Raw genomic sequence first — 53,771 nt, forward strand, 5'->3', positions numbered from 1 at the left:
GCCCGAGGGCACGGAGATGGTGATGCCGGGCGACAACATCGCCATGACGGTGAACCTGATCGTGCCGATCGCCATGGAGGAGAAGCTGCGCTTCGCCATCCGCGAGGGCGGCCGCACGGTCGGCGCCGGCGTCGTCGCAACCATCATCGAGTGACCGTCATCCGCAGGGACGCGCGTCAGCGCGCGTCCCTTTCGTTTTGCCTTGAAGGGGCGAACCCATGAACCAGAACATCCGGATCCGCCTCAAGGCGTTCGACCATCGGGTCCTGGACACCTCGACGCGCGAGATCGTCAACACGGCGAAGCGCACGGGCGCCCAGGTCCGCGGGCCGATCCCGCTGCCGACGCGGATCGAGAAGTTCACGGTGAACCGCTCGCCGCACATCGACAAGAAGTCGCGCGAGCAGTTCGAGATCCGCACCCACAAGCGGCTCCTCGACATCGTCGATCCGACCCCGCAGACGGTCGATGCGCTGATGAAACTCGACCTGGCCGCCGGTGTCGACGTCGAGATCAAGCTGTGATGCGAAGGCGGGCCTGAAGGTCCGCCGCATGAAGTGCCGATGCACCGCAAGGCGCATCACCATTGAACCCCAAGGGTCCTCTCCGGTCCGGTCACGGACGTCAGGACGACCCCAAAACGAGGAATGCGCGCGATGCGTTCCGGTGTGATTGCCAAGAAGATGGGGATGACCCGCATCTTCACCGATGGAGGCGAGCACGTCCCCGTGACGGTGCTGGTGCTCGACGACTGTCAGGTCGTCGCCCACCGCACGGCGGAGAAGGACGGCTATACCGCCCTGCAGCTCGGCGCGGGCCTGGCCAAGGTGAAGAACACGTCGAAGGCCCAGCGCGGCCATTTTGCCGTCGCCAAGGTCGAGCCGAAGCACGAGATCGTCGAGTTCCGCGTCGGCGAGCAGGAAGTGCTGCCGGTCGGTGCCCGCATCTCGGCTGACCATTTCATCGCCGGCCAGTTCGTCGATGTGACGGGCACCAGCCAGGGCAAGGGCTTTGCCGGTGCCATGAAGCGGCACAATTTCGGCGGTCTGCGCGCCACTCACGGTGTGTCGGTCTCCCACCGCTCGCACGGTTCCACCGGCAACCGCCAGGATCCGGGCAAGGTGTTCAAGAACAAGCGCATGGCCGGCCATATGGGCGTCGTCCGTGTCACGACCCAGAACCTGAAGGTTGTCCGCACCGACACGGAGCGCGGCATCATCATGGTCGAGGGCGCCGTTCCCGGTTCGAAGGGCGGCTGGATCCTCGTGCGCGATGCGGTGAAGAAGCCGCTGCCGAAGGACGTCCCGATGCCGGGCAGCTTCAAGCTGCCGGGCGCCGAAGCCGCTCCTGTCGCCGCCGAGACGACGGAGGGTTGAGATGAAACTGACAGTCAAGACCCTCGAAGGCGCAGACGCCGGCTCCGTTGATCTCTCCGACGAGATCTTCGGCCTGGAGCCGCGCGCCGACATCCTGCACCGCGTGGTGCGCTGGCAGCTCGCCAAGCGGCGCGCCGGCACGCACGACGTCAAGAACCGCGCCGAGATCCATCGCACCGGCAAGAAGATGTACAAGCAGAAGGGAACGGGTTCGGCCCGCCACCATTCCGCGCGTGCCAACCTCTTCCGCGGTGGTGGTCGCTCGTTCGGCCCGACGCCGCGCAGCCACGAACATGCGCTGCCGAAGAAGGTCCGCGCGCTCGGGCTGAAGCATGCCCTGTCCAGCAAGGTGAAGGCCGGTTCGATCGTCGTGATCGAGAGCGCCGCCGCCGAGGCCAGCAAGACCAAGTCGCTGAAGGCGCAGTTCGAGAAGCTCGGCTTCAAGAGCGTGCTGTTCATCGACGGCGCCGAGGTCGATCGCAACTTCGCCCTGGCTGCCCGCAACATCCCCCTCGTCGATGTGCTGCCCGTCCAGGGCATCAACGTCTACGACATCATGCGCCGCAACACGCTGGTCCTGACCAAGGCGGCCGTTGATGCGCTGGAGGCGCGCTTCAAATGAGCACCGTCGATCCGCGTCACTACGACGTCATCAAGTCGCCGCTGATCACCGAGAAGGGCTCGCTGGTCGCGGAACACAATCAGGTTGTCTTCAAGGTGGCCATCGATGCCACCAAGCCGCAGATCAAGGCGGCGGTGGAGAAGCTTTTCGACGTGAAGGTCAAGAGCGTGAACACGCTCGTCCAGAAGGGCAAGACCAAGCGGTTCAAGGGCGTTCTCGGCCGGCGTTCGGACGTGAAGAAGGCGGTCGTGACCCTCGCCGAGGGCCACTCCATCGACATCACGACCGGTCTGTAAGGCGGGGGTATCAGTCATGGCACTCAAGACCTTCAAACCTATCACGCCGGGCCTTCGCCAGCTCGTCCTGGTCGATCGCTCCAGCCTCTACAAGGGCAAGCCGGTCAAGACGCTGACCGAGGGCAAGTCGTCCACGGGCGGCCGCAACAATCTCGGCCGCATCACCACGCGCTTTCGTGGCGGTGGTCACAAGCGGTCCTACCGCCTGGTCGATTTCAAGCGTCGCAAGTTCGACGTGGCGGCCGTCGTGGAGCGGATCGAGTATGACCCGAACCGTTCGGCCTTCATCGCGCTGATCAAATATGCCGACGGCGAGCTGTCCTACATCCTGGCGCCGCAGCGCCTGGCTGTCGGCGACACGGTCATCGCCGGCGAGAGCGTCGACGTGAAGCCGGGCAACGCGATGCCGCTGTTCAGCATGCCGGTCGGCACGATCGTGCACAATGTCGAACTGAAGATCGGCAAGGGTGGCGCCATGGCCCGTTCGGCCGGCACCTATGCCCAGATCGTCGGTCGCGACGAGGGCTATGTCATCCTTCGCCTGAACTCGGGCGAACAGCGTCTGGTCCACGGCCGTTGCCTCGGCTCGGTCGGCGCGGTGTCCAACCCGGACCACATGAACGTCTCGATCGGCAAGGCCGGTCGGAACCGCTGGCTCGGCTGGCGTCCGCACAATCGCGGCGTCGCGATGAACCCGATCGACCATCCGCACGGCGGCGGCGAGGGCCGCACCTCGGGCGGCCGTCACCCTGTCACGCCCTGGGGCTTCCCGACCAAGGGCAAGAAGACGCGCTCGAACAAGCGGACCGACAGGTTCATCGTTTCGAGCCGTCATTCGAAGAAGAAGTAACAGAGGCCCGTCATGGCACGTTCCGTCTGGAAAGGTCCGTTCGTCGACGGATACCTCCTGAAGAAGGCCGAAACGTCCCGCTCGTCGGGACGGCATGAGGTCATCAAGATCTGGAGCCGCCGCTCTACGATCCTCCCGCATTTCGTCGGGTTGACGTTCGGCGTCTACAACGGCCAGAAGCATGTCCCGGTGCAGGTCTCCGAGGAAATGGTCGGCCACAAGTTCGGCGAGTTCTCGCCGACCCGGACATTCTACGGCCATGCGGCCGACAAGAAAGCGAAGCGGAGGTGAGTGAACCATGGGTAAGCCAGCCACTCCCCGCGCGCTCAAGGACAACGAGGCCAAGGCGATCGCGCGCATGCTGCGCGTCTCGCCGCGCAAGCTCAATCTGGTTGCCGCGCTGATCCGCGGCAAGCCGGTCGAGAATGCCCTCGCGGACCTCGAATTCTCGCGCAAGCGTATCGCCGGCGATGTCAAGAAGTGTCTTGAGAGCGCCATCGCCAATGCCGAAAACAACCACGACCTCGACGTCGACGATCTGATCGTCGCCGAGGCCCATGTCGGCAAGGCCCTCGTCCTGAAGCGCTTCCACGCCCGCGCCCGCGGTCGTGGTGCCCGGATCGAGAAGCCGTTCTCGCACCTGACGATCGTTGTTCGTCAGGTCGAGGAAGCCAAGGCCTGAGGAGGGAACGATGGGTCAGAAGATCAATCCGGTCGGCTTTCGCCTCGGCATCAACCGGACCTGGGACTCGCGCTGGTTTGCCAACAAGGGCGAGTATTCCCGGCTGCTGCACGAGGACCTGAAGATCCGGCGCGAGCTGATGAAGCTCCTCAAGCAGGCGGCCGTCTCGAAGATCATCATCGAGCGTCCGCACCGCAAATGCCGTGTCACGATCCACTCGGCCCGTCCGGGTATCGTGATCGGCAAGAAGGGCGCCGACATCGACAAGCTGAAGAAGGTGGTGGCGAAGATGACCAATGCCGAGGTCGTCATCAACATCGTCGAGATCAGGAAGCCGGAGACGGATGCCATGCTGGTGGCCGACTCGATCGCCCAGCAGCTGGAGCGCCGCGTGGCCTTCCGTCGCGCCATGAAGCGTGCGGTCCAGTCGGCGATGCGGCTGGGTGCCGAAGGCATCCGCATCAACTGCTCGGGCCGTCTCGGCGGCGCCGAGATCGCTCGCCTCGAATGGTATCGCGAAGGTCGCGTGCCGCTTCACACCCTGCGTGCCGATGTCGATTACGGCACGGCCACCGCCTACACGACCTACGGGACGTGCGGCGTGAAGGTGTGGATCTTCAAGGGCGAGATCATGGAGCACGATCCCATGGCCCAGGACAAGAAACTGGCCGAGGGCGAGGGCTCGACCCGCCGTTCGCGCGGCCAGGACCGCGAAGCGGCGTGAGGATGAAGGTCTAGAGCCATGCTTCAGCCCAAGAAAACCAAGTACCGCAAGCAGTTCAAGGGCCGTATCCACGGCGCCTCGAAGGGCGGCACCGAACTCAACTTCGGCCAGTTCGGCCTGAAGGCAATGGAGCCCGAGCGGATCACCGCGCGTCAGATCGAGGCGGCCCGCCGCGCGATGACCCGCGAGATGAAGCGCGCCGGTCGCGTCTGGATCCGCATCTTCCCCGACATTCCGGTGTCGAAGAAGCCGGCGGAAGTCCGCATGGGATCGGGCAAGGGCGGCAACGAGTACTGGGCGGCCCGCGTGGCCCCCGGCCGTATCATGTTCGAGCTCGACGGCGTCGCCGCCGATGTCGCGCGCCGGGCGCTTGAACTGGCCGCCGCAAAGCTGCCGATCAAGACGCGCTTCGTCCAGCGCATCGCCGAGTGAGGAGAGGGTCATGAAGGCCGAAGAGATCCGGACCAAGACCCTCGACGAGCTCGAGGGTCAGCTGGGGGACCTGAAGAAGGAGCAGTTCAACCTGCGCTTCCAGAAGGCCACCGGTCAGCTTGAGAACGTCGCGCGCGTCCGCCAGGTTCGCCGCGACATCGCCCGCGTCAAGACCGTCGCCGCGCAGAAGCGCGGCGAGAAGAAATAAGGAGAGGGCATATGCCGAAGCGTGTGCTCGAGGGCATTGTCGTCAGCGACAAGCAGGAAAAGACGGTGGTGGTGAAGGTGGAGCGCCGCTTCACGCATCCGCTGCTGAAGAAGACGGTTCGCCGGACCAAGAACTACCACGCCCACGACGAGGGCAACGTGTTCAAGGTCGGAGACGTGGTGAGCATCGAGGAGGGCAAGCCCCTCTCGAAGCTGAAGCGTTGGGTCGTGCTGCCGAGGGCGTGAGCTCCCGGCGTGGTTGAGAACAGCGCGCCGCCGTCGGGGTGACCCGAGACGGGCGCGAAAGGAAGAGGTTGCGTCATGATCCAGATGCAAACCAATCTCGATGTGGCGGACAATTCGGGCGCACGCCGCGTCATGTGCATCAAGGTGCTCGGCGGTGCCAAGCGCCGTTACGCCCATGTCGGCGACATCATCGTGGTGTCGGTGAAGGAGGCGATCCCGCGCGGCCGCGTGAAGAAGGGCGACGTCATGAAGGCGGTCGTCGTGCGCACCGCCAAGGATATCCGCCGCCTGGACGGTTCGGTGATCCGCTTCGACCGCAATGCGGCCGTGCTGATCAACAACCAGAAGGAGCCGATCGGCACCCGCATCTTCGGACCGGTTCCGCGCGAGCTGCGCGCCAAGAACCACATGAAGATCATCTCGCTTGCGCCGGAGGTGCTGTAATGGCCGCCAAGATCAAGAAGGGTGACCGCGTGGTCGTCCTCACCGGTCGCGACAAGGGTCGGACCGGCGAGGTGATCCAGGTCATGCCGAAGGAAGAGCGTGCGCTCGTCCGCGGCGTCAATGTCGTCAAGCGCCACCAGCGCCAGAGCCAGACCCAGGAAGGCGGGATCATCTCCAAGGAGAGCCCGATCCACCTGTCCAACCTGGCCTATGCCGACCCGAAGACCGGCAAGCCGACCCGTATCGGCTTCAAGGTCCTGACCGACGGCACCAAGGTCCGCGTGGCCAAGAAGTCCGGGGAGACGATCGATGGCTGAGGCGGCCTACACCCCGCGTCTCAAGACGCATTACGACACCGTCGTCCGCAAGACGCTGGTCGAGCAGTTCGGCTACAAGAACCCGCTCGAAGTGCCGACGATCGAGAAGGTCGTGATCAACATGGGCGTTGGCGAGTCCACCGCCGATTCCAAGAAGGCGACCGTCGCGGCCGCCGATCTCGCCCTGATCGCCGGCCAGCGGCCGGTCATCACCCGGGCGCGGCAGGCGATCTCGAACTTCAAGGTTCGCGAGAACATGCCGCTGGGCTGCAAGGTCACCCTGCGCAAGCAGCGGATGTACGACTTCCTGGACCGCCTGGTCACGGTTGCGCTCCCGCGCGTCCGCGACTTCCGCGGCCTGAACCCGAAGAGCTTCGACGGCCATGGCAACTTCGCCCTCGGCCTGAAGGAGCACGTCGTGTTCCCCGAGATCAGCTACGACAAGGTCGACCAGATCTGGGGCATGGACATCATCGTCTGCACCACCGCGAAGACCGACGAGGAAGCTCGCGCTCTCCTCAAGGCCTTCAACTTCCCGTTCCGGCAGTGAGCCGGGTTCCTAGATCGTCCTAGAAGCCCGTCCCAGACGCGGAAACCAGGAGAAACCGATGGCGAAAAAGAGCTCCATCGAAAAGAACAACCGCCGCCGCACACTGGTCGCGCGGGACGCCAAGAAGCGCGCTGCGCTCAAGGCGACCGTCATGGACCAGTCGCTCTCCATCGAGGAGCGGTTTGCGGCCACCGTGAAGCTGGCGAGCCTGCCGCGCAACGGCGCGCGCGTCCGCATCAAGAATCGTTGCGAAGTGACCGGCCGTCCGCGGGCGTTCTATCGCAAGCTCGGCATGAGCCGCGTGGCTCTGCGTGAACTCGGCAACAAGGGGCTCGTTCCGGGCCTCCTGAAGTCGAGCTGGTGAGAGGAGGGGACCCATCATGGCTCTCAACGATCCGCTCGGCGATATGCTGACCCGCATCCGCAACGCGCAGATGCGCCGCAAGACCCGCGTCATCACGCCGGGCTCGAAGCTGCGTGCCCGTGTGCTCGACGTGCTCAAGTCGGAAGGCTTCATCCGCGACTACATGACCGTCACCCATCCGAACGGCCGCTCGGAGTTCGAGATCGAACTCAAGTATTTCGACGGCTCGCCGGTCATCCGCGAGATCGCCCGCGTGTCCAAGCCGGGACGTCGGGTCTATGCGGGTGTCGGCGGCGGTCCGCGCGTGGCCAACGGCCTCGGCATCACCATCATCTCGACCCCCAAGGGCGTGATGGCCGATCACGAGGCTCGTGAGAAGAACGTGGGCGGAGAGGTGCTCTGCACGGTCTTCTGACCTGCAGCGCTCTCCCCAAGGATCAAGGATCGAACCCATGTCCCGTATCGGAAAGAAGCCGGTCGAACTGCCGGCGGGCGTCAGCGCCCAGCTCTCCGGGCAGACCGTCAAGGTCAAGGGCCCGAAGGGCGAACTGGCCTTCACCTGCCCCGACGACATCATCGTCAAGGTCGAGGGCAACGTGATCACGGTCGACCCGCGCGACCAGGGCAAGCGCGCCCGCTCCATGTGGGGCATGTCGCGCACCCGCATCGCCAATCTCGCCACCGGAGTGACCCAGGGCTTCGAGAAGAAGCTGGAGATCACCGGTGTCGGTTATCGTGCCGCGGCCCAGGGCAAGGTGCTGAACCTTGCGCTCGGCTACAGTCACGATGTCAATTACCCCGTGCCCGAAGGCATCACTGTCGTGACGCCGAAGCCGACCGAGATCGTGATCTCCGGCATCGACAAGCAGCAGGTGGGCCAGGTCGCCGCCGAGATCCGCGACTATCGCGGTCCGGAGCCCTACAAGGGCAAGGGCGTCCGCTACGCGGGTGAGTTCATCTTCCGCAAGGAAGGCAAGAAGAAGTAAGGCGCCGGCCCCGGTCCGGGGCTGTTCGTCCTGCGGGGCGCGATGCCGGACGGCCCTCGGCCGCCTCCCGGATCCCGTCGTGCCCGTTCAAAGGAGCTGGCTATGGCCAATACGAAGGATGCATCGGAGCGTCGCAAGGCGCGTGTCCGTCTGGCGCTCCGCCGGGCGGCAAATGGGCGTCCGCGGCTGTCTGTCTTCCGTTCGTCGAAGCACATCTATGCGCAGGTGATCGACGACGAGAAGGGCGTGACGGTCGCGAGTGCCTCGTCAATGGAAAAGGATCTGCGTACGTCGCTGAAGACCGGCGCCGACCAGGCCGCAGCCGCCGCTGTCGGCAAGCTCATCGCGGAACGCGCCGTCAAGGCTGGCGTCGACACGGTGGTCTTCGACCGCGGCAGCTATCTGTTCCACGGGCGCGTCAAGGCGCTCGCCGACGGCGCCCGCGAGGGTGGCCTGAGCTTCTAACGGGATACGGGCGGCCTGGCCGCCGAAAGGACTGAACATGGCTCGGGAACGTGAACGCGAGCGTAACCGCGAAGAGCGCGACAGCGAATTCGTCGACAAGCTCGTGCACATCAACCGCGTCTCCAAGACGGTGAAGGGCGGCAAACGCTTCGGCTTTGCAGCACTCGTCGTCGTGGGTGACCAGAAGGGCCGCGTCGGCTTCGGCCACGGCAAGGCCCGCGAGGTGCCGGAGGCGATCCGCAAGGCAACGGAAGCGGCCAAGCGCGGCTTCATCCGCGTGGCCCTGCGTGAGGGGCGCACGCTCCATCACGACGTCAACGGACGCCACGGCGCCGGCAAGGTGTTGCTGCGCTCGGCTCCGGTCGGCACCGGCATCATCGCCGGCGGTCCGATGCGCGCCGTCTTCGAGACGCTCGGCCTTGCCGATGTCGTCGCCAAGTCGATGGGCTCGTCGAACCCCTACAACATGGTGCGCGCCACCTTCGACGCGCTGAAGAATCAGGACAGCCCGCGCTCCGTCGCGGCGCGCCGCGGCCTCAAGGTGTCGGTCCTCCAGGCCCGCCGCCAGGAGGAAGGCGAGGGCGACGCGTAAGGATCGGACCCATGGCCAGCAAATCAACCGTCACCATCGAGCAGACCGGATCGCCGATCCGCCGCGAGCAGTCGCAGCGGGCCACCCTGATCGGTCTCAAGCTCAATAAGCTGCACCGTCGCGCCACGCTGGAGGATACTCCGGCCGTTCGCGGCATGATCGCGAAGGTGGCTCACCTCGTGAAAGTGGTCGAGGAGTGAAACCGATGAAACTCACCGACATGAAGGACAATACCGGCGCGACGCATCGCAAGATGCGCGTCGGTCGCGGCATCGGTTCCGGCAAGGGCAAGACCTCCGGCCGGGGCGTGAAGGGCCAGAAGTCGCGGTCCGGCGTTGCCATCAAGGGCTTCGAGGGTGGCCAGATGCCGCTTCATCGGCGCCTGCCGAAGCGCGGCTTCAACAACATCTTCCGGCCCTCGCTGGTGGAAGTGACGCTGGCGCGCCTGCAGCGTGCCGTCGATTCCGGCAAGCTTGCCGCCGGTTCGGTGGACGAGGCGGGCCTCGTCGCCTCCGGCGTGGTGCGCCGGGCGCGCGACGGCATCCGCATCGTCGCGACCGGTGAGATCACGGCGAAGCTGGACCTCACCGTCCACGGTGCCTCGGCCGGCGCGGTTGCCGCCATCGAGAAGGCCGGCGGCTCGGTCGCGGTGATCAAGCCGAAGGCCGAAGCTGCGGCCTGACCCCGGCCAGGCGGCCGCATGAGACGAGACGACACGAGGGCCGGTTCTGACAGGACCGGCCCTTTCTTGTCCCGCCCCGTGCCGATCCGGTCCCATGCGACCGGGCAACGCTCCGGCGGGGCTGGCGTCCCGGCTCCCGGATCGTTAAGTGAAAGCGACTTTGGCCGGTCCGCCCGGCCCGCATCATTCAGGCATCGGAGCCACCATGGCATCGGCAGCGGAACAACTGGCAGCCAATCTCAACTTCGGCGCCCTGGCCAAGGCCGAGGACCTGAAGAAGCGCATCTGGTTCACGCTCGGCGTTCTGATCGTCTACCGGATCGGCACCTATGTCCCGTTGCCGGGCATCGATCCCGAGGCGCTGCGCCAGATCTTCTCGTCGCAGACCGGCGTGCTGGCCATGTTCAACGTGTTCGCCGGCGGTGCCGTCGGGCGCATGGCGATCTTCGCCCTGAACATCATGCCCTACATCTCGGCCTCCATCATCATCCAGCTTCTGACAGCCGTTGTTCCCGAGCTTGAGAAGCTGAAGAAGGACGGTGAGCAGGGCCGCAAGCAGATCAACCAGTACACCCGCTATCTGACCGTCGTGCTGGCCGTGTTCCAGTCGTGGGCGATCGCGGTGGGCCTGCAGTCCTCCGGCACCGTGGTGACCAGTCCGGGCCTGTTCTTCGTGCTGACCACGGTGATCACGCTCACCGGCGGCACCATGTTCCTGATGTGGCTCGGCGAGCAGATCACCCAGCGCGGCATCGGCAACGGCATCTCGCTGATCATCTTTGCCGGTATCGTGGCGGAGCTGCCGAGCGTTCTGGCCCAGGCCTTCGAACTCGGCCGGCAGGGCGTCATCTCCACGCCGCTGCTGCTGGCCCTGCTCCTGATGGTGGCGGTGACGATCGCCGTGATCGTGTTCTTCGAGCGCGCCCAGCGCAGGCTGCTCATCCAGTATCCAAAGCGTCAGCAGGGCAACAAGGTGTTCGAGGGCAATTCCTCGCACCTGCCACTGAAGCTGAACACGGCGGGCGTGATTCCACCGATCTTCGCCTCCTCGCTGCTGCTGCTGCCAACGACCGCGCTGTCGTTCCAGACCAATCCGGCGGAGTGGCTGCGCCTGACCGCCCAGCTGCTCGGCCACGGCCAGCCGCTGTTCATGGCGTTCTATGCGCTGCTGATCATCTTCTTCTGCTTCTTCTACACGGCCATCGTGTTCAATCCGACCGAGACGGCCGACAATCTGCGCAAGTATGGCGGGTTCATCCCGGGCATCCGGCCGGGCGAGAAGACCGCGCAGTATATCGACTACGTGCTGACCCGCGTCACCGTCATCGGCGCGGCCTACATCACGGTCGTCTGTCTATTGCCCGAAATGCTGATTTCCCAACTCGGCCAGAGCTTCTATCTGCTGGGAGGCACGTCGCTGCTGATTGTGGTCACGGTCACGCTCGATACCGTGGCGCAGGTGCAGGGATATCTGCTGGCCCATCAGTACGAAGGGCTCATCAAGAAATCGCAACTTCGGGGGAAACGCAGATGAGGCTCATACTGCTCGGGCCACCGGGGGCCGGAAAGGGAACCCAGGCCCAGCGGCTGGTCGATCGGCACGGAATCGTGCAGCTGTCGACCGGTGACATGTTGCGCGCAGCCGTCGCGGCGGGCTCGCCGATCGGGCTCAGGGCCAAGGATGTCATGGCGCGGGGCGAACTCGTCTCCGACGAGATCGTGGTCGGGATCATCTCGGACCGGATCGGCCAGCCGGACGCGGCGCGCGGCTTCATTCTCGACGGCTTCCCGCGCACGGTCGCCCAGGCCGAGGCGCTCGACGCCATGCTGGCGGGCAAGGACATCGCGCTGGACGTGGTGATCGAGCTCAAGGTCGACGAGGCCGCTCTGGTCGGCCGGATCGAGCGGCGCGTGGCGGAGATGCAGGCCCGCGGCGAGCCGGTCCGTGCGGACGACAACGCCGAGGCCCTGAAAAAGCGGCTCGATGCGTATCGGGCCCAGACCGCTCCGGTCTCGGCCTACTATGCCGGCCGGGGCGCACTGCAGTCGGTCGACGGCATGGCACCGATCGACGAGGTCACGGGCGCCATCGCCCGCATCCTCGGAACCGGCCCCGCCTGAGCCCTTCGGGCATTTTGCAGTTGACGGACGGGGCGGGAGCCGCTATGCGGCCCGTCTCGTCCGAACGACGGCTCTCGAAGGGTTCTGTCTGCCCAGCAGGCGGAACCTGATCGTTTTCGGACACTGGGCAAGGGCCGGCCTCCACCGGACGCCCGGTTCATCTCAATCGCGCCACTGGCGCGGTCACATGGAGACGAGACATGGCTCGTATCGCGGGTGTCAACATCCCGACCAACAAGCGCGTGGTCATCGCGCTGCAGTACATCCACGGCATCGGTGCCCGGTATGCCGCCGAGATCTGCGACAAGGTCAAGATCCCGGCCGATCGCCGCGTGAACCAGCTGACCGACCAGGAAGTCCTGGCCGTCCGCGAGACCATCGACCGCGACTACATGGTCGAGGGCGACCTTCGCCGCGAAGTGTCGATGAACATCAAGCGCCTGATGGATCTGGGCTGCTACCGCGGCCTGCGTCACCGCAAGGGCCTTCCGGTCCGTGGCCAGCGCACCCACACCAATGCCCGCACCCGCAAGGGCCCGGCCAAGCCGATCGCCGGCAAGAAGAAGTAATCCCGGCTGCGGGGCCTGCCGCCCCGGACGTTTCCCGAGCGCCTGGCATTACGGGCGCGCCTGAAGGACAAGGACAGAGAAATCTATGGCCAAGGAAGCCACCCGCGTACGCCGCCGCGAGCGCAAGAACATCGCCTCGGGCGTGTGCCACGTGAACGCCTCGTTCAACAACACGATGATCACGATCACGGACGCGCAGGGCAACACCATCGCCTGGTCGTCGTCCGGCACCATGGGCTTCAAGGGTTCGCGCAAGTCGACCCCCTATGCCGCCCAGGTCGCGGCCGAGGACGCTGCCCGCAAGGCGTCCGAGCACGGCATGCGCACCGTCGAGGTCGAGGTGTCCGGTCCCGGTTCGGGCCGCGAATCGGCCCTGCGCGCGCTGCAGGCTGCCGGCTTCACGGTGACCTCGATCCGCGATGTGACGCCGATCCCGCACAATGGCTGCCGGCCGCGCAAGCGCCGCCGCGTCTGACGACAACCCTCTCTCGCCATCGCCGGCCCGGCCTGTAGCGGCCGGCGATGTCATGCCCCTCCACGTCGAGGGTACCCGGCCGTCAAGGTCCTGCAGGGGACGAGACAGCGGCCAGTCCAAGCGAAGGTGAAAACCGTGATCCAGAAGAACTGGCAGGAACTGATCAAGCCGGAGAAGCTCGAAATCACTCCGGGTGATGATCCCAAGCGCTTTGCCACCGCCGTGGCCGAGCCGCTTGAGCGTGGCTTCGGCCTGACGCTCGGCAATGCCCTGCGCCGCATCCTCCTGTCCTCGCTCCAGGGCGCCGCCGTCTCGGCCGTCCAGATCGACGGCGTTCTGCACGAGTTCTCCTCGATTGCCGGCGTGCGCGAGGACGTGACCGACATCATCCTCAACATCAAGGACATCGCCATCAAGATGCCGGGCGAGGGCCCCAAGCGCATGGTCGTGCGCAAGGAAGGCCCCGGCGTGGTGACCGCCGGCGACATCCAGACGGTCGGCGACGTGGTGGTGCTGAACCCGGATCTGCAGATCTGCACGCTCGACGAGGGGGCCTCCATCCGCATGGAGTTCACCGTCAACACCGGCAAGGGCTATGTCCCGGCCGAGAAGAACCGCCCCGAGGATGCCCCGATCGGACTCATCCCGGTCGACAGCCTCTATTCGCCGGTGAAGAAGGTGTCCTATCAGGTCTCGCCGACCCGCGAGGGCCAGGTGCTGGACTACGACAAGCTGACGCTCTCCCTCGAGACCAACGGCTCGGTCTCGCCGGACGATGCCATCGCCTATGCCGCGCGCATCCTGCAGGACCAGCTCGAAATCTTCGTGAACTTCGAGGAGCCGCGCAAGGAAGTCGTCCAGGAGTCGATCCCGGACCTGGCGTTCAACCCGGCGCTCCTCAAGAAGGTCGACGAGCTGGAGCTTTCGGTCCGCTCGGCCAACTGCCTGAAGAACGACAATATCGTCTATATCGGTGACCTGATCCAGAAGACGGAGGCGGAAATGCTCCGCACGCCGAATTTCGGGCGCAAGTCGCTGAACGAGATCAAGGAAGTGCTTGCCCAGATGGGCCTCCACCTCGGCATGGAGGTTTCGGGCTGGCCGCCGGAGAATATCGAAGAGCTCGCCAAGCGCTTCGAGGACCATTACTGATCATTCCCCCGCCGACCGTGAGGTCCGCGGGCTATCGGAGGACAAGGCGATGCGTCATGGCAAAGCCCACCGCAAGTTCAACCGCACGGCCGAGCATCGCAAGGCGATGTTTGCCAATATGTGTGCGGCGCTGATCAAGCACGAGCAGATCGTCACCACCCTGCCGAAGGCGAAGGACCTGCGTCCGATCGTCGAGAAGCTGGTGACGCTCGGCAAGCGCGGCGATCTGCACGCCCGCCGCCAGGCGGTGTCGCAGATCCGCGACATCCACATGGTCAAGAAGCTGTTCGAGGTTCTCGGGCCGCGCTACCAGTCGCGCCAGGGTGGCTACACCCGCGTGCTGAAGGCCGGTTTCCGCTATGGCGACAATGCGCCTGTGGCGGTGATCGAGTTCGTCGACCGCGACGTCGAGGCCAAGGGCAAGGATTCCGGTCCGGTCCAGGCCCGCTCGACGGAGCAGGAAGCGGCCTGATCCGCCTGCGCTCAGGAAAGTCAGGGCTCGCGTTTCGGCGCGGGCCTGTCGAGGGCGGCCCGGTGGCCGCCCTTTTTCTGTGTCAAGGGTTGGCTTACGGGCCGGACTTGCGCGGTTGCCGCGCAGTCGCCAGTTCCGCCGCCAGTCCCGATGCCATGATCGCGGCGGCAAGCGCGAAGACCAGGCTGTGGCTGCTGGTCGACGCCAGCAGGGCGGTGAAGGCATAGGCCGCTGCCGCCTGGACGATGGCGAAGGCGACCGTCTGCAGGGCCCAGGCGGCGGTGTGCGCCTCAGCACCGACGATCTCGCGGGTCCGGCCGGCGGTCGAGGCGCCCAGCCCGATCATCAGCCCGCCGGCCATCATCGCCGACAGCGTCAGCAGCGCGAGATTGTGGCTCAGCGCCGGAATGGCCGCGCCGATGGCCATGAGCGCCACGATCACCCGCAGCACCCGGGCATAGCCGAACCGGTCGGCCGCGATGCCGGCCACCATCGGCGCGCAGACGGCGGTGATGCCGGCCGCGACCCAGATCCAGCCCCCGACCGCAAGACCGAAGCCGAGATCGCGGGCGACGTGATCGACGAAGAAGATCGTGTGCGGCACATAGCCGACGGCCGCCCCGCAATAGGCCGCAGCTAGCCCGAGAAAGGCCGGCTCCCGGCGCCAGGCCGGCGCGGGATCGCCGCGGCGGGCGGCCTGCGGCGGGGCCGAGCGGGGCAGCAGGGCCAGCATCACCACGCTCGCCACGGCCAGCACCGCAGCGAGCGCGAGCCAGGCCGGGGCCGGTCCCGAGGCGGCAAAGGCTGGCACCGCCGTGCCCGACAGCACGAAGCCCGTGCCGACGCCGGCAAAGGCGAGCCCGCTCGCGCGCCCCTTGTGGGACGGCGCGACCGCATTGGCGATGACCGGCGGAATGACGATCATCAGCACCCCGCCCGTGGCGCCTGACAGGGCCCGCAGCGCGATGAAGGCCCAGCCGGGCAGGGGGATGGCGGACAGCGCGAAACTCAGCACCGAGACGAGGGCGGCCAGCGCGATCGCCGGCCGCACCCCGAACGCGCGGGCCGTGGCCAGCGCCGTTCCCGCCCCGACGATATAGCCGGCGAGGTTGAAGGCGCCGGCCAGGTGCAGTTCGGTCGGCGTCGCCCAGCCGGCCTCCACCATGGCCGGGATCAGCGGCGGATAGCCGAAGCGGCCCATGCCGACGCCGATCAGCAATCCGCAATAGCCGGCGAGGACCGGGGCGAGAAAATCGCGCCAGGTCCGCGCCGGGGCCATCAGAGGGCGCGTTCGACGGCGACGCTGCGGCAATCCATCTCGTAGTCGAGACCGATGACCGGAGGCCGGTTGAAGTGCCATGTCAGCCCGGCCCGCGCCGCGCCGCGCGAGACGATCTCCTCGGCCATGTAGGAATGCAGGTCATGGACCGTATAGGCCTGCACCGCGGTGGTTGCGTCCCAGCCGTGGCCGAAGGCGCCCATGCGCTTTTCCATCTGGCCGAGCACGAAGACGGCCTTTTCGCGCATGGCATCGGGTGTCGTCTCGTTCAGACGGACGATGCGCTCGGCATAGGAGCCGGCCCCTTCGCGCGCCTCGCCGGAACCGGAGATGACGAACTGGGGGCCGGCGGCATCGCCCGCCGCCACGAAGGAGAAGGCGTGGAACGAGGGCTCCGGCGGCCCGCCGATCTCCGGGCAGACATTGGAGCGCGCCACCGGATTGGCTTTCGTGGCCGCATCGTAGATGCCCCACTGGCTGAGCGTGCCGACATAGATCTCGTTGAAGGCCTTGAAGCCGGCATCGTCGAACGGCGCCGGGGACCGCAGTTCGCAGGCACAGAAGGCGGTCAGCGGCCGTCCGGCCGCCTGGATATGGGCGGCGATGCGCTCGAAACCCTGCCTGAGCGGCACGGGCTTGCGGAACATCACCCGCTCGACATGGAAGCCGGGCAGGGCCTCTGCACCCGCCGAATACTGGAAGACGCTCGGCACGTAACGATAATTGCCGGCGGTGAAGTCGATGGGGGTGGACATGGGTTTTCCTCGCAATGACTGGACCGGGAGCGTCACGGTCCGGCAGCTCATGGTCAACTGGCACGGATGCATCGCGCGGATGCCGCAGCGGCCCGCCCCGGGAGGGGGGCCGCGCCGCATCAGGGCTCCTGAAGGCCCTTGGCCAGTTCCGAAACCTGCCGCTCGAACAGGGCCCGGTAGGCCCCGCCCGGTCGCTGCAGGAGGACTTCGTGCCGGCCTTCCTCGACCACCCTGCCGCGGTCGAAGACGAGGATGCGGTCCATGGCCCTGACCGTCGAGAGCCGGTGGGCGATGACGATCGTCGTGCGGCCTGCCATCAGCCGTTCGACCGCCTGCTGGATGACCGCCTCCGATTCCGAATCGAGGCTGGACGTGGCCTCGTCGAGAATCAGGATGGGCGCATCGGCCAGAAAGGCCCGGGCCAGTGCCACGCGCTGGCGTTAGCCGCCCGACAGCTTCACGCCGCGTTCGCCGACGAGCGTCTGGTAGCCGGCCGGCAGGCGCGCGATGAAGTCGTGCGCGTTGGCGAGGCGGGCGGCCTGCTCGATCTGGCCCTGGCTGGCGCCCGGCCGGCCATAGGCGATGTTCTCGGCCAGCGAGCGGTGGAACAGGATCGGCTCCTGCTGGACGATGGCCATCTGCGCGCGCAGGCTGTCCTGCGTCGCCCCGGCAATCTCCTGCCCATCGACCAGAATGCGCCCGGCGGTGACGTCGTAGAGCCGCTGCACCAGCTTGACGAAGGTGGTCTTGCCGGACCCGGAATGGCCGACAAGGCCGATCTTCTCGCCGGCCGCGATCCGGACCGAGAAATCACGGTACAGCGGCTCGGCATGGCCGCCATAGTGGAAGGTCACGCGGTCGAAGACGATCGCGCCGGCGGTCACCGCGATCGGCTCGGCTCCCGGCCTGTCCGCCACGCCAAAGGGCAGGGCGTCCATGGCGACCAGTTCCTCCATGTCGTTCACCGAGCGCTGCAGGTTGTGGACGTGCTGGCCGACATCGCGCAGATAGCCGTGGACGACCGCATAGGAGGTCAGCACGAAGGCGACCTCGCCCGGTGTCGCCTGCCCCTTGGCCCAGAGCCAGATGACCAGGCCGACCACCGATGCCCTGAGCCCCAGCAGCACCAGTTGCTGCGCTGTACCGGAGAAGGTCCCGCGCACCCAGGCGCGCCGCGTCTTGCGGGCCCAGAGCGACAGCGCATCGGCAAGCCGGTCGTCCTCCCGCGCCTCGGCACCATAGGCCTTCACCACCGGATTGCAGGTGATGGCATCGGCCAGCGCGCCGCCGACGCGCGTGTCCCAGGCATTGGCGAGCCGGGCTGCCGGCGCCACGTAGTTCAGCGACAGGACCACCGTCAGCGCCACATAGAGGATCGATCCGGCGAGCACGACCAGGCCCATGGCCGGCCAGCGCCAGGCCAGCAGCGCCGTCGTGCCGACCAGAACGACCACCGACGGCCAGAGCGCGCCGAGGATCGTGTCGTGCAGGAGATCGAGTGCCCACATGCCGCGCGTGATCTTGCGCACGGTCGAGCCGGCGAAATGGCTCGCATGCCAGTCGGTCGAGAATCGCTGGAGCCGCGCGAAGGCATCCTGGGCGGTGGCGCTCATGGTCTTCAGAGTCAGCCCGGTGATGGCGATGAACGCGGCATGGCGGAACAGGACCATGACAACGCCCAGCGCCAGCATGCCGGCAAGCGCCCACAGGGCCGCCTCAAGCCCGCCGGCGGGCATGGCAGCGGCATCGACCAGCCGCCCGGCATAGACCGGGATCAGGAACTCCGCCGTCGTCGCGGCCAGGAAGGCGCCGGCCACCATGGCGGTCTGCCGCGGCGCCCGCGCCCAGTGGCGGAAGGTGAAGGCAAAGACGGCACGGAACGGCTCGGGCCGCCCGGTTTCGGATCGCATTGACATGATGTGTGCCCGGCACCCGAGGGTGGCCGGCTCCGGAAGGGGCCCGTGCGAATCACGGCGCAGGGCCGGAGCGGAAGGATGAGAACTGGAAAAGGGGCTCGGGACCGGCTTCGGTGGTCCTCGGCAGCGTCCGGCCTAGCGGCGGGGACGGCCTGCGGGAGCGGCGAGCGTGGCGATCTGCATTCGGCCCTCCCTGTTGCGACGTTGAGCCATGATTTTGATAGCGGAAGGCCTGCCCGAGCGGCAAGGCCCCGCCGCGCGGCCGGAGCAGCTTGCACGCGACCTGTGACCCCTGGGCAACGCAGTGCCTGGCCTGTCCCTTCCGGCCGGGGGAAGCGGCATCTATATTGGCGGTATGACCCGATCCTCGCTCCTTCTCGCCGCCAGCCTCGTTGTTGCAACCCTCGCCCCGGCGACCTCCCAGCCGGTGCAGCGCCAGGCGCCCCAGTCCCGGGCCGAGGTGCAGCTCTCCTTCGCGCCCGTCGTGCGGCGCGCGGCCCCCGCGGTCGTCAATGTCTATGGCGCGCGCGTCGAGCAGGTGCAGAACCACCCCTTCTTCGACGACCCGATGTTCCGCCGATTCTTCGGCGATCGCGGCGGCCAGCAGGCGCCCGGCCGGGCCGAGGTCGCACGCTCCCTCGGCTCCGGCGTGATCGTCGACCGCAGCGGCCTCGTCATCACCAACAACCACGTCATCCAGAACATGACGGAGGTGAAGATCGCGCTCGCCGACCGGCGCGAGTTCGAGGTCGATATCGTGCTTCGCGACCCGCGCACGGACCTTGCCGTGCTGCGCATCCGGACGCCGCCGGCCGATCTGGCCGTGCTGGAGCTTGGCGATTCCGATGCCCTCGAGGTCGGTGACATCGTTCTGGCCATCGGCAATCCGTTCGGCGTCGGCCAGACGGTGACGCAGGGCATCGTCTCGGCGCTCGCCCGCAGCCAGGTCGGCGTCACCGACTACCAGTCCTTCGTCCAGACCGACGCCGCCATCAATCCCGGCAATTCGGGCGGCGCCCTGGTCGACATGGCCGGTCGCCTCGTCGGCGTGAACACGGCGATCTTCTCCCGTTCCGGCGGCAGCCACGGCATCGGCTTCGCCATCCCGACCGCCATGGTGCGGGTGGTGATCGAATCGGCCCGCGCCGGCAGCCAGACCGTCCAGCGCCCCTGGTTCGGCGCCCGCCTGCAGCAGGTGACGCCCGATGTCGCCGAGAGCCTGCGCCTGGCACGCCCGGCCGGCGCCCTGATCGTCTCCATCGTTCCCAATTCGCCGGCGGCCCGCGCCGGCCTGCGCGTCGGCGATCTCATCACCGCGGTCGATGCCCATCCGGTCGAGAGCCCCGACGGCTTCGGCTATCGCTTCGGCATCCGCCCCATCGGCGGCAATGCCAGCCTCGCCGTCACCCGCGCCGGCCGCAATCTCGTGGTGCCCGTGGCGCTCGAGCCGGCCCCGCGCGGCGGGCAGGATGCGCTCACCATCACCGGCGCCTCACCGTTCCAGGGCGCGCGGGTGGCGACCCTCTCGCCGGGCATGGCCGATGAACTGCGGATCAGCCATCGCGACCAGGGCGTGGTCATCATCGCGATCGAACCGGGCTCGCCGGCCGCGCAGGTCGGTCTCCAGCCCGGCGATGTCGTGGTCGGCGTCAACGGCCGGGAGATCGCCGCGCCCGAGGATCTCCAGCAGGCGACCGCCCAGCGGTCCCGTCTCTGGCGCTTCCAGATCGACCGGCAGGGCCAGGTGATCAACTCCATCCTGGGCGGGTGAGGTGGACCTCTTTGAGGCCGCTGGCCCCGACCCGCGCGCGCCGCGGCCGCTTGCCGACCGGCTGCGGCCCACGACTCTCGCCGAGGTCGCCGGACAGGAGCACCTGACCGGGCCGGACGGCGCGCTGACGCGTCTCCTGCGAACCCGCTCGCTCGGCTCGCTCATCTTCTGGGGGCCGCCGGGCACCGGAAAGACCACGGTTGCGCGCCTGCTGGCGGGCGAGACCGATCTCGCTTTCACGCAGATCTCGGCCATTTTCACCGGTGTGGCCGATCTCAAGAAGGTATTCGAGCAGGCCCGCGGCCTCCGGATGCAGGGCCGTGGCACGCTGCTTTTCGTCGACGAGATCCACCGCTTCAACCGCTCGCAGCAGGATGCCTTCCTGCCCGTCGTCGAGGACGGCACGGTGATCCTTGTCGGCGCCACCACCGAGAATCCGTCCTTCGAGCTCAATGCCGCGCTCCTGTCGCGGGCGCGTGTGCTGACCTTCCGCGCGCTCGACGCGGAGGCGCTGGAGAAGCTGGTGGCGCGCGCCGAGGCACTGGACGGTCGACCGCTGCCGGTCGATGCCGATGCCCGCGCCGCGCTGATCCGCATGGCCGATGGCGACGGCCGGGCGGTGCTGACGCTCGCCGAGGAGGTCTGGCGCGCGGCCGGGGAGGGCGAGGTCTTCGACACGGCAGGCCTTGCCGCCGTCGTCCAGCGCCGGGCGCCGATCTACGACAAGGCTCAGGAGGGCCATTACAACCTCATTTCCGCGCTCCACAAGACCGTTCGCGGCTCCGATCCCGATGCCGCGCTCTATTATCTGGCGCGCATGCTGGATGCCGGCGAGGACCCGCTGTTCATCGCGCGCCGCGTGGTGCGCATGGCCGTGGAGGATATCGGCCTCGCCGATCCGCAGGCGCTGGTCGTCGCCAACGCCGCCAAGGATGCCTATGATTTCCTGGGGTCGCCGGAGGGCGAACTGGCGCTCGCCCAGGCCGTGCTCTATGTCGCCACCGCCCCGAAGTCGAACGCCGCCTACACGGCCTGGAAGGCGGCAAGTGCCACGGCGAAGGCCCATGGCAGCCTGATGCCGCCAAAAGCCATCCTCAACGCACCGACGAAGCTGATGAAGTCGGAAGGCTATGGCGACGGCTATGCCTATGACCACGACCAGCCCGATGCCTTTTCCGGCCAGGACTACTGGCCCGAGGCCCTGGGACGGCAGAGCTTCTACCGGCCGGTGGAGCGCGGCTTCGAGCGGGAAGTGCAGAAGCGCATGGAATGGTGGACGAGGCTGCGCAAGGAGCGGGGCGGCTGACGCCGGGCCTTGACGGCGCCCTCGGCCTCGGCCACGGCTCGGCGATGATGACTGCCGACCTGCCGTCTGCCGACTTCGAAGCCCGGCTTGCCAACGCCGCCGCGCTGGTCGAGGCCGTTCTGGATGAGGCGCTGGCAGAGGCACCGCTGTCCGGCGAGATCGTGCGGCCGGATCGTCTGCTCACCGCCATGCGTCACGGCGTGCTGGCCGGTGGCAAGCGCCTCCGGCCCTTCCTCGTCATGGAATCGGCGCGGCTGTTCGGCGTGCCCGAAGAGCGGTCGGTGGCGGCCGCAGCCGCGCTCGAACTGGTCCACTGCTACTCGCTGGTCCACGACGACCTGCCGGCCATGGACGACGACGACCTGCGTCGTGGCCGGCCGACAGTCCACAAGGCCTACGACGAGGCTACCGCCATCCTGGTGGGGGACGCGCTGCAGACGCTGGCCTTCGCGCTTGTCGCCGCGCCCGGCTGCCATCCCGATCCGGCGGTCCGCTGCGAACTCGTGCTGGAACTGGCCCGCGCCTCCGGCATCGGCGGCATGGCGGGCGGCCAGATGCTGGACCTTGCCGCCGAGGGGCGCTTCGCCGACGGCGCACCGCTGCCGCTTGCCGACCCCGATATCCGCCGCCTGCAGGCGATGAAGACCGGCGCCCTCATCCGGTTTGCCTGCCTGGCCGGGGCGCTCATCGGCGGCGCGGACGGGCAGGGGCGGGCAGCGCTCACCGGTTTCGGCGAGACCGTGGGCCTCGCCTTCCAGATCGCCGACGATCTGATCGACCTGGAGGGGGATGCCGAAAGCGCCGGCAAGGCCACGGGAAAGGATGCTGCCCGCGGCAAGGCCACGCTAGTGTCAATCAAGGGGGCCGACTGGGCGCGTGACGAACTGACGCGCCTGCTGGCCACCGCGTCCGGGCAGTTGGCGCCCTTCGGGGAGAAGGCGGCTGTTCTGCTGGAAACCGCCCGCTTCGTCGCCTTCCGCAGCGCCTGAATGGGTCAGCGCATGGCACCCGCTCGCGAGCTGTCCAAGTCTTGACACAATTGAGCGCGGCGCGCGACGATCCCCGCCACTTGAGATCCCTCCCACCAATGAAGGAACGGGCCATGTTGCGGTCGTCCATCTGGCGTTCGGTCGTCCGGCCGGTTTTCGGTCTGGCCATCGGCGCTGCCGTCGCGTTCAGCTTCGCCGCTCCGGCTGAAGCGCAGAAGCGCGCCAACACCATCCGCTTCGCCTATGACCAGGTGCCGGAGAACGTCGATCCCTATTTCAACAATGTCCGTATCGGCGTCATCATCGCCCACCAGGTCTGGGACACGCTGATCTACCGCGACCCGAAGACCAACGAGTACAAGGGCCAGCTCGCCACCGCCTGGCGCTGGGTCAACGAGACGACGCTCGAGCTCGACCTGCGCCGCGGCGTCAAGTTCCACAACGGCGCCGAGTTCACCGCCGACGACGTCGTCTTCACCCTCAACTACGTCTCCAATCCGGCCAACCGCTCGACCACCCAGTCGAACGTCAACTGGATCGACCGTGTCGAGAAGGTCGACAGCCACAAGGTGCGGATCATCACCAAGCGTCCGTTCCCGGCCGCGATCGAATATCTGGCCGGCCCGATCGTCATCCATCCGGGTGCGTATTACGAGCAGGTGGGTCCGCGCGGCATGAACGAAAAGCCGGTCGGCTCGGGTCCCTACCGGATCGTCGAGCATCAGATCGGCCGCTCGGTGACGCTGGAGCGCAACCCCGACTATTTCCGCGACAGCCCCAAGCCGCAGCCCACCATCCAGCGCATCGTCATCCGCTTCATCCCGGACCGGCAGACCCAGGTTGCCGAGATGCTGTCGGGCGGGCTGGATTTCGTCATGAACGTGGCGCCCGACCAGGCCCAGCAGATGCGCGCGGTGCCGCATCTCCAGGTCGTCTCCGGCGGCACGATGCGCATCGTCTTCCTGAATCTTGCCACGACCGAGCGCTCGCCGGCCCCGCAGCTGCGTGACGTCCGCGTGCGCCGCGCCATCGCCCATGCCATCGACCGGCAGACCATGGCGACCCAGCTTGTCGGGCCGGGATCGAACCTGATCAATGCCATCTGCTTCCCGACGCAGTTCGGCTGCGATGACTCCAAGGCGACGGTCTATGACTACAACCCGGCCAAGGCGCGCCAGCTCCTCGCCGAGGCCGGCTTCCCGAACGGCTTCGACGTCGAGTTCCACGCCTATCGCGAGCGCAACCAGTCCGAGGCGATGATCAACTACCTGCGCGCCATCGGCATTCGCGCGACCCTGCGCTTCGGCCAGTATGCCGCCATGCGCGACCAGATCCGCTCGCACCGGGCGTCCATGGCGCACCAGACCTGGGGTTCGTTCTCGATCAACGACGTGTCGGCCTCCACGCCCGTCTACTACAAGGGCCTGGACGACGACATCTCGCGCGATCCCAAGGTGATCGAGCTGCTCACCCGCGGCGACACGGTGACCGATCCGCAGCAGCGCATCGCCGCCTATCGCGAGGCCCATGCCATCATCACAGACCAGGCCTATTCGGTGCCGCTGTACAACCTCGTGACCTTCTACGTGGCCTCGCGGGACCTGGAGTTCGCGGCCTATCCCGACGAGCTGCCGCGGTTCTGGGAAATGCGCTGGAAATAACGCATCATCCCGGCCGTCGCCCCCGCGGGTGGCGGCCGGGATGAACCGGAAAGCGCATCGCACATGCTGTTCTATACCCTCAAGCGGCTGGGTCTGGCCGCGCTCGTGGCGTTTGCGGTCTCCGCGCTCGCCTTCATCCTGCTGAGGCTGACGGGCGATGTCGCCATCGCCATCGCGGGCGAGGGCGCACGCGCCGAGGACATCGCCGCCGTCCGCCAGCAATACGGCCTCGACCGTCCCATCATCGTCCAGTACCTGGAATGGCTCGGCCGCACGGCGTCCGGCGATCTCGGCCAGTCGCTCTATTTCAAGACGCCGGTGGTCGATCTGATCCGCGAGAAGATCTCCACCACCCTGATCCTCGGCGTGCTGTCCATCAGCTTCGCGTTGATTCTGTCCATTCCGCTCGGCGTCATGGCGGCGATCTGGCAGAACTCGTGGATCGACCGGCTCTGCCTCGGCCTCGCCGTGGTCGGCCAGGCGCTGCCGAATTTCTTCTTCGCCCTCTGTCTGGTGATCATCTTCTCGATCACGCTGGGCTGGCTGCCGGTCTCCGGCACCGACACCTGGTGGCATTTCGTCATGCCGACCGTTGCACTCGGCTATTACGTCACACCGCCCTTCATGCGGCTGGTGCGGGCCGGCATGGTGGAGGTTCTCGGCTCCGACTATGTCCGCACCGCCCGGGCCAAGGGCCTGCCGACCCGTACCGTCGTGATCAAGCACGCCCTGCGCAACGCGCTCGTGCCCGTCGTGGCGCTGACCGCCGTCCAGCTCGGCTTCCTGCTCGGCGGCTCGATCGTCATCGAGACGGTCTTCGCCCTCGACGGGCTCGGCTACCTGGCCTACCAGTCGATTTCCCAGAAGGACTTCCCGGTCATCCAGGCCGTGCTGATGCTGCTCGCCGTCAGCTATGTGGCGCTGACGCTTGGCGCCGACCTTCTCAATGCCTGGCTCGACCCCAGGATCCGGGTGGCCTGACATGACCGATGCTGTCCGCGCCGACACGTTCGATGTCGCCGAGCCCTCGGCCGCCACCCGCATGTGGCGGCGCATCCGCGGCCACAAGGGGCTGCTGATCGGCCTCGGCCTTTTCGGCACCATCCTGGCCATCGCGCTGCTGGCGCCGCTGGTCTCCCCGCACGATCCCTACGACCAGAATCTCAACAACCGCCTCGTGCCGCCCATCTGGTACGAGCGCGGCACCTGGGCGCATCCGTTCGGCACCGACAATCTCGGCCGCGATTATCTTTCGCGCACGCTCTACGGTGCGCAGATCTCGCTGCTGATCGGCATCTCGGTGATGCTGATCTCCGGCACGATCGGGACCGCGCTCGGCCTAGCCGCCGGCTATTTCGGCGGGCGGGTCGACATGGCGATCACCTTCTTCATCACCACGCGCCTGGCCCTGCCGGTGGTTCTGGTGGCGCTCGCCGTGGTGGCCATGGTGGGGGGCACGCTGTTCATCGTGATCGCGGTGCTCGGGCTGCTCAAATGGGACCGCTTTGCCGTCGTCATGCGCTCGGCGACCCAGCAGGTGCGCTCGCTCGACTATGTCGCGGCGGCCGAGGCGGCCGGTGCCTCGCGCCTGCGCATCATTCTCGGCGAAATCCTGCCCAATGTGGCGCCGCAGCTCATCGTGGTCGCAACCGTCGAAGCCGCCAGCGCCATCCTGCTGGAGGCCGCCCTGTCCTTCCTCGGCCTCGGCGTGCAGCCGCCCTTGCCCTCCTGGGGCCTCATGATCTCGGAAGCCAAGAATTTCATGTTCTTCTCGTTCTGGCTCATCGCCATCCCCGGCACCGCATTGGCCGTCCTCGTGCTGGCCATCAACATGATCGGCGACGGCCTGCGCGACGTCACCGCGCCGGAGGGCCGCTCGTGAGCGCGCCCGACATCGTTCTCGACGTCGAGGGGCTCACCGTCGACCTGCCGGTCGCCGCCGGTACCCTGCATGCCGTGCGCGGCATCTCCTTCCAGATCGCCCGTGGCGAGACGCTGTGCCTGGTCGGCGAATCCGGCTGCGGCAAGTCGATGACCGCCTTCTCCATCATGGACCTGCTGCCGCCGCGCGCCGTGCGCAAGGCCTCGCGCCTCGTCCTCGACGGGGAAGACCTGATCGGTGCCGGCCCGCAGCGCTGGAACGCCCTGCGCGGCGACCGCATGGCCATGATCTTCCAGGAGCCCATGACGGCGCTGAACCCGGCCTACATGATCGGTGACCAGCTCACCGAGCATCACCGGCTGCACAAGGGCTCATCGGCAGCCGAGGCCCGCGAGCGGGCGGTGTTCCTGCTCGACAAGGTCGGCATCGCCAATGCCGGCCAGCGGCTGACCCAGTATCCGCACCAGCTCTCAGGCGGCCTGCGCCAGCGCGTCATGATCGCCATGGCGCTGATGTGCGGACCGGACCTGCTGGTCGCCGACGAGCCGACCACCGCGCTCGACGTGACCATCCAGGCGCAGATTCTGCGCCTGCTGCTCGACCTTCAGCAGGAATTAGGCATCGCGCTGCTTCTGATCACCCACGATCTCGGCGTCGTGGCCCGCATGGCCCACAGGGTGGCCGTCATGTATGCCGGCGAGATCGTCGAGACCGGCACGTCCGACGAGGTCTTCGGCGCGCCGAAACACCCCTATACCCACGGCCTGATGGAATGCATCCCGGTGCCGGGCCGCACCCTGCCGGGCGACCGGCTCGGATCGATCCCCGGCGTGGTGCCCTCGCTGGTCGGCGACATTTCCGGCTGCGTCTTCCGCACCCGCTGCGCGATGGCCGACGCGGCCTGCGCCGGCGAGGTGCCCTGGCGCAGCCAAGGCGCCCATGGCTGGTCCTGTCTCAAGGTGGCGGCATGAGCCGCCGGTCAGCCGAGCCAGCCCGCTGGCACGCCGAGCGCTACGGCGAGCCTTGCCAGCGTCTCGGGCGAGGCCCCCTTGGCTCCACTCTCGATCTCGCTGACGAAGCCCTGATTGATGCCGGCAGCCTCGGCAAGCGCCGACTGCGTCAAACCGCGCCACTGGCGCACAGCCTTGACGAGGCTGGCGCCGGAAAGGACCGCAGCCGAGACTTCGGAGGGCAGGGGCTGCTCGGCGCGTGCCTCGGCGGCCAGCAGCAACGTCATCCGGTCCTCTGCGTCCTCGTCGCCGAGGCGGGCGAGCAGGGCGTCGTAGTCCCGGCGACTGATGACGACCAGTTCCTCGCCACTGTCCGTATGGATGATCTGAACGGTCATGGGTCGCCTCTCCTAGCGATAGATGTCGCGCCGGTGCCCCAGCGCCAGAACGGTGATTGCGGTCGGCGTCTCATCGAAGATGATCCGGTAGTCGCCGACCCGCAGCCGAACGGTTGGTGTTCCGACCATGGCCTTGGTGTCACTCGGCTTGCCCAGCGCATAGCCAGCCAGGGCCTCGACCAGAGCTGTCCTGTCAGGCTCCGCAATCCGATCCAGCGACCGGGCGGCCATAGGAGCCAGTACAACGGTCTTCATAGCGGCAATATCGCACGATCTGGCGATATCGCCAAGACGATCAATTCCAAGGTGGCGGCATGAGCGCGCTTCTGACCATTTCGGGCGTGTCGCGCACCTTCAAGGTGAGCCAGGGCCTGTTCGCGAAGACGAAGACCCTGCATGCGGTGAACGGCATCGACCTCACCGTCGAGAAGGGCGAGGTGCTCGGCATTGTCGGCGAGTCCGGCTGCGGCAAGTCCACGCTGGCCAAGATGGTGCTCGGCCTGCTGCCGGCCACCGCCGGGACGATTGCCCTAGACGGCAAGGACATGCGTGCGCTGGACCGCAAGGCGGTGGCGCGGCGCATCCAGCCGGTGTTCCAGGATCCTTATTCCTCGCTGAACCCGCGCAAGACGGTGGCGTCCATCGTGGCCTTTCCGCTGGTGGTCCACGGCATCGGCACGGCCGAGGAGCGGCGCCAGAGGGCGCTCGCCATCCTCGACAAGGTCGGCCTGCCCAAGCGCTTCGCCGATCGCTATCCGAACCAGCTTTCCGGCGGCCAGCGCCAGCGGGTGGCGATCGCACGCGCCCTCGTCATGGAACCGGAACTGGTCGTCTGCGACGAGCCGACCTCGGCGCTCGATGTGTCCGTGCAGTCGCAGATCCTCAACCTGCTTCTGGACCTGCGCCGCGATTTCGGCCTCACCTATGTCTTCATCTCCCACAACCTCGCCGTGGTCGAGCACATCGCCACGCGCGTGGCCGTCATGTATCTGGGACGGGTGGTGGAACTCTCGGAGACGGCCGCCCTGTTCCGCGAGCCGCGCCATCCCTATACCCGCGCGCTGCTCGACTCGGTTCTCACCCCGGAGCCCGGCCGCGGCATTCCCGAGACCGGCCTTGGCCTGGCCTTCCCCGATCCGCTCAACCCGCCGCCGGGCTGCGCCTTCCACCCGCGCTGCGCCCATGCCTTCGGGCCCTGCCGGACGACGGAGCCGCGCAACCTTGCCACCGGGCATGGCCTTGTCGCATGCCACCTCCACGATCCGGACATGGCCCGGCAGGCGGCGTGAGCTAGTCTCCGTCACAGCCTCCAGACCCAGAGCCCGCCCATGACCCGCGCTGCCGCCGTCGCCGCCGCCCACCAGATGTTCGACGACGGCCGCCTCAAGGCGATCTTCGCCCGCCGCATCGCCATTCCGACCGAGAGCCAGAACCCGGCGCGCGCGCCCGATCTCGGGCGCTATCTCACCGGGGAGATGCAGCCCTCTCTGGAGTCCATGGGGTTCTCCTGCCGCATCCTCACCCACCCCAACGCCAGGGGTCCGTTCCTGCTGGCGGAACGGATGGAGGATCCGGCCCTCGTGACCGTGCTCGGCTACGGCCATGGCGACGTCATTGCCGGGTTGGAGGGCCAGTGGAAGGACGGCCGCGACCCCTGGACGCTCGATGATACCGGCGACACCTGGTACGGCCGCGGCGTGGTCGACAACAAGGGCCAGCACGCCATCAATATCGAGGCGCTGCGCTCCGTGCTGGAGACCCGTGGCAAGCTTGGCTTCAATGTCCGCTATCTCATCGAGATGGGCGAGGAGGTGGGCTCCGCCGGCCTGCATGATCTCGCCCGCGACAACCGCGACCTGTTCCTGGCCGACGTGCTGATCGGCTCGGACGGCCCGCGCATGACCGCCGAACGTCCCACCCTCTGCCTCGGCTCGCGCGGGGCCTACCGCATCGACCTCACCATCAATGCCCGCGAGGGCGGCCACCATTCCGGCAATTGGGGCGGCCTCTTGTCGAACCCGGCCGTTCGCCTCGCTCACGCGATCTCCACCATCATCGGCCCGACCGGCCAGGTGCGGGTTCACGAGCTTCTGCCGAAGGACATGCCGGATTCCGTGAAGCGCGCGCTGTCCGACATCCAGCCGGCGAGCATTCCCGGCGGACCCCAGATCGATCCCTGGTGGGGCGAGGCGGGCTTCACCCCGGCCGAGAAGGTCTATGGCTGGAACACGTTCGAGGTTCTGGCGCTTGGCGCCGGCGACATTTCCAATCCGCAGAACGCGGTGCCGCCGGCGGCCCGGGCCGTCTGCCAGATCCGCACGGTCGTGGGCTCCGACCCGGACGGTTTCATTCCGGCCCTTCGTCGCCACCTCGACCGCCATGGTTTTCCCGATGTCGAGGTTTCAAGCGGCCGCGACGTCGCCTTCAAGGCCACGCGCACCGATCCCGACCATCCCTGGGTCCAGTGGGCCGCCGCCTCCATCGCCGAGACGACCGGCAAGAAGCCGGCGGTGATCCCCAATGCCGGCGGTTCGCTGCCCAACGACGTCTTCGCCGAGATCATCGGCATGCCGACCATCTGGGTGCCCCATTCCTATCCGGGCTGCTCGCAGCATGCCCCCAACGAGCATGTGCCGGCCGCGCTGGTCCGCGAGGCCATCGGGCTCATGGCCGGGCTTTACTGGGATCTCGGCGCGGGCACGCATCCGAAGCTTGCACGCTGAGACGGTGCGCGGGACCGCAGAGAAAGGCCCCACCCGCACCCTCCCCGCTGTGCGGAGAGGGGGGGACTACCGCGCGGTGCATCGCCTGCCACCCTCGTGCCTGGCGCGACCGCCGACATGCGGACGGGACGCCGAAGTCTCCCTCTCCTCGCTCAGCAAGGGGAGGGTGCGGGTGGGGTCACTTTTCCGCTGGACCGGGCGGGCAGACATTGGCGTTGCGGATTCGCGTGGACCGAGATGATGGGTGAAACATGCCGGACCCAGGAGCGCCCATGACGGCCAGCGCACCCGACGTCGCCATTATCGGCGGCGGCATGGTGGGCATGGCGACGGCACTCGCCTGCCTGTCCCGCGGCCTCTCGGTTGCGCTGATCGACCCCGGCGGCATCCGCAATGCCACGAGCTACGGCAATGCCGGCGTCATCTCGCGCGGCTCGCTGTTCCCGGTGGCAGCCCCCGGCCTGCTGAAGAAGCTGCCGCGCTATGCGCTGAACCGCGACAACGCCATCCGCATCGACTACGGCTCGCTGCTCGCGGTCATGCCCTGGCTGCTCGCCTTCATGCGCCGCTGCAACGAGGCCTCCTGGCGCGAGGCCGCCGCCGCCCTCGATCCGCTCTGCGCTGCCGCCTTTGACGAGCACTGGCGCGTGGCCGGCGAGATCGGCGCGCAGGACCTCATCATCCGCCGTGGCTGGATGAAGCTCTACCGCAGCGAGGAGGCTTTTGCCGGAACCGCCCTCGAACGCGAGATCCTCGCCCAGTACCGCGTCGGCTTCGAGGTGATCGACGGTGCCGAACTGCCCCAGTTCGAGCCGGCCCTGAAGCGGCGCTTCGCAAAGGCCATCTGGCACACCGAGACCGGTTCCGTGCTCGACCCCGGCGGGCTGGTTCAGGCCTACGAGGCGGCCGCGCGCGACCGTGGCGTCACGATCGTGCCGGGGCGGGCCGTGAATGTGGTCGAGGACGGCGACGGCGCCAGGGTGCTGCTGGATGGCGGCGGCGAGATCCGCGCGGCGACGGTGGTGGTGGCCACGGGTGCCGCCTCGCACGATCTGACCCGCGCCATGGGCTACCGCTTTCCGCTGGCCGCGGAACGGGGCTACCACCGCCACTTTGCGGATGCCGGCGAGCACCGGCTGTCCCGGCCGGTCTATGACACCGGCGGCAGCTATATCATTGCGCCGATGAATGCCGGCCTGCGCGTCCTCTCCGGCGTGGAACTCGCCCGCCGCGATGCGCCGCCGAACCTTTCCCAGATCGAGGCTGTGGAGCAGGAGGCGCGCCAGACGGTGGCCGTCGGCGCGGCGGTCGAGCCCGGCCCCTGGCACGGCTCCAGGCCCTCGACCCCCGACGGCCTGCCGGTGATCGGCCGGGCGCCGCGTCACCCCCACGTCGTGTTTGCCTTCGGCCACGGCCATATCGGCCTGTCCACCGGGCCGATCACCGGGCGGGTCGTGTCCGAACTCGTCGCCGGCGCGCCGACATCAATTCCCATCGCACCCTTTGCACCGACGCGCTTCGGCGCCTGAGGCTCCCGGGGTGACGCGCTGGCGATCCTGTGCAAGCTTCGCGCCCCCCCACCGCACAAGACCGGCCCATGCTGCCTGACATCCGCGATTTCGATGCCCTGACCCGTGCGTTCCGCTGGACCGTGCCGGAGCGCTACAATATCGGCACCGATATCTGCACCCGCTGGGCACTCACCGATACCGGCCGCATCGCCATCCTGTGGCGCAAGCCCGACGGGCGCGTCGAGCCCGTCACGTTCGGGCGGCTGGAGGATGCGTCCAACCGCCTCGCCAATGTGCTGGTGGCCCGGGGCATCCGGCGCGGCGACCGTGTGGCGCTGGCGCTGGGGCAGGGGGCTGCCGCCGCCATCGCCCATGTCGCGATCTACAAGATGGGCGCCGTGGCCGTGCCGCTGGCGGCGGTGTTCGGCACGGATGCGCTGGCCTATCGCCTGTCCGATTCCGGCGCGCGGGCGCTCATCACCAATGCCGAGGGCCTGGCCAAGCTCGACCAGATCCGCGACGGCCTCGGCGACCTCGCCCTGGTCCTGTCGGTCGATGGCGCCGCTTCGGACGGTGTCGCCGGCTTCTACGAGAGCCTGGAGAGAGCCTCGCCCGCCTTTGTGCCGGTCGACACCGCTGCCGACGACCCGGCCATGATGATCTACACCTCCGGCACCACCGGCCAGCCCAAGGGGGCCCTGCACGGTCACCGCGTGCTGCTCGGCCACCTGCCGGGAATCGAATTGCCCCACGAGTTCTTTCCCCAGCCCGGCGACCGCATGTGGACGCCGGCCGACTGGGCCTGGGCCGGGGGGCTGCTCAATGCCCTGCTGCCCGCGCTGCATTTCGGCGTGCCGGTGGTCGCCCACAAGTTCGACAAGTTCGACCCGGACGACGCGTTCGCGCTGATGGCCGCCATGGAGGTGCGCAATTCCTTCGTGCCGCCCACCGCGCTGCGCATGCTGCGGGCGGTGGAGAACCCGCGGGCGCGCTATCCGCTCCGGCTTCGCACGCTCGGTTCCGCGGGCGAGACGCTGGGTGCGGAGACCTATGACTGGGCCGAGGCGGCGCTCGGCCTCACCGTCAACGAGGCCTATGGCCAGACCGAATGCAATCTCGTCATCGGGTCGTCGGCTGCCCTCGGCATCTCGAAGGCGGGAGCCATCGGCAAGCCCATCCCGGGCCACCGGGTCGGCATCGTCCGGCCGGACGGCAGCGAATGTGCGCCCGGCGAACAGGGCCAGATCGCCGTCATGCGGCCGGACCCGGTCATGTTCCTGGAATACTGGAAGCGCCCGGAGGCGACGGCCGAGAAGTTCATCGGCGACTGGATGACCACCGGCGATCAGGCGGTCCGGGACGATGAGGGTTATATCCGCTTCGTCGGCCGCGACGACGACGTCATCACCTCGGCCGGCTACCGGATCGGCCCGGGCGAGATCGAAGACTGCCTGATCCGGCATCCGGCCGTGGCGCTTGCCGCGGCTGTCGGCAAGCCGGACCCGGTGCGCACCGAGATCGTCAAGGCCTTCGTGGTGCTGAAGCGCGGGGTCGCTCCCTCCGAGGTTCTCGCCGACGACATCCGCGATTTCGTGCGAACGCGCATGTCGGCCCATTCCTACCCGCGCGAGGTGGCCTTCATCGACGAACTGCCGATGACCACGACCGGCAAGGTCATCCGCCGTCTGTTGCGCGAGCAGGTGTGAGGCGGCGGCTCAGCGCCTGAGCAGGCGCTTGGCAAGGGCCCGGCCGGCAATCGTCGCGCGCCGGAACGCCACCGCCGCATGGAAGACCGGTCCGGCGGCCAGCGGCCTGACCGCGATCAGGCAATGGCCGATGCCGAGCCGGCCCGGCCACAGCCGGTCGATCATCGAATGTCCCGGCACCGCGCAGGAATCGACGAGCGCCGTGCGGCCATCCGCCATCAGCGCGGCGCCGAGGCGCTGCGACAGCAGCACGCCTGGCGAAAAGCGGGCGAGGCCCTCGTCATAGGCCGTCTTCCAGTACCAGGCACGGTCTCCGGCGAGCAGCGTCACGGTGCCGGCAACCGGCCGGCCATCCAGCGCCAACAGGTCGATGCGCGCGGCATTCTCGGCCAGCAGGGCCGACAGGGCCTCGCAGAAGAAGCCGCGGGCGGCCTCGGCCTCCGCCATGGCGGTTCCTTCCCGGCCCTTCCAGCCGGCCGCCTCCAGCGCGAGGAAGCCGGATATGGCGGCGCCATGCGGATGGCCGCACGCGGTCGACAGGTCGCAGACGCTGCCCTGCTCGGCGAGCCGGCGGGCAAGGCGCCGCATCTCCTTGGACGGACCCGGCGGCGGAGCCGTCAGGGCCGCGCGCCGGTGCGCGGCGATCCGCTCGCAGGTCCGGCCCGTCTCGGTCGCGACGTCGGCAAGGACCGCGGCGAAGGCGCCGTCCGGCAGATGGCTCGCCTCGAGCGCGGCGCAGCGGCGCCCGGCGAGGGCCGCCATCAGCGCCTCGATCACGGCGCGTTCCTCGCCGGCCGCGATCAGCGGCTGCGACAGGGGCGCATAGGCATGGGACCAGAGCCTGAAAACGCGTCCGCCAAGACCGGACCGGCCGGCCACGAACCCGACCAGCCGCTCGCCCCGATGGAAGGCGAAAGCGCCAAGGCCAGGTCCGGGATCGACGCCTCTGGCGGCAAGGGCGAAGGCGGGCGTGAGGAAGACGTTGGGCTCGCTGGCCGCGGCAAGACGGCGCCAGTCACCGGCCAGTGCGGCCCAGTCCGCGGCGGGGACCCAGGTCGAGGCGAGCGGATCGCGCTCGCCGTCCAGACGGCCTGCGTCGAGATCCGGCTGGAGGGACGGTGCCGAAACCGTCCGGCGACCGGCGAGGGTTGGCGCGGCGGGGCTCATTCGGCGGCAACCGGCTGGCGGCGCGACCAGAGGGCGCCGGCAAGGTTGAGGCGGGTCGCCGTAACCGCAAACAGCAGGACCGATTCGACGCTCAGCGCCGTCGCGGTCGCGATGGCCGCCCCCATCATGCCAAGCGGCGGGATGAGGACGAGGCAGAGGATCACGGCAATGGCGAAGGCCCCCGCATAGATCGCGGCACAGATGCCCTGGTGCCCGGACATGACCAGCAGCCGTTCGACCGGACCCACGGCCGCACGCGCCAGCAGGCCGACCGAGACCACGAACATGGCCGGGTAGCCGGCAAGATAGTCCGGCCCGAACAGCGACAGGAACGGCCTGCCGAGCGCCAGGATGACGATGGTCGCCGCCAGCGAGGGGAAGAACGTCCAGCGGATGGAGACTGCCAGGAACGCCGCCATTTTCTGCCGGTCGCCGGCCTCGTGATATTCGCTGAACCGGTGGGCGGCCGCGGCCGCGACCGCAAAATAGATGAAGGCGACGAGGGCCAGCGTCTTCACCGCTGCCCAGTAGACCGCAACCTCCTCCGGCCCGCGCAGCCGTTCCAGCAGCACGACGTCGGTATAGGTGAGGGCGAGATAGAAGGTCTCCACCACGAAGATCGGCAGCGAGACCTTCAGCCAGATCCCGGTCTCCCTGCGCTGTGGTCCGGGCGGCAGGCGTTCGCCGAGCCGGCGCCCGAGCAGCCACCACTGGACGAGGGCGGCGACCCAGGTTGCAACCAGCGCGCAGGCCATGGCGGTGACGGCATTGGCGGCAAAACCCAGGCCATGGCCGAGCGCCATGCCGCCGAGCAGCACCATCGGGCGGATCAGATAGGGCGGGCCGAGGGCAAGGTCGGTCCAGTTGTAGGAGCGGGCGATGCCGTCCTGGATGTCGGTGACGACGAACATGGGCAGGCACAGCGCGGCGAGCGCCAGCGGCATGACCATGGGCTGCGACAGAAACGAGCCGAACTGCCAGAGGGCGGCAAGGCCGGCCATGGCGACGACGGTCGCGATGATCAGACCCGCCCGCCGCGCCCCGCTGATGAACCCGCGCAGGCCCGCCTCGTCGCCGCGCTCGACATAGAGCGGCACAAAGCGCTGGGCGGCGGAGGCAAGCCCGGCATTGGCGAAATGGCCGATCAGCAGCACCCAGACCCAGACCGCCACATAGGTGCCGAACGCCGAGGAGCCCATCCAGCGCGCCATCAACACCTGGCTCACATAGGCGATGGCGGCGCTGGCGACCCGGATCAGGAAGGCTGCGCCCGCCATCCGCTGGGCGACCGATGTGTCCGAGCGGTCGGTGAGCAGGGCCTTCAGGCGCGCGACGATGCCTGCGGGCGACAGCAGCGTCTTCGCGCCGCGCCCCATCTGCGCCTCTTCCGACCCCATCACCGACACGGCATGGCTTTCCCGTCGGCCCTCCCGCACGAGGGCCATCGGCTCTGGATACGCCCTGCGGGCTTAAGAAACGGTTGGAACCGGCCGGCCCGCCTGCCGTCACCCGGTGTTCAACGGCGCCAAATTCGTCTAGTCCTCGCCCATGAGCGATCATATCGACAGCACCCCGGTCCTGGCGACCATCCGAACCCCCGGACCGGGGGGGCGGCCATGAAGGGCCGTGGCAAGCCACCCGGACGCGGCGGCCCCGGCAAGCGCCCGGCCGGCCCCGGAAAGCGTCCGGCCGGTTCCGGAGCGGCACGACCGCGGCCCCCCTCCAGAGGCGCGGACGCCAGGGACGGCGCGCCCGACAGGCCTGTCCGCAGCCGCCCGGCTGCCGGCGCGCCGACGAGCCGCGGGCAGGGGAGCCGGGAGGACACCGTTCGCAAGGCTCCGCTGCATGCCGGGCGCCCGCGTCGTGGTGCTCCCGCTGCCGCCGGCCGCGAGCGCCAGCCGGAGCGCGACGAGGGCTTTCGCAGCTTCGACGAAGCACCGCGCCGCCGCCGCGACAGCGACTGGGATATCGAGGGTGGCGAAAGGCCATGGCAGGCCGACGCGGAACTTGAGGACCTCGACCTGGACGCGCTGGACGACGAGACGGGGGACGACCAGGCGGGAGACGACGAGGGACTGGACGAGCCGAGGCCGGACCCGCGCGGTCGGGGCGATGCGGAGGCGGCGCCCTCCCGACGGCCTGCCGCCCGCCAGCCGGCGTCCTCGCGGCGCCCTGTTCCGCAGGCCGGCCCGACCCGCGCCGAGCTGAAGGCCGCGGCCACGGCGACCTTCCAGTCCGGCGTGCAGACGCTTGCCGTCACGGCGGACGAGGACGACATGCGCGTCGACCGGTTCCTGGCCGCGCGCTTTCCGCAGCTTTCGTTCAGCTACATCCAGCGCATCGTCCGCAAGGGCGAACTGCGCGTGAACGGCCGCCGCGTCGAGACCAAGGACCGGCTGGAAGCCGGGCAGGCAGTGCGCGTGCCGCCGCTCAAGCTCGATCAGCCGCGGCCGGTCGCGAACAGGGCGCAGGACGACGTGCTGGCCTTCCTCGCCTCGATCACCCTCTACGAGGATGCCGACGTGCTCGTGCTCGCCAAACCCGCGGGCCTCGCCGTGCAGGGCGGTTCGGGCATGAAGAAGCATGTCGACGGCATGCTTGCCGCCCTGACCGACAAGGACGGCCAGCGTCCCCGCCTCGTCCATCGTCTCGACAAGGACACGTCGGGCTGCCTCCTCGTCGCCAAGTCGCGCTTTGCCGCCGCGGCACTGGCCAAGACGTTCCGGTCCCGCGCGGCCCGCAAGATCTACTGGGCAGTGGTCGCCGGCGTGCCGAAGCCGCGCCAGGGCCGCGTCTCCACCTATCTGGCCAAGGACGAGCGCGCCGACGAGAGCGTCATGCGCATCGCCCGCCACGGCGAGAAGGGGGCGACCCACGCGGTCAGCTATTATGCCGTCATCGACACCATGGCGCAGAAGCTCGCCTGGCTGTCGATGAAGCCGGTCACCGGCCGCACCCATCAATTGCGCGTCCATGCCGCCGAGATCGGCTATCCGATCATCGGCGACCCGAAATATTTCGACGTCGAGAACTGGGACCTGCCCGGCGGCATCCAGAAGAAGCTGCACCTGCATGCCCGCCGCATCGTGGTGCCGCACCCGAGGGGGAAGGGGACGATCGACATCTCGGCGCCCTTGCCCGCGCATATGGAACAGACCTTCAACCTGCTCGGCTGGGATGCCTCGCGCTATGATCCCATCGTCGAGGCGCCGGAGGAGTGATGTCGCTGACCGGCTGGATCTATGTCACGGCGGCGATCACGATCCTGCTGCTGGTGGCGATCGTCATGGTCACGCGGCGCGTGATCCGCACCGTGCCGGGCGCCGGCGTCGATGCCCGCGCCATCGGCGAACTGGTCGCGGAACTGCGCCGCTCGAACGATCTCGCCGAGCGGCGCCTCGCGGCGCTGGAGGCGCGCGTCGAGGCCCTGGAAGGGCGCGGAATCAGGCAGGGCGGCGCGTGAAGCTCGTCATTTTCGATTGCGACGGCACGCTGGTCGACAGCCAGCACCTGATCGTTGCCGCCATGGCCGGGGCCTTTGCCGGGGTCGGGCGCGTGCCGCCGCCGCGCGCGACGACCCTGTCCGTCGTCGGCCTTTCGCTGGTCGAGGCCTTTTCGGAGCTCGTCGGGCCGGACGATCCGGCGATCCCCGCCCTGATCGAGGGCTACAAGGGCTCGTTCCAGGCGCTGCGCGCCGATCCCGCCGCAACCGAGCCGCTGTTCTCCGGGGCGGCCGAAGCTGTGCGGGCGCTGGCCGCCCGCGACGACGTGCTGCTGGGGATCGCCACCGGCAAGTCGCAGCGCGGCGTGCGCGTGGTGCTCGGCCACCACGGATTGTTCGACCTGTTCTCGACCATCCAGACAGCCGATGACGCGCCGTCCAAGCCGCACCCCGCGATGATCGCGCAGGCAATGGCCGCCGTCGGCGCCAGTCCGCACGAGACTGTCATGATCGGCGACACGACCTTCGACCTCGCCATGGCGCAGGCGGCCGGGGTCGCCGCCATCGGCGTCTCCTGGGGCTATCACCCGCGTGCGGCCCTTGCAGGTCTTGCCCCCGACCTGCTGATCGACGGCTATGGTGCCCTGCTGCCTGGCCTCGACGCGATCTGGAGCGGGCGGTCGCGTGCTGCCGGAGGCTCGCCATGACCAAAACCCTGTTCGACGACTGGTTTCCGACCGGCCAGGACCCCGCCGCCTACGATCCGGTGGCGGCCTCCCGGCAGGCCATGAAGCCCTCCTGGCCCAAGCGCTTCTACCGCCAGGCGACGGCGGGCGAGGGGCCGGATGGCTGGCGCCTGCTGCTCGACGGCCGGCCGGCGAAGACGCCGGGACGCAGGCCCTTTGCCCTGCCGACCCGCGCGCTCGGCGAGGCGGTGGCGGTGGAATGGGACGAACTGGGCGAGGTGATCGACCCCTTGCGCATGCCGGTGACACGCATCGTCAATTCGATCATCGATGGCGTCGCTCCGGATCCGGGCCCCGTCGCCGACGACATCGTCAAATATGCCGGCTCGGACCTCATCTGCTACCGGGCCGATGGTCCGGACGGCCTCGTCGCCCGGCAGGCGGCGACATGGGACCCGGTGCTGGCCTGGTCGCGCGAGGCGCTCGGCGCGCGCTTCATCCTGTCGGAAGGCGTCATGTTCGTCGCCCAGCCGGATGCGGCCATCGCGGCGATCCGGGCGGCGCTGCCGTCCGATCCCTGGCGGATCGGCGCCATGCATGTCGCCACCACGCTGACGGGATCGGCTCTGCTGGCACTGGCGCTTGAGCGCGGCCACCTGACAGCGGAAGAGGCCTGGCTGGCCGCCCATGTCGACGAGGACTTCCAGATATCGCAATGGGGCGCCGACGAGGAGGCCGCCGGCCGCCGGGCGGCGCGCGAGCGCGAGATGATGGCGGCGGCAAAGGTGATGGCCTGTCTGTGACATTGCCGGGAAACACGGCGGGGGCCTTTAGCACGCCATGAGCCGGCGAAGCGCCGGCACGGGGGGAGCAGGTCCATGAAGGTCACACTTGATCTGGCCAAACTGGTCGAAGACGGCCACCTGACGGCGGCTGAAGCCGAGCGACTGAAGGGCTTTGCCGCGCAGGGCACCGGCCAGACGGCGATGAACATCCTGGTCGGTTTCGGCGTCGTGGCCGTGTCGCTGGGCGTGATGGGCATGGTGCCGCAGCCGGTCGTGGCCGTCGTCCTCGGCGCCCTTCTGGCGTCCGTCGGCTTCGGGTTCATCCTGCAGGGCCAGAAGACCTGGTCGATCCTGGCCAACATCTGCCTGCTGACCGGCTGCCTCATGCTGGCTGCCGGGGTCATGTTCATGACCAAGGGGTCGCCGATCGCGCTCCTGGCGATCACGGCCATCCTGATTGGTGGAGGCATCGCGGCAAAATCCGGCCTCCTGATCGCGCTCGCAGTGCTGTGCCTGTCGGCCGCCATTGGCGCGCGGACGAGCTATGCCCATGCGACCTATTTCATCGGCGTGCGCCAGCCCCTTCTGACCGTTCTGCTGTTCTCGGGGCTGGCCCTTGCCGCCTATCAGGCTTCGCTGCGGCTGGCTGCCGACCATGCCCGCCTTGCCATCACGGCGGCGCGCACCTCGCTGCTGCTGGTCAATCTCGGCTTCTGGATCGGCACCCTCTGGGGCGACCGCCTGACCTGGCTGTCCGACCAGTTCGACCCGTCGCGCTACTGGCTGAGCGTGCCGGCCGTCGTCTTCTCGCTGGTCTGGGCCGCGGCGCTTGTCGCAACCGGCCTGTGGGCGGCCCGCGCCAATCGACCCTGGGTGCTGAACGTGGTCGCGGTCTTCGGCGCCATCCACTTCTACACCCAGTGGTTTGCCAAGCTCGGCCCCAATCCGTTCTCCGTGATGATCGCCGGCCTGATCACGCTGGCGCTGGCCATCGGCATCTGGAAATACAACCAGGGCAAGACCATCCCGGCGTGAACGGCGCGTCTATCCGCCGATCCGGCCGAGATGGGTATCCTTGAAGCCGGACGGCTCCTTCAGGCCGTAGCCGAGCGCCCGGTCGAAGCCGATATGGGCGAGCCAGATCAGCGCGACGGCGGTCGCGAGCGGCCCCTGCATGGCAAGCCCGGCAATGGCCAGCGCCAGGGGCAGGGCGGTGGTGTGGACCAGATTGTAGCCGAGCGCGCCCAGTCTCGGCCCCGCGAGATAAGCCGCCATGCCGAGGTCCGGCGCAAGAAACAGGAACGCGAACAGCCACCACGACTGGCCGGTCCACCAGAAGCCGGCGGCGGCGGCAAGGGCCAGCGCAGCGCCTTCAAGGCGAAGGATCGCGCGTGTGGCGCCTGTCGGAGGGTGGTCTGTGCTCATCGGTGAGCGCCCGTGCGTTGCAGTGTCATCGGTCTCATCGTCCGAAAAGCGCCGCCGCAATGGAAGCGGCCGCGGCCACGGCGCCGAAGGCATAGATGGCCCGCGCGCCCATCGCGTGAATGGCGGCCGCCGCGCCGAGGCACATGCCAAGCGCGATCAGGGCGATCAGCAAAGCGAGATCGTGGGTCGCGCGCTGCCACAGCGCCAGGCCATAGCTGCCGACGAAGAGGATCGGGGCGCTGACGACCAGCGCCCCTACAACGCGCCGGTTGACCAGTGGATTGTCCCATTGCTCATGCATGGGCCATGAGACCAGCAGCACGGCGCATCTGTCCAGCGCCCATCCTCCGTCAGTCTCATTGGTTGGCGCGGAGCTTGCGTGCTATGCGCACGGACTGGCTCGATACGAGGGGCGGGGGTTCATCCCCGGCGGATTCATGAAGGATGTGCTCGAACGGCTCGAAGACCGTCGTGCGGAGGCCCGCCTCGGCGGCGGCGAAAAGCGCATCGCCGCGCAGCACGCGCGCGGCAAGCTGACCGCGCGCGAACGCATCGAGCTGCTGCTCGACCGCGGCTCGTTCGAGGAGTTCGACATGTTCGTGCAGCATCGCTGCGCGGATTTCGGCATGGAGAAGTCCCACATCCCCGGCGACGGTGTTGTCACGGGCTGGGGCACCGTGAACGGGCGGACGGTCTTCGTCTTCTCCAAGGACTTCACCGTGTTCGGCGGATCGCTCTCCGGGGCCCATGCCGCCAAGATCACCAAGATCCAGGACATGGCGCTCAAAGCCCGTGCGCCGGTCATCGGCCTGTTCGACGCGGGCGGCGCCCGAATCCAGGAAGGTGTCGATGCGCTCGGGGGTTACGGCGAAGTCTTCAGGCGGAATGTGATCGCGTCCGGGGTCATTCCGCAGATTTCGCTGATCATGGGCCCCTGCGCCGGCGGCGATGTCTATTCGCCCGCAATGACCGATTTCATCTTCATGGTGAAGGACACGAGCTACATGTTCGTGACCGGGCCGGACGTGGTGAAGACCGTCACCAACGAGGTCGTCACCGCCGAGGAACTGGGCGGCGCCTCGGTCCACGCCGTCAAGTCCTCGGTGGCGGACGGGGCTTACGAGAACGATCTGGAGGCGCTGCTCCAGATGCGCCGGCTGATCGATTTCCTGCCCTCGAACAACACCGAGGGGCCGCCGGAACTGCCGTCCTTCGACCAGCCGGACCGGATCGACATGTCGCTGGACACGCTGGTCCCCGACAATCCGAACAAGCCCTACGACATGAAGGAACTGATCCGGAAGATGGTCGACGAGGGCGACTTCTTCGAGATCCAGCAGACCTTCGCACAGAACATCGTCACGGGCTTCGGCCGCATCGAGGGACGCACGGTCGGCATCGTCGCCAACCAGCCGATGGTCCTGGCCGGCGTGCTCGACTCGGATGCCAGCCGCAAGGCCGCGCGCTTCGTGCGCTTCTGCGACGCTTTCTCGATTCCGATCGTCACCCTGGTCGACGTGCCCGGCTTCCTGCCCGGCACGAGCCAGGAATATGGCGGCCTGATCAAGCACGGCGCCAAGCTGTTGTTCGCCTATTCCCAGTGCACCGTGCCGCTGGTCACCATCATCACGCGCAAGGCTTTTGGCGGCGCCTATGACGTGATGGCCTCAAAGCATGTCGGTGGCGACCTCAACTATGCCTGGCCCTCGGCGCAGATTGCCGTGATGGGCGCCAAGGGGGCGGTGGAGATCATCTTCCGCGCCGACCTCGGCGATCCGGCCAAGATCGCCGCGCGCACGAAGGAATATGAGGAGCGCTTCCTGTCGCCCTTCGTCGCGGCCGAGCGCGGCTATATCGACGAGGTGATCATGCCGCACTCGACCCGTCGACGCGTGGCGCGCGCTTTGTCCCTGCTGCGCCACAAGGCAGCCGAAACGCCCTGGAAGAAGCACGACAACATCCCGCTCTGAGCGAAATCGCGCGACTTCGCTGGCTCGGCTGCCACGGGCAGGGCAGAAAGGCGATGTTGGCGGAGAGACGGATGGGGATCAGCGGCTGAGCGCTGGCAGACGGAACGTCGTCTCGGCGCCGACATCCCAGCCGGGCAGGGCGCTGGACAGCGCCTCGCGCGCAGCATCCAGCTGGAACGCGCGATCGCCCTCGATCGCGATCAGGCCCGACCCGGGATTGAGTTCGACGATCTTGGCGCCGCCGATCGTCGAGACGGCCGAGCGCACCTGACGCTCCTCGGTCGCCCAGTTGCGTTCCAACTCCGCCGGCGAGAGCCACCGGGTGATGACGAGAGCTTGGGTCACTGCGGAACTCCGTAGCCTTCGAAATCGAAACTTCCCAGATCGTATGCGACCGACCGGGAAACAAGCGCCTGGTACAACGCTTCAGATCGGGATGCGTTCCGCGGCGCGGACAACAGCCGCCGGTCGCGAGACAAAGCGACGGCAGCATAGCCTGCCACCGCGGGCGCCGCCATAGACGTCCCGCTCATCGCCCCCCATTTTCCCGATGGCAGCGTGGACACGATCCAGACCCCCGGTCCGGCAAAATCGATCTGCGGGCCGATATTGGAGAAGCTGGCGAGAAACACGGCCTGGTCCTGCCGCGACCGGGGATCGGCGATGAAGCCCCGGTCGGGAGCCTGCGGCGGAATCAGCCCGTCATGGCCGAGCGCGGAGACCGCGATGCAGATGGAATGGCGGGCCGGGTAGCCGACGGGCCGGCGGTACTGGTTGCCGGCGGCAGCGATGCAGACGACGCCGGCGTTCCACGCCTCCTCGATCGCCTTGCGCACCCCGTCGTCGCTCGCCGAAGGGCCGGAAATGCTCATGTTGATGATGTCGCAGCCATCCGAGACCGCAGCGCGGATCGCGTTGATGATGCTGAAATTGCTGGCGCCGCGCTCGGTGTCCTGTTTCGGGAAGACCCGGTAGGAGCGCATGACGCATTCCGGCGCGACACCTGGCAGCCCGCTGTCACGGGAGCCGACAATGCCGGCCACATGGGTTCCGTGGCCCCCCTTTTCGTCGGTGCAGGGCCCGAAATCGGAGTGATCCTCGCCCGTGACCATTCCGCGACCGCCACGCACCGCGTTTTTCAGGGCCGGATGGTCCGAATCAACGCCGCTGTCAAGGATCCCGACGGTCACGCCTTTGCCGAGCGGGCCATCCCCGCTGCCGGTATGGACGGTTCTCAGCCAGTCGCGCTGCGCGGTCGCGGCCGCGATCCCCGCGGTGTCGAGCAGAGTCGGTCCTGTATGGGGCGTCAGTCGGTATTTGGTGAGGGGAACCAGATGGAAGCCGGCGGCTCGCAGCGCCCGCTCGCCCTCGGCGGCGGCACGCACCAGCTTGGGTCCGTCATCGGCGAACGAATCGACGAACTGCACCGAGAAGGCCTTGTCCTCCCCGCGCTCCCTGGCGTGGTCGACCCAGCGATGGTCAGACGGGGAAGCCTGATGGCCGTTGAGGCGCAGCAGATGGAGCAGGTCGAGGATCTGCAGCCGTCCGGCCTCTTCGATACTGGCTGCCGTGGCCTGTGACTCGCGGTCGAGCTGAACGCCCTGCATCGGCATCATCACATAGGTTCTGGTCTTGCGCCTGATGGCTCTGGACATTGTCCGATTCCCCCTCCGCCGCGAATGGTGCGGCGGGAAGGCAATACAACCATGGAGGGAAAATCTCAAGAGATCGCTAATTGCGAGTATGACGGGCAACGGCGGAAGCCGGCTGCGGCGCTGCCCGCACTGGACTTCCGGTTCGCATCGTCTGATCCTCATCAACGACGCCGGGAACGGACAGCCCCAGGCTGGGTTGGTCCGGGCATGAACAGGAGGTCCCCCGATGTCGATCAAGACCGTTCTTCTCGCACTCATCGCAGGCGACGGCGACAAGCCGCAGGGGGCCATCGACTATGCGGTCGCGCTGGCCTCCGATCACGGGGCGCGCCTCTCTGTCGTCGTCGGGGCCATCAAGGTGCCCGTCGTGGTCTATTCGGGCGTTGCCGAGGTGCAGGCCATCGTGACCGACGAGAACGACAGCCGTTCGCAGAATGCCGACGATCTCTGCAATTCGGTGAAGCGGGCGGCCGAACTCAACGGCGTCATGGCGACGATCGAGACCGTTACGGACGCCATCGACCCGCTCTTCGCCCGCATCGGCAAGCGCGCGCGGCTTCACGACATCTCCGTCTGCGGCCGGCCGCGGCCGAACGACGTCTGGGCGACGGAACTCGCCGAGACCCTGCTCCTCTCCTCCGGCCGACCGGCCATCCTCGCCCCCGACGGCTTTGACGCGGAGCGTGCCTCCGATTCGATCGTGATCGCCTGGGACGGGTCGGCGGTCGCGGCCCGGGCCATCGGCTCGGCCATGGACTTCATCGACCGGGTCGGCGCGGTGGAAATCGTCTCGGTCCTCGGCGACCGCCATGCCGACGACCTGGTGGCGGGGGCCGATCTTGCGCCCATGCTGGCCCATCACGGCGTGAAGGTTACGGTCACCAACCTTCCCTACAGCCGCAATGTCGGCAAGACGATCGTCGAGCATGCCCAGAACACGCGCGCCCGCATGATCGTCATGGGCGCCTATGCGCATTCGCGGCTGAAGCAGATGGTTCTCGGCGGCACGACCACCACGCTGCTGCAATATTCACCCGTTCCGGTGCTGATGGCGCACTAGGCGCTGCCATCATCCGAGCTTGCGCCGGGGGCGGCCGACGGTCTCGGCAGCAAGTCGCGCGACGCCCGGCGGCTCGTCGCCGAGCGCCCTGGCCTGCGCCTCGACCGCTCGCCAGACCCTCAGCGCATTGCCCGAGACGATCCGGCCGATGGCCGCATCCGACCAGCCGCGCCGGACCAGTTCGGCAATGAGGTGGGGGAAGCGCGAGGCATCGTTAAGGTCCGGCGGGTTGGGGCCGCCATAGAAGTCCGAGCCGATGCCGATATGGGCCATGCCCGTGCGGCCGACGATATATTCGATATGCGCGCACAGTTCCGGGATCGAGCCGCGCGGCCAGGGTCCCTCGGACCTCTGCCGCTCGGTGACGGCGGCATCGATGTCGAGGCCCGGTGCCGTCTTGCCGTGCCGCTGGAGCGGCGACATCCAGCGATGGCTGGCCCGCGAGATGAAGTTCGGCACGAAGGTCGCCATCACCACGCCGCCATTGGCCTTGACCCGGTCCAGCACGTCGTCGGTGACGTTGCGCGGATGGTCGCAGAGCGCATGGGCATTGGAATGGGACCACAGGACGGGCGCCCGGGTGACGTCGAGCACGTCGTGCTGCGCCTTGGGGGAGGCATGGGCGAGATCGACCATGATGCCCAGCCGGTTGCACTCGGCGACCACCGCCCGGCCGAAATCGGCGATCCCGTCATGGCGCGCTTCATCCGTCGCCGAATCGATCCAGGCCAGCGTCTCGTTGTGGCAGAGGGTGAGGATGCGCACGCCGGCCGCGTGCCAGACCCGCAGCGGGGACAGAGAGCCTCCGAGCCCGACCGCGCTCTCCACCGACAGGACCGAGGCGATCTTGCCCGCCTTCTTCGCCCGCGCGATGTCGGACGGCCGGCGCGCCGGCAGGAACACATCCGCGTGCAGGGTCTCGATGTCGAGGCCGATGGCAATCTGCTCCAGTGTGAACCGGCCGGGGTCGGGCACGGAGGTCGGCACGAAGGCGGCGAACACCTGCGCCCCGACCCGGCCCTCGCGCAGGCGCGGAATGTCGGTGTCGCCCTCCTGATGCACCCGGTCGAGGCCATAGGCCTTCACGTCGCCGTCGGCCGCCTTGCGGATCACGAAGGGCAGGTCGTTGTGGCCGTCGAACAGGGAAAAGCGCGCCAGCAGGTCGAGGGCCTTCGCGAGGGCGGGGTCGGTCTGTGTCCGGCTGGAAGCGCTCATGCTCGGGATCTCTGGCTTTGGTGTTGCGGGCGCGGGTGCTGCGGGCGCGGCGAAACGGCCTGACGGGACACCGCGACTATGGCCGAAGTCGTCGCCCGCGACCCCTGCGCCTGACGCAACGGTCGCCGCCGGGATCGCAGGACGGCGTCAGCAAGGCGCTTCCCTCACGCCTCCGCGATGACCACCGCCGGCACGCGCTCGACCGTTACGACGCGCCCGCGCTCCATGGCGAGCGCCAGCTTGCCGTGCTTGAGGGCCAGCGCCATCTCGCCGAACAACTCGCGGCGCCAGCCCTTGAGGGCGGCGACATCGGCCTCGTCGTCCTCGGCGATGCGGTCGAGGTCGTCGGAGGTGGCGATGACCTTGGCCGCCACATGGTGCTTCTCGGCCACCATCTTGAGCATGACCTTGAGCAGTTCGACGGTTGCCGACTGCGCCTGGTTCTGCGGCCGGTGCCGCTCGATGGCCGGCAGGGTCTTCGGGTCGCGCGCGAGGCCCTGGAGGACGGCCTCCACGACAGCCGCACCGTCGCGCGAGCGCTCCCAGCCCTTCGGCGTGGAGCGCATGGCGCCGAGCGCCTCGGCGGTCTTCGGGCCGGTCATGGCAATGTCGATCAGGTTGTCGTCCTTCAGGACGCGCGAGCGCGGCACGTCGCGGGCCTGCGCCTCGCGCTCGCGCCAGGCCGCGACATCCATGAGGACGGCGAGTTCGCGCGGCTTGCGCACGCGGTTGCGGAACCGCTCCCAGGCGCGCTCGGGCTCCTGCCGGTAGGTCTCGGGCGAGGTCAGCACGCCCATCTCCTCGGCCACCCACTCGCTGCGACCGCGCTTCTTGAGTTCGCCCGTCAGCTTCACATAGACGTCACGCAGGTGGGTGACGTCGGCGATCGCATAGACGATCTGCGCCTCGCTGAGCGGCCGCTTCGACCAGTCGGTGAAGCGGCTGGTCTTGTCGAGCTGCGTGCCGTTGGTGCGCTGGACCAGCTGGTCGTAGGAAATCGAATCCCCGTAGCCGAGCACCATGGCCGCCACCTGGCTGTCGAACAGCGGGGAGGGGATGCATTTGGCCAGGTGCCAGACGATCTCGACGTCCTGCCGGGCGGCGTGGAACACCTTCACCACGTCCGGATTGACCATCAGGTCGAAGAAGGGTTGGAGGTCCATGCCCGGCGCCAGCGCATCCACCGCCACCGCCTCGTCGGGCGAGGCCAGCTGGATGACGCAAAGCTTCGGCCAGAACGTCGTCTCCCGCAGGAACTCGGTATCGACCGTGACGAAGGGGTGCTTGGCCAGACGTGCGCAGATGGCCGCCAGCTCGTTGGGGGACGTGATCAGCATCGACCCCTGCATACAGGAGATTCCAACCGTTTGCGAAGGGGCTACGTGGCGACGAAAGTCTAGCTGACGCCGAGCTGGGCCTCGATCATCGCGAGGATGCGCGGGTCGGTCGGACGCACCCGCGCCGGGAAGGCGCCAATGACCTGCCCGGACCGGCCGATGACATATTTGTGGAAGTTCCAGGTCGGGATGTCGGCCGGCCGCTGCCCCGCCACCCAGCGGTAGAAGGGATGGGCCTGAGGCCCGCGCACGCGCTGCTTGGCGGTCATCGGGAAGGTGACGCCATAGACGCCCGAACAGAATTCGGCGATCTCCCGGGCCGAGCCGCGCTCCTGGTTGAAATCGTCGGAGGGCACGCCGATGACGGTGAGGCCGCGGTCGCGGAAGCGCGTCCAGACCTGCTGGAGATCGGTATATTGCGGCGTGAAGCCACAGGACGAGGCCGTGTTGACCACCAGCAGCACGCGGCCGGCATGGTCGGCGAGCCGCAGCATGCCGCCCTCAAGCCCCTCGAAGGAATAGGCATAGGCGGTGGATGAGGACAAAGCGACGCTGGCGGATTGTGCGAGCGCGGTCCCGCTCGCCGCCAGGCCGGCAGCGGTTGCAAGGAGGGCGCGGCGGCTGAGATGGACGTGAGGCATGAGCATCTCCCGGGTTGTTCTCATTCTACCCTGCCGGGCGCCGTCCGGATGCGTCACACGCAGATGTGAGCCTGCTCCGCCGGTCTCGCTGCAAGGAGCCCCAATGGCAAGCAATTCTGCGCTGGTCGGCCATGGCGTACGGATCGGTCTCGACAGCCAGACGGTCAAATCAAGCGGGGACACGATATGGAAGCCACGAACACGCAGGACACGGCATTTGCCCGCTGGCTGCCGCTGGTGTGTTTCACCACGACGGTCGGATCGACGCTGTCCGTGCTGATCCTTCAGGCGATGGTGCGCGGCGACGGCGCGGACCTGCCGATCTTCGCGGTATTCCGCTGGATGGCAGGCTGGCTTGGCTTCACGGCTCTGCTCGCCGCCGGGGTGGTGGGCGGCATCTATCGGATGGGCCTGCTCGATCCATGGCGCTTTCACAGTTCCAGCGTTCAGGACGTCACACTGATCCTGATGGGAGCACTCATCGCGGGCCTGGTCGTCATCCTTCTTGCGAATGGCGGTGGGCTGCTGTGGGGCGGAGCGTCCATGACCATGGCGGCGGTTGGCCTGGTCCCGCTTCTGGCGGTCCGGTTGCGCGCTGGCCCGGCCGGCCGGAGCGGCCCCGGTTGAGCCGTCCGCCGCCCGGCAAGAAATCCTGCGGCGGCATTCGGACTTGAGTTGCGGGAGGACGCGGCGATCGCGCCCGTGCGCAGCGAGCGCTTCGGTCAGGACCTCAGGCGCCCTTGGCGGCTTCCCCCGCCAGAAACTTTTCCAGCCAGTGGATGTCGTATTCGCCCGCGCCGATGGCCGGGTTTCTGACCAGCGTGCGGAACAGCGGCAGGGTAGTGTCGATGCCGTCCACGACGAATTCGTCGAGCGCGCGCCTGAGCCGCGCCAGGCATTCGGTGCGCGTGCGGCCGTGGACGATCAGCTTGCCGACCAGCGAATCGTAATTGGGCGGGATCACGTAGCCCTGGTAGGCGTGGCTATCGACGCGCACGCCGATGCCGCCGGGCGGATGGAACAGGTTCAGCTTGCCCGGCGAGGGTCGGAACGTCGCCGGATGCTCGGCATTGACGCGGCACTCGATGGCATGACCGTCGATGACGATGTCCGACTGCTGCAGCGACAGCTTCTGCCCCGCGGCGATGCGGATCTGCTCGTTGACGAGGTCGACGCCGGTGATCATCTCGGTCACCGGATGCTCCACCTGGATGCGGGTGTTCATCTCGATGAAGAAGAACTTGCCGTCCTCGTAGAGGAACTCGATGGTGCCGGCGCCGACATAGCCCATGTCGGCCATGGCCTTGGAACAGACCCCGCCGATCTCGGCGCGCTGCTCGGGCGTGATCACCGGGGAGGGGCCTTCCTCCCAGACCTTCTGGTGGCGGCGCTGCAGCGAGCAGTCGCGCTCGCCCAGATGGATCGCATTGCCCTGGCCGTCGCCGAGGATCTGGATCTCGATGTGGCGCGGCCTGCCGAGATATTTCTCGATATAGACGGCATCGTCGCCGAAGGCGGCCTTGGCCTCGGTCTTCGCCGTCTGCAGCGCGACCTCCAGTTCGTCCGCCGAGCGGGCGACCTTCATGCCGCGCCCGCCGCCGCCGGCCGCCGCCTTGATGATGACCGGAAAGCCGATGTCCTTCGCGACCCGGCGGGCCTCGTCGTCGTCGGAAATGCCGCCCTCGGAGCCGGGAACGGTCGGGATGCCGAGGCGCCGGGCCGTGCGCTTGGCCTCGATCTTGTCGCCCATGATCCGGATATGCTCGGCCTTCGGGCCGATGAAGGTGATGCCGTGGCTCTCCAGGATCTCCGCGAAGCGGGCATTCTCCGACAGGAAGCCGTAGCCGGGATGGACCGCCTCGGCGCCGGTGATCTCGCAGGCCGCCAGCAGCTGCGGCACGTTGAGATAGCTCTCGCGCGCCGAGGGCGGGCCGATGCACACGCTCTCGTCGGCGAGCTTCACATGCATGGAATCGGAATCGGCGGTGGAATGCACCGCCACCGTCGCGATCCCGAGCTCCTTGCAGGCGCGCAGGACCCTGAGCGCGATCTCACCCCGGTTTGCGATCAGCACCTTCTGGAACATGGCGCTGCGCTCACTCGATGATCATGAGGGGCTCGCCATATTCCACCGGCCGCCCGTCCTCGAACAGGACGCGGGTGACGGTGCCGGCGCGCGGGGCAACGATGTCGTTGAAGGTCTTCATTGCCTCGATCAGGCAGAGCCGGTCGCCTTCCTTGACCACCGTGCCGACCTCGACAAGCGGCTTGGCGTCCGGCGAGGGCCGGCGATAGGCGGTGCCGACCATGGGCGAGGGCACGACGCCGGGATGCTTGCGCGGGTCGTCGCCGTCGGCCGCCGCCGCCGCGACCGGGGCAGCCACGGCCACGGGCGCCGCGGCCGCAACCGGCAGCGCCGGTATGGCGGGCGCCGCCACCGTCGCATGAACCGTCACCTGGCGGGCGACGCGGATCTTCAGCGACTCGATCTCGATCTCGATCTCGGTCAGGTCCGTGTCGGCCAGCACCTGGGCCAGCTCCCGGATCATCGCCGTGTCGATGGTGGATTTGCCTTTGAGCATGATGCCCTCGTCTGGGTCCCGGAGCCCGGTTGCGCTTCAGGCCTTGGCCGGAAGCGTCGCCAGGGCGGCGATGGCGAGCGCATAGCCGAGGGGGCCGAACCCCACGATGATGCCGCGCGCCACGGGTGACAGGAAGGAATGGTGCCGCACCGGCTCGCGGGCGTGCACGTTGGAGATATGCACCTCGATCAGCGGCACGCCGGTGGCCTTCACGGCATCGGCGAGCGCGAGCGAGGTATGGGTATAGGCCCCGGCATTGAAGACCAGACCCTTCACCGTGCCGGCTGCAACTCCGCGGCCGGCCTCGTGGATCCAGTCGACCAGCACGCCCTCGTGGTTGGACTGGCGGAAGTCCACGCCGAGCCCGTGCTTGCCCGCCTCGACCCGGCACAGCGCCTCCACGTCGGCGAGCGTCGTCGATCCGTAGATCGCCGGTTCGCGCGTGCCGAGGAGGTTGAGGTTGGGTCCGTTGAGGACGAGGACGGTGCTCATGCGCCGGGTTCGGGTCCGTTCCGCGATCGGGTCCGGCCGGCGGCCCGTCGAGCCGCATGCCGGAATCGCTGCTGCCCGGCGGGAGGTCCCGTCGGGCGCGCCCTTATAGGCGTGATGCGCCGGGATGCAAAGGGAGCGCTGTGGAAGGCCTCAGCGTGGCCGCGCCAGTGCCGCGCCCGGCCAGAACTTCTTCGCCACGCGCGCATATTGCGGCGGCAAGGTCAGCTCTGCGCCCAGTTCCTCGGCCGCGTGCCAGCCCCAGCGCGGATTGTCGAGGAACCCGCGGGCCAGCGCCACCATGTCGGCGGCCCCGCTCGCGACGATCTCCTCCGCCTGCTTCGCCGTGCCGATCATGCCGACGGCGCGGGTGGCGATGCCCGACCCCGCCTTCACCGCCTGGGCGAAGGGCACCTGGTAGCCGGGCTTCACGGCGATCCTGACCTTCGGATGGATGCCGCCCGAGGAGACACAGACGAAATCGAGGCCGAGGCCCTTCAGCTCCGAGGCGAGCGCCACCGCGTCCTCCACCTGCAGCCCGTCGTCGGACCAGTCCTGCCCGGTGATCCGGGCACCGACCGACACGGCGGCCGGAACCGCCGCGCGCACGGCCGACGCGATCGACAGCGGCCAGGCGAAGCGGTTGTCGCGGCTGCCGCCGAAGCCATCAGAGCGCGTGTTAGAGATCGGGCTCATCACGTTGTGAAGCAGGTATCCATGCGCCATGTGCAGCTCGATGGCATCGAAGCCGATGCGCACGGCCCGCTCGGCCGCCGCCACGAAGGCTGCGCCGATCCGCACCTTGTCCTGCGCGTTCAGCTCGCGCGGCGTGTGCCAGTTGTCGTCGAAGGGGATTGCGGAGGCCGCCACCGTGGTCCACGGGTCGGCATTGTCCTTCAGCGCGGCACCGCCCTCCCACGGGCGCTCGGACGATCCCTTCCGGCCGGCATGGCCGATCTGGATGCCGAACTTCGTGCCGGGCAGGGCGACGGCGCGGGCCGCGTCCAGCACCCGCTTCATCGCCCGCTCGTTGGCGTCCGAATAGAGGCCGACGCAGCCATGGGTGATGCGGCCGAGCCGTTCGACGGCGGTCGCCTCGACCACGACCAGGCCGGCGCCCGACATGGCCATGGTCATGAGGTGCTGCAGGTGCCAGTCGTTCACGCAGCCATCGTCGGCCGAGTACTGGCACATGGGCGCGACCACGATGCGGTTCGGCAGCCTGACGGGGCCGATGTCGAAGGGCGTGAAAAGCTGGCTCATGTCACCTGTCTCATGTCTCGAACAAGGGGCCGTATGCCAAGCCGGGCCCGCCGCTGCAACCATCTGGGGCCGCTGGCAGCCCTGCCAAGGCGCCGGCCCTTCCGTCTGTCGCAGGCCCCGCCTGCGTCAGGCGCAGGACAATCCGTCGCAGGGCCCGGTGGCGGCCTGTGCCATTTCGGGCTAATCGGATCGTCCTTTCTCCCGCATCCGCCTTTCGGGGATGGTTTGCCTCCGGCGGACCGATCCGGGCGGATGTTTCGACCGACCCGGCCGCCAGCCTGCGACGGGGCGGCAACCGCGACAGGATCATGACCGCGACCACGACCAATGCTGCTCGCGAGGGCGACCGCCTCGCCAAGCGCAACGCCTTCATCCTGGCGCTGGCCTCGGCGCTCGCCGGCGCCAACACGACCGTCATGTTTGCCACCGGCGCCATTGTCGGCGCGCAACTGGCCCCCGTTCGCTCGCTCGCCACCCTGCCGATCTCGATCTTCGTCGTCGGCCTTGCCGCCGCCTCGCTTCCCGTGGGCATGCTGGTGCGCCGCTACGGCCGCCGCACCGCCTACCAGATCGCGACCGGTGC

64 protein-coding genes and 2 pseudogenes (1 of these 66 running past the window's edge) are annotated in these 53,771 nt (G+C 68.1%); 48 read left to right on the forward strand and 18 right to left on the reverse strand.

Annotated features, from left to right (window positions below):
* From tuf to rplQ, 28 genes and pseudogenes are all read left to right on the forward strand, one after another.
* Positions 1-154: pseudogene (tuf, locus tag ACTIFS_RS20645) on the forward strand (elongation factor Tu); the annotation flags it as partial.
* Positions 155-218: 64 nt separating this feature from the next.
* Positions 219-524, forward strand: a complete 306-nt coding sequence (rpsJ, locus tag ACTIFS_RS20650) for a 30S ribosomal protein S10 (protein WP_106748008.1) — start codon at positions 219-221, stop codon at positions 522-524.
* Between the two features lie 132 nt (positions 525-656).
* Positions 657-1,376, forward strand: a complete 720-nt coding sequence (rplC, locus tag ACTIFS_RS20655; protein WP_439576013.1) for a 50S ribosomal protein L3 — start codon at positions 657-659, stop codon at positions 1,374-1,376.
* 1 nt (position 1,377) lies between these two features.
* Positions 1,378-1,998 carry a 50S ribosomal protein L4 gene (gene rplD / locus ACTIFS_RS20660; protein ID WP_439576014.1) on the forward strand — a complete coding sequence of 207 codons (621 nt, stop codon included), beginning with the start codon at positions 1,378-1,380 and terminating at the stop codon, positions 1,996-1,998.
* Positions 1,995-2,294, forward strand: coding sequence for a 50S ribosomal protein L23 (locus ACTIFS_RS20665; protein ID WP_439576015.1), 300 nt, complete (start codon positions 1,995-1,997; stop codon positions 2,292-2,294). Before rplD ends, ACTIFS_RS20665 begins: the two co-directional genes overlap by 4 nt.
* 16 nt (positions 2,295-2,310) lie before the next feature.
* The gene (gene rplB, locus ACTIFS_RS20670) at positions 2,311-3,144 is read left to right on the forward strand and encodes a 50S ribosomal protein L2 (protein ID WP_439576016.1); all 834 of its coding nucleotides are present in this window, start codon (positions 2,311-2,313) and stop codon (positions 3,142-3,144) included.
* Positions 3,145-3,156: 12 nt separating this feature from the next.
* A complete protein-coding gene (rpsS, locus tag ACTIFS_RS20675) occupies positions 3,157-3,435 on the forward strand; it encodes a 30S ribosomal protein S19 (RefSeq protein WP_439576017.1) in 279 nt (92 codons plus the stop codon).
* Positions 3,436-3,442: 7 nt separating this feature from the next.
* Positions 3,443-3,826: a 50S ribosomal protein L22 gene (gene rplV / locus ACTIFS_RS20680; RefSeq protein WP_439576018.1), complete on the forward strand. Its 384-nt coding sequence runs from the start codon at positions 3,443-3,445 to the stop codon at positions 3,824-3,826.
* Positions 3,827-3,836: 10 nt separating this feature from the next.
* A complete protein-coding gene (gene rpsC, locus ACTIFS_RS20685; RefSeq protein WP_439576019.1) occupies positions 3,837-4,550 on the forward strand; it encodes a 30S ribosomal protein S3 in 714 nt (237 codons plus the stop codon).
* Between the two features lie 18 nt (positions 4,551-4,568).
* Entirely contained in the window at positions 4,569-4,982 is a 414-nt protein-coding gene (gene rplP / locus ACTIFS_RS20690) for a 50S ribosomal protein L16 (protein ID WP_439576020.1), read from the forward strand.
* 10 nt (positions 4,983-4,992) lie between these two features.
* Complete coding sequence (gene rpmC / locus ACTIFS_RS20695) at positions 4,993-5,190, forward strand: 50S ribosomal protein L29 (protein WP_293424917.1); 198 nt, start codon at positions 4,993-4,995, stop codon at positions 5,188-5,190.
* Between the two features lie 11 nt (positions 5,191-5,201).
* Positions 5,202-5,435, forward strand: a complete 234-nt coding sequence (rpsQ, locus tag ACTIFS_RS20700; protein ID WP_439576021.1) for a 30S ribosomal protein S17 — start codon at positions 5,202-5,204, stop codon at positions 5,433-5,435.
* Positions 5,436-5,510: 75 nt separating this feature from the next.
* Complete coding sequence (rplN, locus tag ACTIFS_RS20705; RefSeq protein ID WP_038312231.1) at positions 5,511-5,879, forward strand: 50S ribosomal protein L14; 369 nt, start codon at positions 5,511-5,513, stop codon at positions 5,877-5,879.
* On the forward strand, positions 5,879-6,196 hold the full coding sequence (rplX, locus tag ACTIFS_RS20710; protein ID WP_439576022.1) for a 50S ribosomal protein L24: 318 nt from the start codon (positions 5,879-5,881) through the stop codon (positions 6,194-6,196). Before rplN ends, rplX begins: the two co-directional genes overlap by 1 nt.
* Positions 6,189-6,746, forward strand: coding sequence for a 50S ribosomal protein L5 (gene rplE, locus ACTIFS_RS20715; RefSeq protein ID WP_439576023.1), 558 nt, complete (start codon positions 6,189-6,191; stop codon positions 6,744-6,746). Before rplX ends, rplE begins: the two co-directional genes overlap by 8 nt.
* Positions 6,747-6,804: 58 nt before the next feature.
* On the forward strand, positions 6,805-7,110 hold the full coding sequence (gene rpsN, locus ACTIFS_RS20720; RefSeq protein WP_439576024.1) for a 30S ribosomal protein S14: 306 nt from the start codon (positions 6,805-6,807) through the stop codon (positions 7,108-7,110).
* Positions 7,111-7,126: 16 nt separating this feature from the next.
* A complete protein-coding gene (gene rpsH / locus ACTIFS_RS20725) occupies positions 7,127-7,525 on the forward strand; it encodes a 30S ribosomal protein S8 (protein ID WP_439576025.1) in 399 nt (132 codons plus the stop codon).
* A gap of 37 nt (positions 7,526-7,562) precedes the next feature.
* A complete protein-coding gene (gene rplF, locus ACTIFS_RS20730; RefSeq protein ID WP_439576026.1) occupies positions 7,563-8,096 on the forward strand; it encodes a 50S ribosomal protein L6 in 534 nt (177 codons plus the stop codon).
* A gap of 102 nt (positions 8,097-8,198) precedes the next feature.
* Positions 8,199-8,561 carry a 50S ribosomal protein L18 gene (gene rplR, locus ACTIFS_RS20735; RefSeq protein WP_439576027.1) on the forward strand — a complete coding sequence of 121 codons (363 nt, stop codon included), beginning with the start codon at positions 8,199-8,201 and terminating at the stop codon, positions 8,559-8,561.
* A gap of 37 nt (positions 8,562-8,598) precedes the next feature.
* Positions 8,599-9,153 (forward strand): 30S ribosomal protein S5, encoded by a 555-nt coding sequence (gene rpsE, locus ACTIFS_RS20740; RefSeq protein ID WP_439576028.1) that lies wholly within the window; start codon positions 8,599-8,601, stop codon positions 9,151-9,153.
* Positions 9,154-9,164: 11 nt separating this feature from the next.
* Positions 9,165-9,353 (forward strand): 50S ribosomal protein L30, encoded by a 189-nt coding sequence (gene rpmD / locus ACTIFS_RS20745; protein ID WP_439576029.1) that lies wholly within the window; start codon positions 9,165-9,167, stop codon positions 9,351-9,353.
* Positions 9,354-9,358: 5 nt separating this feature from the next.
* Positions 9,359-9,835: a 50S ribosomal protein L15 gene (gene rplO, locus ACTIFS_RS20750; protein ID WP_439576030.1), complete on the forward strand. Its 477-nt coding sequence runs from the start codon at positions 9,359-9,361 to the stop codon at positions 9,833-9,835.
* Between the two features lie 205 nt (positions 9,836-10,040).
* Positions 10,041-11,369, forward strand: a complete 1,329-nt coding sequence (gene secY, locus ACTIFS_RS20755) for a preprotein translocase subunit SecY (RefSeq protein ID WP_439576031.1) — start codon at positions 10,041-10,043, stop codon at positions 11,367-11,369.
* Positions 11,366-11,956 (forward strand): adenylate kinase, encoded by a 591-nt coding sequence (locus ACTIFS_RS20760; protein ID WP_439576032.1) that lies wholly within the window; start codon positions 11,366-11,368, stop codon positions 11,954-11,956. Before secY ends, ACTIFS_RS20760 begins: the two co-directional genes overlap by 4 nt.
* Before the next feature lie 200 nt (positions 11,957-12,156).
* Positions 12,157-12,525, forward strand: a complete 369-nt coding sequence (gene rpsM, locus ACTIFS_RS20765) for a 30S ribosomal protein S13 (protein WP_439576033.1) — start codon at positions 12,157-12,159, stop codon at positions 12,523-12,525.
* A gap of 85 nt (positions 12,526-12,610) precedes the next feature.
* A complete protein-coding gene (gene rpsK, locus ACTIFS_RS20770; RefSeq protein WP_293424902.1) occupies positions 12,611-13,000 on the forward strand; it encodes a 30S ribosomal protein S11 in 390 nt (129 codons plus the stop codon).
* Between the two features lie 135 nt (positions 13,001-13,135).
* Positions 13,136-14,152, forward strand: a complete 1,017-nt coding sequence (locus ACTIFS_RS20775; protein ID WP_439576034.1) for a DNA-directed RNA polymerase subunit alpha — start codon at positions 13,136-13,138, stop codon at positions 14,150-14,152.
* A 49-nt stretch (positions 14,153-14,201) separates the two neighbouring features.
* The gene (rplQ, locus tag ACTIFS_RS20780; protein ID WP_439576035.1) at positions 14,202-14,624 is read left to right on the forward strand and encodes a 50S ribosomal protein L17; all 423 of its coding nucleotides are present in this window, start codon (positions 14,202-14,204) and stop codon (positions 14,622-14,624) included.
* Between the two features lie 94 nt (positions 14,625-14,718).
* Here rplQ and ACTIFS_RS20785 read toward each other — a convergent pair whose 3' ends face one another.
* The 3 genes and pseudogenes from ACTIFS_RS20785 to ACTIFS_RS20795 form a co-directional block, all read right to left on the reverse strand.
* Positions 14,719-15,903: a YbfB/YjiJ family MFS transporter gene (locus tag ACTIFS_RS20785; protein WP_439576036.1), complete on the reverse strand. Its 1,185-nt coding sequence runs from the start codon at positions 15,901-15,903 to the stop codon at positions 14,719-14,721.
* Entirely contained in the window at positions 15,903-16,658 is a 756-nt protein-coding gene (gene cnbZ, locus ACTIFS_RS20790; RefSeq protein ID WP_439576037.1) for a 2-amino-5-chloromuconate deaminase CnbZ, read from the reverse strand. Before cnbZ ends, ACTIFS_RS20785 begins: the two co-directional genes overlap by 1 nt.
* Positions 16,659-16,777: 119 nt before the next feature.
* A pseudogene (locus ACTIFS_RS20795) lies at positions 16,778-18,574 on the reverse strand (ABC transporter ATP-binding protein).
* A gap of 355 nt (positions 18,575-18,929) precedes the next feature.
* On the opposite strand from ACTIFS_RS20795, the gene ACTIFS_RS20800 reads away from it, so the two are divergent.
* The 7 genes from ACTIFS_RS20800 (at position 18,930) to ACTIFS_RS20830 (ending at position 27,154) form a co-directional block, all read left to right on the forward strand.
* Complete coding sequence (locus tag ACTIFS_RS20800) at positions 18,930-20,345, forward strand: DegQ family serine endoprotease (RefSeq protein ID WP_439576038.1); 1,416 nt, start codon at positions 18,930-18,932, stop codon at positions 20,343-20,345.
* Between the two features lies 1 nt (position 20,346).
* Entirely contained in the window at positions 20,347-21,651 is a 1,305-nt protein-coding gene (locus tag ACTIFS_RS20805) for a replication-associated recombination protein A (RefSeq protein WP_439576039.1), read from the forward strand.
* Positions 21,652-21,698: 47 nt separating this feature from the next.
* Entirely contained in the window at positions 21,699-22,640 is a 942-nt protein-coding gene (locus ACTIFS_RS20810) for a polyprenyl synthetase family protein (RefSeq protein WP_439576074.1), read from the forward strand.
* A gap of 113 nt (positions 22,641-22,753) precedes the next feature.
* Positions 22,754-24,301: an ABC transporter substrate-binding protein gene (locus ACTIFS_RS20815; protein WP_439576040.1), complete on the forward strand. Its 1,548-nt coding sequence runs from the start codon at positions 22,754-22,756 to the stop codon at positions 24,299-24,301.
* Positions 24,302-24,364: 63 nt separating this feature from the next.
* Positions 24,365-25,282 (forward strand): ABC transporter permease, encoded by a 918-nt coding sequence (locus ACTIFS_RS20820; protein ID WP_439576041.1) that lies wholly within the window; start codon positions 24,365-24,367, stop codon positions 25,280-25,282.
* A gap of 1 nt (position 25,283) precedes the next feature.
* Positions 25,284-26,183 carry an ABC transporter permease gene (locus ACTIFS_RS20825; protein ID WP_439576042.1) on the forward strand — a complete coding sequence of 300 codons (900 nt, stop codon included), beginning with the start codon at positions 25,284-25,286 and terminating at the stop codon, positions 26,181-26,183.
* Entirely contained in the window at positions 26,180-27,154 is a 975-nt protein-coding gene (locus tag ACTIFS_RS20830; RefSeq protein ID WP_439576043.1) for an ABC transporter ATP-binding protein, read from the forward strand. The genes ACTIFS_RS20825 and ACTIFS_RS20830 overlap by 4 nt, the downstream gene beginning before the upstream one ends.
* Positions 27,155-27,162: 8 nt before the next feature.
* On the opposite strand, the gene ACTIFS_RS20835 is transcribed toward ACTIFS_RS20830, so the two are convergent.
* Positions 27,163-27,531: a helix-turn-helix domain-containing protein gene (locus ACTIFS_RS20835; RefSeq protein ID WP_439576044.1), complete on the reverse strand. Its 369-nt coding sequence runs from the start codon at positions 27,529-27,531 to the stop codon at positions 27,163-27,165.
* 12 nt (positions 27,532-27,543) lie between these two features.
* Positions 27,544-27,786, reverse strand: coding sequence for a type II toxin-antitoxin system RelE family toxin (locus tag ACTIFS_RS20840; protein WP_439576045.1), 243 nt, complete (start codon positions 27,784-27,786; stop codon positions 27,544-27,546).
* A 59-nt stretch (positions 27,787-27,845) separates the two neighbouring features.
* Here ACTIFS_RS20840 and ACTIFS_RS20845 point away from each other — a divergent pair, with 59 nt between their 5' ends.
* The 4 genes from ACTIFS_RS20845 to ACTIFS_RS20860 all read left to right on the forward strand — a co-directional run bounded on the left by ACTIFS_RS20845 (position 27,846) and on the right by ACTIFS_RS20860 (position 33,471).
* On the forward strand, positions 27,846-28,820 hold the full coding sequence (locus ACTIFS_RS20845; RefSeq protein ID WP_439576046.1) for an ABC transporter ATP-binding protein: 975 nt from the start codon (positions 27,846-27,848) through the stop codon (positions 28,818-28,820).
* A 39-nt stretch (positions 28,821-28,859) separates the two neighbouring features.
* Positions 28,860-30,254 (forward strand): M20 family metallopeptidase, encoded by a 1,395-nt coding sequence (locus ACTIFS_RS20850; protein WP_439576047.1) that lies wholly within the window; start codon positions 28,860-28,862, stop codon positions 30,252-30,254.
* A 272-nt stretch (positions 30,255-30,526) separates the two neighbouring features.
* Positions 30,527-31,783, forward strand: coding sequence for an NAD(P)/FAD-dependent oxidoreductase (locus ACTIFS_RS20855; RefSeq protein WP_439576048.1), 1,257 nt, complete (start codon positions 30,527-30,529; stop codon positions 31,781-31,783).
* Between the two features lie 68 nt (positions 31,784-31,851).
* A complete protein-coding gene (locus tag ACTIFS_RS20860; RefSeq protein WP_439576049.1) occupies positions 31,852-33,471 on the forward strand; it encodes an AMP-binding protein in 1,620 nt (539 codons plus the stop codon).
* Between the two features lie 9 nt (positions 33,472-33,480).
* On the opposite strand, the gene ACTIFS_RS20865 is transcribed toward ACTIFS_RS20860, so the two are convergent.
* Both ACTIFS_RS20865 and ACTIFS_RS20870 read right to left on the reverse strand, forming a co-directional pair.
* Positions 33,481-34,638, reverse strand: a complete 1,158-nt coding sequence (locus tag ACTIFS_RS20865; RefSeq protein ID WP_439576050.1) for a GNAT family N-acetyltransferase — start codon at positions 34,636-34,638, stop codon at positions 33,481-33,483.
* Positions 34,635-36,083: a lipopolysaccharide biosynthesis protein gene (locus tag ACTIFS_RS20870; protein ID WP_439576051.1), complete on the reverse strand. Its 1,449-nt coding sequence runs from the start codon at positions 36,081-36,083 to the stop codon at positions 34,635-34,637. The genes ACTIFS_RS20865 and ACTIFS_RS20870 overlap by 4 nt, the downstream gene beginning before the upstream one ends.
* A 171-nt stretch (positions 36,084-36,254) precedes the next feature.
* Between ACTIFS_RS20870 and ACTIFS_RS20875 the strand changes: the two genes are divergently transcribed.
* The 5 genes from ACTIFS_RS20875 to ACTIFS_RS20895 all read left to right on the forward strand — a co-directional run bounded on the left by ACTIFS_RS20875 (position 36,255) and on the right by ACTIFS_RS20895 (position 40,586).
* Positions 36,255-37,859: an RluA family pseudouridine synthase gene (locus ACTIFS_RS20875; protein ID WP_439576052.1), complete on the forward strand. Its 1,605-nt coding sequence runs from the start codon at positions 36,255-36,257 to the stop codon at positions 37,857-37,859.
* The gene (locus tag ACTIFS_RS20880) at positions 37,859-38,101 is read left to right on the forward strand and encodes a hypothetical protein (RefSeq protein WP_439576053.1); all 243 of its coding nucleotides are present in this window, start codon (positions 37,859-37,861) and stop codon (positions 38,099-38,101) included. The genes ACTIFS_RS20875 and ACTIFS_RS20880 overlap by 1 nt, the downstream gene beginning before the upstream one ends.
* The gene (locus tag ACTIFS_RS20885; RefSeq protein ID WP_439576054.1) at positions 38,098-38,787 is read left to right on the forward strand and encodes an HAD-IA family hydrolase; all 690 of its coding nucleotides are present in this window, start codon (positions 38,098-38,100) and stop codon (positions 38,785-38,787) included. Before ACTIFS_RS20880 ends, ACTIFS_RS20885 begins: the two co-directional genes overlap by 4 nt.
* Positions 38,784-39,569, forward strand: coding sequence for an ATP12 family chaperone protein (locus ACTIFS_RS20890; protein ID WP_439576055.1), 786 nt, complete (start codon positions 38,784-38,786; stop codon positions 39,567-39,569). Before ACTIFS_RS20885 ends, ACTIFS_RS20890 begins: the two co-directional genes overlap by 4 nt.
* 75 nt (positions 39,570-39,644) lie before the next feature.
* Complete coding sequence (locus ACTIFS_RS20895; protein WP_439576056.1) at positions 39,645-40,586, forward strand: hypothetical protein; 942 nt, start codon at positions 39,645-39,647, stop codon at positions 40,584-40,586.
* A gap of 9 nt (positions 40,587-40,595) precedes the next feature.
* Here ACTIFS_RS20895 and ACTIFS_RS20900 read toward each other — a convergent pair whose 3' ends face one another.
* Positions 40,596-40,976, reverse strand: coding sequence for a DUF4260 domain-containing protein (locus ACTIFS_RS20900; protein ID WP_439576057.1), 381 nt, complete (start codon positions 40,974-40,976; stop codon positions 40,596-40,598).
* A gap of 34 nt (positions 40,977-41,010) precedes the next feature.
* On the reverse strand, positions 41,011-41,298 hold the full coding sequence (locus tag ACTIFS_RS20905; RefSeq protein WP_439576058.1) for a hypothetical protein: 288 nt from the start codon (positions 41,296-41,298) through the stop codon (positions 41,011-41,013).
* 115 nt (positions 41,299-41,413) lie between these two features.
* Between ACTIFS_RS20905 and ACTIFS_RS20910 the strand changes: the two genes are divergently transcribed.
* Positions 41,414-42,946 carry an acyl-CoA carboxylase subunit beta gene (locus ACTIFS_RS20910; protein WP_439576059.1) on the forward strand — a complete coding sequence of 511 codons (1,533 nt, stop codon included), beginning with the start codon at positions 41,414-41,416 and terminating at the stop codon, positions 42,944-42,946.
* Between the two features lie 78 nt (positions 42,947-43,024).
* On the opposite strand, the gene ACTIFS_RS20915 is transcribed toward ACTIFS_RS20910, so the two are convergent.
* Together ACTIFS_RS20915 and ACTIFS_RS20920 are read right to left on the reverse strand one after the other, a co-directional pair.
* Entirely contained in the window at positions 43,025-43,291 is a 267-nt protein-coding gene (locus tag ACTIFS_RS20915; RefSeq protein WP_439576060.1) for a hypothetical protein, read from the reverse strand.
* Positions 43,288-44,562, reverse strand: coding sequence for a S8 family peptidase (locus tag ACTIFS_RS20920; RefSeq protein ID WP_439576061.1), 1,275 nt, complete (start codon positions 44,560-44,562; stop codon positions 43,288-43,290). Before ACTIFS_RS20920 ends, ACTIFS_RS20915 begins: the two co-directional genes overlap by 4 nt.
* A 265-nt stretch (positions 44,563-44,827) precedes the next feature.
* On the opposite strand from ACTIFS_RS20920, the gene ACTIFS_RS20925 reads away from it, so the two are divergent.
* Positions 44,828-45,661: a universal stress protein gene (locus ACTIFS_RS20925; RefSeq protein ID WP_439576062.1), complete on the forward strand. Its 834-nt coding sequence runs from the start codon at positions 44,828-44,830 to the stop codon at positions 45,659-45,661.
* A 9-nt stretch (positions 45,662-45,670) separates the two neighbouring features.
* On the opposite strand, the gene ACTIFS_RS20930 is transcribed toward ACTIFS_RS20925, so the two are convergent.
* The 3 genes from ACTIFS_RS20930 to ACTIFS_RS20940 all read right to left on the reverse strand — a co-directional run bounded on the left by ACTIFS_RS20930 (position 45,671) and on the right by ACTIFS_RS20940 (position 48,854).
* Positions 45,671-46,876, reverse strand: a complete 1,206-nt coding sequence (locus tag ACTIFS_RS20930) for a dipeptidase (RefSeq protein ID WP_439576063.1) — start codon at positions 46,874-46,876, stop codon at positions 45,671-45,673.
* Between the two features lie 164 nt (positions 46,877-47,040).
* On the reverse strand, positions 47,041-48,213 hold the full coding sequence (gene rnd / locus ACTIFS_RS20935; protein ID WP_439576064.1) for a ribonuclease D: 1,173 nt from the start codon (positions 48,211-48,213) through the stop codon (positions 47,041-47,043).
* Between the two features lie 59 nt (positions 48,214-48,272).
* Positions 48,273-48,854: a glutathione peroxidase gene (locus ACTIFS_RS20940; RefSeq protein WP_439576065.1), complete on the reverse strand. Its 582-nt coding sequence runs from the start codon at positions 48,852-48,854 to the stop codon at positions 48,273-48,275.
* A gap of 186 nt (positions 48,855-49,040) precedes the next feature.
* Between ACTIFS_RS20940 and ACTIFS_RS20945 the strand changes: the two genes are divergently transcribed.
* The gene (locus ACTIFS_RS20945; RefSeq protein WP_439576066.1) at positions 49,041-49,481 is read left to right on the forward strand and encodes a hypothetical protein; all 441 of its coding nucleotides are present in this window, start codon (positions 49,041-49,043) and stop codon (positions 49,479-49,481) included.
* Between the two features lie 103 nt (positions 49,482-49,584).
* On the opposite strand, the gene accC is transcribed toward ACTIFS_RS20945, so the two are convergent.
* The 4 genes from accC to ACTIFS_RS20965 all read right to left on the reverse strand — a co-directional run bounded on the left by accC (position 49,585) and on the right by ACTIFS_RS20965 (position 53,188).
* Positions 49,585-50,940 carry an acetyl-CoA carboxylase biotin carboxylase subunit gene (gene accC, locus ACTIFS_RS20950; RefSeq protein ID WP_439576067.1) on the reverse strand — a complete coding sequence of 452 codons (1,356 nt, stop codon included), beginning with the start codon at positions 50,938-50,940 and terminating at the stop codon, positions 49,585-49,587.
* Between the two features lie 10 nt (positions 50,941-50,950).
* Positions 50,951-51,436, reverse strand: coding sequence for an acetyl-CoA carboxylase biotin carboxyl carrier protein (gene accB / locus ACTIFS_RS20955; RefSeq protein WP_439576068.1), 486 nt, complete (start codon positions 51,434-51,436; stop codon positions 50,951-50,953).
* 36 nt (positions 51,437-51,472) lie between these two features.
* Positions 51,473-51,928, reverse strand: coding sequence for a type II 3-dehydroquinate dehydratase (gene aroQ / locus ACTIFS_RS20960; protein WP_439576069.1), 456 nt, complete (start codon positions 51,926-51,928; stop codon positions 51,473-51,475).
* A 150-nt stretch (positions 51,929-52,078) separates the two neighbouring features.
* Positions 52,079-53,188 carry an NADH:flavin oxidoreductase/NADH oxidase gene (locus ACTIFS_RS20965; protein WP_439576070.1) on the reverse strand — a complete coding sequence of 370 codons (1,110 nt, stop codon included), beginning with the start codon at positions 53,186-53,188 and terminating at the stop codon, positions 52,079-52,081.
* Positions 53,189-53,496: 308 nt separating this feature from the next.
* Here ACTIFS_RS20965 and ACTIFS_RS20970 point away from each other — a divergent pair, with 308 nt between their 5' ends.
* Positions 53,497-53,771: the 5' portion of an MFS transporter gene (locus tag ACTIFS_RS20970; protein ID WP_439576071.1), read on the forward strand. It continues 937 nt past the right edge of the window; 275 of the gene's 1,212 nt are visible here — the first part of the coding sequence; the start codon lies at positions 53,497-53,499; its stop codon lies beyond the right edge, outside the window.

Source organism: Phreatobacter sp. (assembly GCF_051860605.1).
Taxonomy (GTDB): Bacteria; Pseudomonadota; Alphaproteobacteria; order Rhizobiales; family Phreatobacteraceae; genus Phreatobacter.

Coding starts and splice junctions, on each gene's coding strand:
- rplB (WP_439576016.1), top strand. CDS start 2,311: ATGGCACTCAAGACCTTCAAACCTATCACGCCGGGCCTTCGCCAGCTC.
- ACTIFS_RS20895 (WP_439576056.1), top strand. CDS start 39,645: ATGAAGGTCACACTTGATCTGGCCAAACTGGTCGAAGACGGCCACCTG.
- accB (WP_439576068.1), bottom strand. CDS start 51,436: ATGCTCAAAGGCAAATCCACCATCGACACGGCGATGATCCGGGAGCTG.
- rplV (WP_439576018.1), top strand. CDS start 3,443: ATGGGTAAGCCAGCCACTCCCCGCGCGCTCAAGGACAACGAGGCCAAG.
- rpsQ (WP_439576021.1), top strand. CDS start 5,202: ATGCCGAAGCGTGTGCTCGAGGGCATTGTCGTCAGCGACAAGCAGGAA.
- ACTIFS_RS20845 (WP_439576046.1), top strand. CDS start 27,846: ATGAGCGCGCTTCTGACCATTTCGGGCGTGTCGCGCACCTTCAAGGTG.
- ACTIFS_RS20890 (WP_439576055.1), top strand. CDS start 38,784: ATGACCAAAACCCTGTTCGACGACTGGTTTCCGACCGGCCAGGACCCC.
- rplD (WP_439576014.1), top strand. CDS start 1,378: ATGAAACTGACAGTCAAGACCCTCGAAGGCGCAGACGCCGGCTCCGTT.
- ACTIFS_RS20825 (WP_439576042.1), top strand. CDS start 25,284: ATGACCGATGCTGTCCGCGCCGACACGTTCGATGTCGCCGAGCCCTCG.
- aroQ (WP_439576069.1), bottom strand. CDS start 51,928: ATGAGCACCGTCCTCGTCCTCAACGGACCCAACCTCAACCTCCTCGGC.
- ACTIFS_RS20860 (WP_439576049.1), top strand. CDS start 31,852: ATGCTGCCTGACATCCGCGATTTCGATGCCCTGACCCGTGCGTTCCGC.
- ACTIFS_RS20840 (WP_439576045.1), bottom strand. CDS start 27,786: ATGAAGACCGTTGTACTGGCTCCTATGGCCGCCCGGTCGCTGGATCGG.
- rplR (WP_439576027.1), top strand. CDS start 8,199: ATGGCCAATACGAAGGATGCATCGGAGCGTCGCAAGGCGCGTGTCCGT.
- rplE (WP_439576023.1), top strand. CDS start 6,189: ATGGCTGAGGCGGCCTACACCCCGCGTCTCAAGACGCATTACGACACC.
- ACTIFS_RS20945 (WP_439576066.1), top strand. CDS start 49,041: ATGGAAGCCACGAACACGCAGGACACGGCATTTGCCCGCTGGCTGCCG.
- ACTIFS_RS20965 (WP_439576070.1), bottom strand. CDS start 53,188: ATGAGCCAGCTTTTCACGCCCTTCGACATCGGCCCCGTCAGGCTGCCG.
- rplO (WP_439576030.1), top strand. CDS start 9,359: ATGAAACTCACCGACATGAAGGACAATACCGGCGCGACGCATCGCAAG.
- ACTIFS_RS20865 (WP_439576050.1), bottom strand. CDS start 34,638: ATGAGCCCCGCCGCGCCAACCCTCGCCGGTCGCCGGACGGTTTCGGCA.
- ACTIFS_RS20940 (WP_439576065.1), bottom strand. CDS start 48,854: ATGCCTCACGTCCATCTCAGCCGCCGCGCCCTCCTTGCAACCGCTGCC.
- rpsS (WP_439576017.1), top strand. CDS start 3,157: ATGGCACGTTCCGTCTGGAAAGGTCCGTTCGTCGACGGATACCTCCTG.
- ACTIFS_RS20920 (WP_439576061.1), bottom strand. CDS start 44,562: ATGATGCCGATGCAGGGCGTTCAGCTCGACCGCGAGTCACAGGCCACG.
- rpsM (WP_439576033.1), top strand. CDS start 12,157: ATGGCTCGTATCGCGGGTGTCAACATCCCGACCAACAAGCGCGTGGTC.
- ACTIFS_RS20930 (WP_439576063.1), bottom strand. CDS start 46,876: ATGAGCGCTTCCAGCCGGACACAGACCGACCCCGCCCTCGCGAAGGCC.
- ACTIFS_RS20820 (WP_439576041.1), top strand. CDS start 24,365: ATGCTGTTCTATACCCTCAAGCGGCTGGGTCTGGCCGCGCTCGTGGCG.
- ACTIFS_RS20785 (WP_439576036.1), bottom strand. CDS start 15,903: ATGGCCCCGGCGCGGACCTGGCGCGATTTTCTCGCCCCGGTCCTCGCC.
- ACTIFS_RS20855 (WP_439576048.1), top strand. CDS start 30,527: ATGACGGCCAGCGCACCCGACGTCGCCATTATCGGCGGCGGCATGGTG.
- rpsC (WP_439576019.1), top strand. CDS start 3,837: ATGGGTCAGAAGATCAATCCGGTCGGCTTTCGCCTCGGCATCAACCGG.
- rpmC (WP_293424917.1), top strand. CDS start 4,993: ATGAAGGCCGAAGAGATCCGGACCAAGACCCTCGACGAGCTCGAGGGT.
- rpsK (WP_293424902.1), top strand. CDS start 12,611: ATGGCCAAGGAAGCCACCCGCGTACGCCGCCGCGAGCGCAAGAACATC.
- ACTIFS_RS20870 (WP_439576051.1), bottom strand. CDS start 36,083: ATGGCCCTCGTGCGGGAGGGCCGACGGGAAAGCCATGCCGTGTCGGTG.
- rplC (WP_439576013.1), top strand. CDS start 657: ATGCGTTCCGGTGTGATTGCCAAGAAGATGGGGATGACCCGCATCTTC.
- ACTIFS_RS20800 (WP_439576038.1), top strand. CDS start 18,930: ATGACCCGATCCTCGCTCCTTCTCGCCGCCAGCCTCGTTGTTGCAACC.
- rpmD (WP_439576029.1), top strand. CDS start 9,165: ATGGCCAGCAAATCAACCGTCACCATCGAGCAGACCGGATCGCCGATC.
- ACTIFS_RS20925 (WP_439576062.1), top strand. CDS start 44,828: ATGTCGATCAAGACCGTTCTTCTCGCACTCATCGCAGGCGACGGCGAC.
- rpsE (WP_439576028.1), top strand. CDS start 8,599: ATGGCTCGGGAACGTGAACGCGAGCGTAACCGCGAAGAGCGCGACAGC.
- rpsJ (WP_106748008.1), top strand. CDS start 219: ATGAACCAGAACATCCGGATCCGCCTCAAGGCGTTCGACCATCGGGTC.
- rpsN (WP_439576024.1), top strand. CDS start 6,805: ATGGCGAAAAAGAGCTCCATCGAAAAGAACAACCGCCGCCGCACACTG.
- ACTIFS_RS20910 (WP_439576059.1), top strand. CDS start 41,414: ATGAAGGATGTGCTCGAACGGCTCGAAGACCGTCGTGCGGAGGCCCGC.
- ACTIFS_RS20880 (WP_439576053.1), top strand. CDS start 37,859: ATGTCGCTGACCGGCTGGATCTATGTCACGGCGGCGATCACGATCCTG.
- ACTIFS_RS20760 (WP_439576032.1), top strand. CDS start 11,366: ATGAGGCTCATACTGCTCGGGCCACCGGGGGCCGGAAAGGGAACCCAG.
- ACTIFS_RS20815 (WP_439576040.1), top strand. CDS start 22,754: ATGTTGCGGTCGTCCATCTGGCGTTCGGTCGTCCGGCCGGTTTTCGGT.
- ACTIFS_RS20835 (WP_439576044.1), bottom strand. CDS start 27,531: ATGACCGTTCAGATCATCCATACGGACAGTGGCGAGGAACTGGTCGTC.
- secY (WP_439576031.1), top strand. CDS start 10,041: ATGGCATCGGCAGCGGAACAACTGGCAGCCAATCTCAACTTCGGCGCC.
- rplP (WP_439576020.1), top strand. CDS start 4,569: ATGCTTCAGCCCAAGAAAACCAAGTACCGCAAGCAGTTCAAGGGCCGT.
- accC (WP_439576067.1), bottom strand. CDS start 50,940: ATGTTCCAGAAGGTGCTGATCGCAAACCGGGGTGAGATCGCGCTCAGG.
- rplN (WP_038312231.1), top strand. CDS start 5,511: ATGATCCAGATGCAAACCAATCTCGATGTGGCGGACAATTCGGGCGCA.
- cnbZ (WP_439576037.1), bottom strand. CDS start 16,658: ATGTCCACCCCCATCGACTTCACCGCCGGCAATTATCGTTACGTGCCG.
- ACTIFS_RS20810 (WP_439576074.1), top strand. CDS start 21,699: ATGACTGCCGACCTGCCGTCTGCCGACTTCGAAGCCCGGCTTGCCAAC.
- rplF (WP_439576026.1), top strand. CDS start 7,563: ATGTCCCGTATCGGAAAGAAGCCGGTCGAACTGCCGGCGGGCGTCAGC.
- ACTIFS_RS20900 (WP_439576057.1), bottom strand. CDS start 40,976: ATGAGCACAGACCACCCTCCGACAGGCGCCACACGCGCGATCCTTCGC.
- ACTIFS_RS20665 (WP_439576015.1), top strand. CDS start 1,995: ATGAGCACCGTCGATCCGCGTCACTACGACGTCATCAAGTCGCCGCTG.
- rplX (WP_439576022.1), top strand. CDS start 5,879: ATGGCCGCCAAGATCAAGAAGGGTGACCGCGTGGTCGTCCTCACCGGT.
- rplQ (WP_439576035.1), top strand. CDS start 14,202: ATGCGTCATGGCAAAGCCCACCGCAAGTTCAACCGCACGGCCGAGCAT.
- ACTIFS_RS20875 (WP_439576052.1), top strand. CDS start 36,255: ATGAAGGGCCGTGGCAAGCCACCCGGACGCGGCGGCCCCGGCAAGCGC.
- ACTIFS_RS20850 (WP_439576047.1), top strand. CDS start 28,860: ATGACCCGCGCTGCCGCCGTCGCCGCCGCCCACCAGATGTTCGACGAC.
- rnd (WP_439576064.1), bottom strand. CDS start 48,213: ATGCTGATCACGTCCCCCAACGAGCTGGCGGCCATCTGCGCACGTCTG.
- rpsH (WP_439576025.1), top strand. CDS start 7,127: ATGGCTCTCAACGATCCGCTCGGCGATATGCTGACCCGCATCCGCAAC.